The sequence below is a fragment of the Komagataeibacter sucrofermentans DSM 15973 genome, assembly GCF_040581405.1.
Classification (GTDB): domain Bacteria; phylum Pseudomonadota; class Alphaproteobacteria; order Acetobacterales; family Acetobacteraceae; genus Komagataeibacter; species Komagataeibacter sucrofermentans.
Map to the genome: position 1 here is coordinate 1 of NZ_CP137160.1, position 42,425 is coordinate 42,425.

The window sequence follows — 42,425 nt, forward strand, 5'->3', positions numbered from 1 at the left end:
ATGACGATAGAATCTTCTCCTTCCTTGTTCGACATTGTGCCTTCTCTGGCTGTGGAAGGTGATGATCGCACGCCCCTCCTTCCAGTCCGCCATCCAAATCAGGATCTATTCATCTGTGACGTGCTCGATGCCATTCCCAAAGATGATATGGCGTCAATGGAGCATCCAGTTTTTTCGCTCTCGACCAAGCCAGACAACCGGATGCGACGCTATGAACACAATGGGAATATCATAGAGATCATCCCGTCTGGCAAAGGGCTGGCAACGATCCATGACAAGGATATCCTAATCTACTGCATCTCTCAGCTCGTTGCGAAAATGAATCACGGCGAACAACCAGGCCGAACACTCCGCCTTCAAGCCTATGACATGCTGGTCGCTACCAATCGTCAAACCAGCGGAGCAGGCTATAGGCTACTGACCGACGCGTTGACACGTTTGCGCGGAACAACCGTGCGAACCAACATTCAAACAGGCGGCATTGAAGAAACGCGAATTTTCGGTTTGATCGAAGAAGCTAGAATCACCCGTAAGACGTTTGATGGCCGAATGCTTGATCTTGAAATCACTCTGTCAGATTGGGTCTATCGTTCAGTCATCAGCAAGAATGTCCTAACTCTTCACCGAGACTATTTCCGACTTCGTAAACCGTTCGAACGACGCATGTACGAACTAGCCCGCAAACACTGCGGTATGAAAGATGAATGGAAGATCGGATTAGAGCTGCTGCAAAAAAAATGTGGCTCAAATAGCCCGCTTCGCGTCTTTCGATCCTTGGTTAAGAAAGTTTGTGCGCATGACACCAGTCATGCTCATTTTCCTGACTATGCCATCACAATGGCCGACGACATCATTCTATTTCGCAACCGTTTGAGCCTTAAAACAAAGGTCGATGTTATCGCCCCTATGAGGGATGCTCCCTACATCGACCCCGAAACCATGCATGACGCTAAAACCGTTGCGCCAGGATATGACATCTATGCTCTCCATGACGAATGGGTTTCATGGTGGCACGACATGGGAAAACCAGAGCTTAAAAGCCCTGCCGGAGCCTTTATTGGCTTTTGTAAAAAACGGCACGAACGCAACCCAATACGCTGATTCCGGCATACGCCAGCAAGTGTACATGCCTACATGCAAACATGACCGCACGTAAACATGCCTACTTGCCCACAGGACTTTCTCCCATCTTGCGTAGCCAGTCGTTAAACGCGTCGGCCATCGCATCCTGTAAACTCATCCCATGCTTTCTGGCGGTCATATGCATGGCAAATGACATTTCCGGACTAAAATAGCCGGTCATGGCTTTCTTGCCCTGACGGCTCGGCGCAACCTGCTTGCTGGCTGTACCAACAACATTGGTAGCAGCAACCTTGCCTTCTGATGCAACTGCAACCGGCGATATTGCGGAATCACGATCCCGCAACGACAGTAGAGACCCCTTCCGGCTCATGCACTAGCTCTCCGCTTCCTTGATGATTGCATGTTTACATGCTTGCATGTCCACTTGTAAAGCAGCCTTACCTCATCAGACGCCTTGCCTTTAGGCTCTACTTCCATTGCAGTTTTCCCTTCCGCCGCAGCATGACGGAAAACTGCACGATCAGCGATAATATGTGGACATGCGTTCAGTCCGTAACTTTGTACGAGTTGTGTGGCCTCCTCATACATACGTGGAGCAGTCGGACTTCCCGCTGTAAAAACGACGAAGGCTGGTTTGCCACGCATTTTTATAAGGCTGGCAGTCGTTTTGATTGCTGCAAGATCGAACGCACTCGGCCGACATGGAATTAATACCAAATCGGCGACTTCAACGGCAGCACTAGCCGCACTATCAGCGTGAGGCGGAGTATCAATCACGATGAACTCAGCACCCTGACTCATTGCCTGTCCGATCTTAGCCGCGAGACGAGGCGGAGCACTGTCAATTACAACCGGCGGAGCATCCTTACGCCATGCGGCCCATTGGCTCGCCGTCGCCTGTGGGTCCACATCAATCACCAATGCTGTATGGCCAGCATCCTCAGCCGCAGCAGCCAGATGCAAGGCCAGAGTGGTTTTTCCAGCCCCACCCTTCTGGCTGATAATCGCTATTGTTGGCATGTGAACGTCCTTACATGACCTCATGTTTGCATGTGGTCATACGTGAAAATCTGCTCTATCTACAAGAGAGAATGACAGAAAATCACTCCCACATTTTCCGTGCGATATCCTGCTCCTCGGCGCCGACGGCATCGGCGTAGATGGCGGTGGTGGAGAGCTGGGCGTGACCGAGCCATTTCTGCACCATGTTGAGGGGGATACCGCTGGAGACGGCGGCGACGCCGAAGGCATGGCGCAGGCCCTTGGGGGAGGCGGCCGGGCCGGACAGGCCGGCGGCGTCCATGACCGCGTGCACCGCCCGCCAGCCGGTCATGCGGGACCAGGGCCACAGCCGGGCGGCCGATCCACGCCCTCGCCTACGCTGGGCCTCGCGGATGCCATGCACCAGATCCAGGGCCTCGAGCAGGGAGGGGGGCACCGGCACGGCGCGATAGATCCCGTCCTGGCGCTTCTTGAGCGTAGCGAACACCAGCACGCCGCCGGCGAGGTCCACCCGGTCCGCCGTCAGGGCGAGGGCCTCGGACAAGCGACAGCCTGACCAGGCCAGGGTCATGCACAGCGTGCGGGCCTCGCGCGGCGCCTGCTCGGCCGCGCGCAGGAACCGCGCCCGCTCGGCAACCGTGAGGTATTTGCGGCTCCCGTCGCGGTCGAACAGCTGCATCCCGCCAGGGGCGCCTGCCGGGGTCGCCCGCTGTCCCGGTTTTCGGGTGCCGCTCATCCGGCCGTCCTGTCGCGGTAACCCCGCCGGCGCTTGGCCCGAAGCTGACGGGCGAGGGCGTCGAGCGCCTGCCCGACATCGTCATGCAGCTCGCAGATCTGCCGGCCGACCGTTCCGATCCGCCCCCACTGCCGCACCAGGGCGGTGCCGCCGAACAGGTCGGGCTGCAGTGACAGATGGTAGAAGCGCCAGCAGTTGGCGGCCGGATCCACGCGCACCAGCGCCGCCGTTTCGGGGAACAGCGGCAACTGGCGAGGCGGCCGGACAGGGGCCTTCGGGGCAGGTCTGGGCATGATTTCCCGAAAAGTGTAACACATATCACCCGCCCCGGACAGGAAAACCGCTGCAATCGCGGGGCCGGCCGGCCCGATTCAGGCCCGGCCTGTTACACTATTGCCTATAGCCCTTTGAAACACCGGAAAATCGCGCGTAATCATGGAAGACGGTCACCCGACAGACCGAGAAAAACTGACAAAGCTTGATCAACCTGACGCAGAGACGCAGCCTCCAGATGCCCGAAACCCTGACCGATCTTCTCCCGTGGCAGGGATATCGCCCAATCAACCATCACCTGCGACAGGCTGCGTAAGCCGTTCGTCGTGCTGGTACAACCGTAATCCGGAACAAAGGCCAGTTCTGCACGATGCTGGTCAACCTCAGCACGGTCATAGCTGGCGGGTCGGAAAAGGCGTCGGCCTGCACCCCAAGGACCGGACGCGGTTCGCCATAATCACCATTAACGGCAATCGTCACCAGATCACCACGTTTCACGCCGTCCACCCATCCCGGAAATCGTCCTCCTCGAAAAGCGCGTCCAGTGCGCGCAAGACGAGAGCTTCATCACTCGCCGGGGCGCACGCCAGCACCGCTACTTCACGGGACTGCCGCCGCGCTTCTGCCTCGAAAGCACGACGCTCCCGCCCCGCCACATAGCGCGCATGAAATCCCGCAGCACATCGGCAGCAGGCCGTTCATCCGCACTGGTTGCAGCCGTGAACGCTGCCTTCAGCGCCGGGTCAATCCGGAAGTTGAAAATCTCCACCTTCGGATGAGAGCTATTCCGGGGCATCATAGCCTCCTGATCTAAGGTCAGAGACTTATTATGCAATTGCATTCTGCTTCCCCCCAGAGCGGGGATAGAACACTTCTCTGAAATCATCGCGTGTGTGACTGGGCCCTGAGTCTCAGGGCAGCATAAATGGGCATGTCTCCAAGTGCGCCGGCTACGACCATCGCAGCAAAACTCCCGGATAAAAGCGGCATTATCAACTCGGACGAACCTGTCATTTCCATAACCAGAATAATCCCGGTCAGCGGTGCACGAACGGATCCGGCGAACATGGAGGCCATGCCGACAATCACAAAAGGTGCGGTCGCCAGAGGTGTATCAGGACTTAATGCCTGTGCCACAACACTACTCCCCAGACCGGAAAGTGCCCCCAGGGCCAGCATGGGGGCAAACAGACCTCCAGGTGTTGCAGCGGCATAAGACAGGGCCCCAAAAATCAGCCGAAAAGCCAGTAGTGCCGGAATCTGATGTAATCCGATCTCGTTGTTTATGGCCGTCTGCGTGATCCACTTTCCCCCTCCAGCCAAGTGCGGTGCAAGACAAACCACCAAACCGGCCAAACCTCCCACCAGAACAGGCCTGACTGAGATGCTGATAGGCAGCCTCCCGGCCAGACGGAGCACTGCCATGGTCGTCCGGTTGTATCCGACAGCAACCAGGCCCGTCATGACCCCGGTCATGACGAAAAACAGCTGTTTGGCAAGCGATTCTGGAAGGATCAGAGGAGCGACACTAAAGACCGTCTGGCTACCCAGCATGCCCCGGCTGACCAGAATGGCCGAAATGGATGCCCCCAATGCGGCACAAACCATTCTGATTTCAAACCGGCCGACCAGTTCTTCCAAAACGAAAACAGCACCGGCTGCCGGCGCATTGAAAGCGGTCGCCAGCCCTGCTCCCGCGCCTGCAGCAAGGAGGGCAAGGCAGTCTGTCTTCTCCAGACAGAGCAGCCTGCCAAACGTATGAGCTGCAGTCGCTCCCATCTGCACACTGGGCCCTTCACGTCCCAAGGCAAGCCCACTTCCGATCGCCAGCAGGCCACCCACGAATTTGACGGGCACCACCCGCCATGGCGCAGGCGGTGACGCACTCAACAAGACAGCTTCCACATGCGGGATGCCACTTCCTGCTGCAAGAGGGGCAAAATGACGAACGAGACCTGAAGCCAGCCATGCAGCTGCGCCAGATCCGATGATCAACAGCACGCCTTCGCAAGAAAAGCCATGCTGAAGCGACACTTCCATTCCCATATCTGTCCGGACGGCCTCCAGCCATTCCAGCAACAAGCGGAAGATACCACAGATCATACCGGCAGATGCCCCGATCACGACAGATGCCGCAGACAGGAACACCAGACTGCAGACATTTTCCGGTTTCCCTGATTGTGGAACCGGATTGGACAGAGGAAGCAACATGATTTCATATTTCTTTTCTTGTTGGTGAATCTGCCCAACAGAATGCTGATCAGCCGCTCGATCAGGAACCCAGTTCAGAATAAAATTATTTTTCCAATCTATCGTGAGATACCTGTCGCGCCATTTGCTCTGTTTTTTCCAGAAATCCCGTAGCCAGTGCCGAATAAAGCGGTCTGGGACAGACCATGCGGGATACACCGAACGACAGGAAGGCCGTGGCCAGCAGGGCTAGGGTCACCTGCTGATTGTCACATATTTCCATCACGATGATGGTTGCCGTCAGCGGTGACTGGGCAACGCCACAAAAATAGGCAGCCATACCCAGCAGTACAACGCCTCCAGGCGACGTATGAGGCAGAAACTGCTCGGCCCATCCTCCCATTCCTGCACCGATCGCAAGGGAAGGTGCAAACATGCCGCCAGGAATGCCAGAGCAGAAAGTAATCAGCATGGAGATATACTTCAGAAGAAAGAAAGACGCAGGATAATGCAGACTTCCATCCACTATCCCACGCGCCTGCAGATAGCCCGTACCATAAGTCGCACCATCTGATGCCAGTCCGATCAGAGCCAGTAACAGGCCGCATAGCGCCACAAATACAAGAGGGAATCGACTTGAAAACCGGCCAAGAAAAGCCGGTAGACCTTTTGAAAGGCGGATGACAAGACGGGCGAAAATCCCCCCCGCCAATCCACCACTTACACCACATACCAGAACGGCCAGCCATGCGCGTCCTACCGGAATAAAAACATTCGTCCGACCAAAATATGTATAGTTCCCCAACAGGGCAATTGCTGTAATCCCCGAAAAAATAATAACAGTCAGAGTACGCCCCGACGCCTTCTGTTCAAAGGAGTGCGCCAGTTCTTCAATCGCAAACACAACACCGGCAAGAGGCGTATTGAAAGCGGCAGCCATGCCGGCAGCCCCCCCTGCGAGGATCATACCATGCCTGGTGACATCATTATGCTGCCCCATGGCACGCGAAAATGCGTGCATGATGGAAGCGCCGATCTGGACACTCGGCCCTTCACGACCGATCGAGGCACCACAGATGAGACCCAAGCATGTCATCAGGATCTTGCCCAGCGCAATGCGCAAGGTCAGGATCCGGTCCACAAGCACGAAATTATGCATATGCAGGGTTGCGATTGTCTGGGGAATTCCTGATCCCTGAGCACCATTGAACAACAGGCGTGTCAGCCAGGAAATGGCAACAAGCCCGAGCGGGGCAATCACCAGCATGGACCATGGGTTTCTGGCGACAACATGATAACGCAGCTCGGCCGCCCAATCCCCGATATGGGCAAAGATTACGGAGATAATGCCAATCAGCACGGCCCCGGTACAATACATGATGGTTCGATGCCACTTCAGGGTCCTGACCCGCGCCAGACGCCGCATCCGACGGGCCCGCCTGGAACGGGTAGTAGCTATGGAAGCCTCATTATTGTCGTTCTGGGCTACGCCGGGAGAGAATAAAGGGGACATACTGACCATGGGAAATAATTTTCAGAATTACGAAAAGTTCAGAAAACAGACCAACCACAAATTTTGCCAGAATGCACGGAAGATCTGGACGTGGTCGATCAGGAAATGGACGGACCTGGACCGGCACAGCCTCTACCTAAAATGACAGTCAAAGAAACGTCTCTCCTGCATGATCTGTAAAGAGTCCGGCCTCGCGGACATAGGCTGCGAGGACATCGGTGGAGCGGTGGCGGGAGACGTCCTTGAGCCGGAAGAGACTGGCCCCGGCCCGCGCGCCTGAGGTGAGGAAGCCTGCGCGCAGGGAATGCCCCCCGAAGCGGGCCGGGTCGTAGCCTGCGGCCTGGGCAGCGCGCTGGACCACGCGGGCCACGGTGCGGTCGCTGATCGGGCCTGCGCTGGCCTGACCGCGCACCACGTCACGGAATACGGCTCCGTCCGTAATTCCGGCCGCCTCCAGCCAGGCCTCGAGCAGGGCGACGGGCCGGATGCGGCGTCCTTCGGGAATGGCGATGCACACGCCCCGCCCCTCGGGATCGGTCTTGGTTGCCCCGAAGCGCACGGTCATGCCCTCTGGGGTGCGGTCGAGCTGGTCGCAGCGCAGCCCGGCCAGTTCCGAGCGGCGGAAGGCCCCGGCCATGCCGAAGGCCAGCAGCGCCCGGTCACGGATGGCCTTCAGGTTTGTCGCCGGCAGGGCGGCCAGCATGGCCTGCAGCACCCGGTCATCGGCAGCCTGCTTGCGGCGCGGGGCGGTGCCGGCCTGACGACGGATGCCGGCGATCACTTCTGCCAGCACGCCCGCCTGTGGCTGGGCCTGGGGCGGCACGCAGCCGGCCTGACGATGGGCAAAGGCGATGGCCGCCAGCCGGCGGCCGATCGATGACGGGCGCAGGCCACGCGCGGCCTCATGGGCAAGGAACAGTGCCACCAGCCGGGGATCGGCGGGCAGCGCGCCCTGGTCCCGGGCGTGGCACCAGGCGGTGAAGGCGGCCCAGTCGCGCCGGTAGGCCAGGCGGGTGGCGGGCGCCCGGCTGGCGCGGGCATAGGCGCGGGCCTGGGCCAGCGGCGCGGCCAGGGAAGTGTCCCTGCCGGCCGGGCCAATCCCGTTAGGATCGATAATCACGATAGGGCGGTTTCCTGCGGCTTTCGGGCTCGCCAGAGCCTAGCGCAGACCTGTCCGGTAATCCATATTACCGGACAGGATTAGGCCTGGAGGGATTTTCATCCACGTCACCTGTGGCTGCACGCACAACGTGGCAGAACCTTGCGCAAGGGCCTACTTCTGGCTAACATGATTAAGGTTTTAACAAAAACCTTAATCATGTTAGGAAAATCCGGTCTCAGGAAAAGGTTGGCCAGGATGAAGCGTGAGGATCTGGCCGGCGGGATCCGGGAATGTCTGCAGCGGCTACCCGCCCCCTATGCCCAGCATTACGGGGTCGTGCCCCCGTCGCCGCCTGAAGCGGGCGTTATGCTGGGCGATGCCGCCGCCCGCCATGGGCAGGCTTTGTCCGCCCTGGGTGAAATCGCCGCCCTCGCCCGTACCCTGCCTGATCCGTACCTGATCAGCCGCGTCCTGAGCCGTCAGGAAGCCCTCAGCAGTTCTGCCATGGAAGGCACGCACAGCACCCTCAATGAGCTGCTGGTGGTCGATGAAGACGACCAGGACGCTTCCCATGCCACACGGCAGGTCCGCGACTATGCGCGCGCCCTGGAGCAGTTCCTGCCACAGGCCTGCAGCGAAGGCCCGGCCCTCTTCCGCCTGCCCACCGTGCTGACGCTCCATCAGGCGGTCATGCAGCATGACCCGGCCTATCGCAGGACACCGGGCACCCTGCGCCGGGACGTGGTCTGGATCGGCGGGACAGGGCATATCGCCTATTCGACCTATAACCCGCCTCCTCCCGACCAGGTGGCAGCCTGTCTGGAGGCCTCCCTGAACTACATGCAGGCCGACGGGATGCAGCAGATGACCCAGTCCCTCATCACCCGGCTGGCCATCGCCCATGCCCATTTCGAGGCCGTGCATCCGTTCAGCGATGGCAATGGCCGGGTTGGCCGCCTGCTACTTCCGCTGATGATGGCCGCTGACGGCCAGGTCCCCCTGTATCTTTCCCCCTATATCGAGGCCCACAGACAGGACTATTACGCGGCGCTCAAACGTGCCCAGCAGCGGCTCGACTGGCCGCCCCTGATCGGGTTCCTGTCAGACGCCATCATCCGGACCGTTACCGAAGTGCAGGTCACCCGGCAGGCAACCCAGGCCCTGAAGGCCACATGGCGGCAGCGCCGGGCTTTCCGCAAGGGCTCGGCCGCGCTGCGCGCGCTGGACCTGCTGACCGATTATCCCGTCCTGACGGCCAGTCGCCTTGGCCATCTGCTGGACATCACGCCCCCGGCCGCCCAGACGGCCCTTGCCCAGCTCTGCCAGGTCGGGATCCTGACCGAACGTACCGGCTATGCCCGCAACCGGATCTATGCTGCCGAAGAGGTGCTCACGATCCTCAATCGCCCCTTCGGGGAAGAACCGGCACTGCCAGACCCATCATCATAAAAGGGCCTCGCTGCACAATATCCGTTTTGACAGCTTCAATAGAAATGGCTGGAAGTCTGTCCCATTCAGGCTTCCCGACAAAAACCGACATATAGCCCTTATTCTTGCATAGCTTTGCTCTGTCTCAATATGACTATAGTCTGTTTGATACGGATCTAATACGAATGGGAAAAATGGGGGGGTAACAGAATGTCGGTTATCAAGCGACAAGGCTGGCAAAGCAGTCATTCATGGGAACATTTGTGAGCTTTTCGTCGTCACCGTAATGGCGAGAAAGTTTCCGGTAAGCAAAGGCAGGACTGGGCATGAATAATTTGCTCAGGCCCTCCTTTTGGCGGCCAAAGTCCGTCCACGTAATGTTGCTGACGCAGAATATTGCGTTGTTCAAAGCTGTCGAAGGCCCAGATATGGCAGATGCGTGACGCACCATCCAGCGCGAACATGTTGGTGATCAGGTGGCGGGTATAGGCTTGTGCAGGCTTCAGAGCACTCTGCCACGCTTTCAGGGTCGGTTCCAACCCTCCAGCTTTTAAACTGTAAGTTCGGATTTCATAGAGTCCACCACATTCACCAAACTCCGGGGGTTTAAGAAACGGAAAGCCTTCAAACGCCTCAGCTTCTATTAAAACGTCGTTCATCTTGATACCGAAGGGCGTTCTGGACTCCAGTGTTCTGTGCCGCGCCTTAAGCAAGGCATCCTGACAGGAAAAGGAACGCAGCAGGAGTAGCGTTCCAAGTTCACCGATCTCCGTTCGCCATACCCCTGTGAGGCTTCCCGCAACAGGATTCAGGGTATCCGAGAACCGTGCTTTCAGGAGACGGGAGAGGGCTGGCACTCCCAAAACATCCGTCCGAAAGCGAATCATTTCATAGATCATGAGTGTTCTTCGGATGGGAATAGAGATTGCAGTTCCACGGGCGGTTTGCCGGTCGATAGGTTGGACAGGCAACCGAACAGCGGATCCCACTCTTCAATTCGAAGATCACAGATCAAACCTTCCGGCGAGAACGGATCCCGAGCCACCATCGCTTCAATCTCCTGCCGATTGGCACCTTTCATGATCAGAAAACCTGACCGCAATGGGGTGCCTTTCAGCGGACCAGAAGCCAGAAGACTACCTTCCTGAATGAGGCGCTTGAGATACAGCACATGCGCCACGACATGCTGCCCCCACCCGTCGCCGTCCGGATGATCCATTCGCACAAGATAAATAGGCATTCTAAAGAGCTCCATCGGAGAAGATGCTTGCCGATCAATCAGCAGGCTCAACATATTCCTCTTTTTTAAGAGATAAATTGTCGATAGAAGATGTCAGTCACAACTGAGGATGATGAATGCTTGATCGTTTGACCAGTATGAAGGTTTTCATCAAGGTTGTGGAACTGGGTAACCGGCCGTTTGAGGCCGCCTTATGATTGAGGATTGTGACTGGTAACTTACCGTCGTTAACGACGTCGTTATTGACGTCATTTGAGAGGTAAGAATGACCCAGGAAATCCTGATTGGCGTTGAACGCCGCCGCCGCTGGTCGGATGAACGGAAGCTGGCGATACTGGCTGAAGTTGGTGTGGATGGAGCAAGTGTATCGGATGTGGCACGTCGACATGACCTGACCCGCCAACATCTTTACCAATGGCGGACGTCATTCCGTCAAAGACTATCTTCCCCAGATCAGTCTGTGGCGTTTGTTCCTGTTGCTTCAGTGACGACACCTGCTGTGGCATCTGGCGGTGATCCTGACGAACTGGCCATAGTGCTGCGCAATGGCCGTAGTATCAGGGTGACGGGACATCCTGCCGAAGATCTTCTGGCCCGGGTCATCCGGATTGCGGAGACGGCATGATTGGCGTGGGCAACGGCGTGCGTGTCTATCTGGCCTGCGGGGTGACCGATATGCGCAAGGGCATATCGGGTCTGGCAGCACTGGCACAGGACGTGCTGCGTCAGAACCCGACATCAGGGGCGCTCTTTGCCTTTCGTGGTCGCCGTGGGGACAGGATCAAGCTTCTGATGTGGGACGGTCAGGGGTTCTGTCTTTATTACAAGGTGCTTGAGAAGGGACGTTTTCCATGGCCGTCTCCGGCAGAGGGCGTTGCACGCCTGACGACAGCACAGATGGCCATGCTGTGGGAAGGCATGGAGTGGAGACGCCCTTCCTGGTCTGCACCACCGTCTCGCGTGGCCTGATTTTTATGGCGTGAGAGTGCAGAACATTTTGAATTTTCTTAGGTTTTCTGCTATTTTTTCATAATGACGTCTGCACCTGCGGTCCTGCCTGATGATCCGGATACCCTGAGGGAAATGATTGTTTCCCTGCAGACCGAAGTGGCTCGGCTTTCTGCGTCAGCCCGTGCGTATGAAGCTCTTGTCCAGTCTCTCAAAATCCGGATCGCACGTCTTCAGAAACAGAAATTCGGGGCCAGTTCAGAAAAGATAGACCGTGAGATTGAACAACTCGAACTGCTCCTTGAAGATGTAAAAATCGCCATCGCGGCAGCCGATCCTTCTCCTGATATCAGGGAGCATGATGTCAGCGATGATGCACTCTCTCCCCCACGGCAGCGTGGCAAACCAAAGGTTTCTGACACGACACCACGGGAGCGTATTGTTCTCGACCCAGGTGAGGCCTGTCCTGCCTGTGGCGGTCCCCTGCGTCTTGTAGGCGAAGATGTCACCGAAATACTGGACTTTATTGCGGCAAAACTGAAAGTTGTCGAAACGGCACGGCTGAAGAAATCCTGCCGTCACTGCGAAACACTGGTGCAGCCTGAAGCACCGTCGCGCCCTGTCCCACGGGGGATGGCTGGCACCGGGCTTTTAGCCCATATCCTGGTCTCGAAATTCGATGACCACATTCCGCTTTATCGTCAGAATGAGATCTTTGCCCGTCAGGGTGTGGACATTCCCCGTTCAACCCTGATCGACTGGTGTGGTCAGGCCGTTGCCGTTCTGCGTCCTCTGACAGATCTGATCCGTCAGGATGTCGTAAAGGCAGACCTGCTACATGCTGATGATACACCCATCCAGGTTCTTGACCCCCGTCTGCGTCAGGCTGGCAAACCCCGGGGCGTGAAGGAAGGGCGGATCTGGAGCTATCTGCGCGATCCCCGCCCATGGGGAGGGAGTGATCCGCCCGCCGTGGCCTACTGGTTCTCTCCCGATCGCAAGGGGATCAATCCCCAGACCCATCTGGCACAGTTCCGGGGCATTCTGCAGGCTGACGCCTACGCCGGGTTCAGGGATCTGTATAAACCAGACGCAACAGGAACCGTGCACGTGCGCGAAGCGGCCTGCTGGGCTCATCTCCGCCGGGCCTTCCATGATGTCTGGAAGGGCAGTGATTCGACAATCGCAAGGGAAGCACTTGAACAGATCGGAGAGCTCTACGATATCGAGCGCCAGATCACCGGACACCCGGCCCCGTATCGTCTGGCTGTCCGACAGGAACAAAGCCGCCCCCGTGTCACAGCATTCCACGCATGGTGCGAAACACAGCTTGCCCGTATCCCTGGAAAGGGGGAACTGGCAAAAGCGATCCGTTATGCGTTCAACCGGTGGAAGGCCTTTACCCTGTTCCTCGAAGATGGTCGTGTCGCCATCGACAACAATCCTGCCGAACGCGCCATACGGCCCGTATGCGTGGGGCGAAAAAATTATCTCTTTGCCGGATCCGACACCGGGGGCGACAACATCGCTGATGCCATGACGCTTATCGAAAGCGCAAAACTCTCCCGGCTTAATCCGCACGATTACCTCGCCGACGTCCTGGCCCGTATCAACGAGCACAAGATCAACCGGCTCCACGAACTGTTGCCATGGAACTGGAAACCCGTGAATACACTGCACAGACAGGCCGCATAATCAAGGCGGCCCAGAGCGGCCGGTTACGGAACTGGGGTCTTTTGCCGCGGCCGCTCAGCGTCTGACCTTATCGCCGCAGATGGTGGCCAAACATATAGAGGCTCTGGAGCGTCATCTTGGCACGCGCCTGCTCCATCGGACGACACGTCGTCAGAGCCTCACAGAAATAGGGAGTCTTTACTGCGAGCAATGTCATCTCGTCCTGAAGGCTGTCGAGCGTGCTGATAATCTTGCCGCCAACACGCTGGGCGAACCACGTGGTACACTTGCTGTCAGCGTACCAGTTACCTTCGGGCGGACCATGTTCCCCATGTTTCTACATAATTTTCGGAAGAAATTCCCGAAGGTACGATTACAAGTATCCCTTACGGATCAACTGGTTCATCCGACGCTGGATGGCCATGAAGCTGTCATTCGTATTGGCGAGCCAGATCCCGATCTTACGGTCGTCAGTCGCCCTCTGGCCTCATATTCCCTCACGGTCTGCGCAGCGCCTGCCTATCTCGAAAAATTTGGCGCTCCGGACAGTCCTGAGGAACTCGCCCGGCATCAGTGTCTTGTCTACGAAAACTCTGCAAATTCTGTACGAACAGCATGGCACTTTATACGAAAGACCTGCACACGATCTGTCATGGTTTCTGGCACTGTGACGTCCAACGACTGGGGCTTTCTATTGGCCCTCACCTTGTCAGGAGAGGGCATAGTATTGGGTTCTGAACAGGCCTTGAAGCCCGAACTTGATTCTGGCCGCCTTGTCCGCATTCTATCCCAGTGGAGAGTTCCTGGTCGCCCGATGCATCTGCTTTACAATGCCGGCCCTGCTATGACCCCAAAACTGCGGAGTTTCGTTATCGAAGTTCAAAACGCCTTTCCGCCATGACATCTGAGATATCCTACGATGCTCCGGCGCGTCGAAAGGTCCATGCTCTTCGACGGTACGCTCAAGCCCACACGGCAAGCTGCCAGCTGATTTCACAGTTTGAAAGATGCCCCTAACAGATTTCATCTCCACTCAAAGCCAGAAAATTCCGGATCCCAAAAGACAGACAATCTATTCATCGTAGTTTACTCACGAAATATCTGAGATGATCTGCAATAAAACTGGCTACAAAATAATAGCTGTGATCGTAATCAGGACGAAGATTCAGGATGAGTTCCTGCCCTGCATTCTGTGCGGCTTCCTGGAACAGTTCTGGCCTGAGCTGTTCTTTCAGAAACTGGTCCGCCAGACCCTGATCTATCAGAACAGGCAGTCTTTCCTTCGCTGTCCGCACAAGTTCAAGCGGGTCATAGGCTGCCCAACTGGCACGATCCGGCCCCAGATAAGCACTGAATGCTTTTTCACCCCATGGTACCTGCGTTGGTGCCACAATGGGTGAAAAGGCTGACACAGAACGATAGCGGCCAGGATTACGCAGCGCGATCATGATGGCGCCAAATCCACCCATCGAATGTCCCGCAATGCCTCGCTGCTGCGTAACCGGAAAGCTCGCCTCAATCAGCGCAGGAAGTTCCGTGACGACGTAATCATACATCCGATAATGCACAGCCCACGGCTCCTGCGTCGCATTGAGGTAAAATCCGGCACCCTGTCCAAGATCGTACGCATCGTCATCAGCCACACCCACGCCCCGTGGACTGGTATCCGACGCGACAATGGCGATGCCCAGTTCTGCGGCCACGCGTTGCGCGCCAGCCTTGCCAATGAAATTCTGCTCCGTACATGTCAGACCGGAGAGCCAGTAAAGAACGGGAACCTTTTCAGTTTTTGCCTGCGGCGGCAGGTAGATCGCGAAGTTTGCTTCCACACCCAACGACACGGACTTGTGTCGCCAGACTTCCTGCACGCCCCCAAAAGAGGCGTGTGTTTCCTTGCGTTCCATGGCTCTCACTGCCTTTTGCGCATGTCAGTTACCGTCCGTGAAGGTATAAGTGCAGATCTTGTTCCCTGCCGGATCCCGGAGATAGGCAGCGTAAGCGCCCGGTAAGTGGCTTCGCGGACCGGGTGCGCCTTCATCGGCTCCCCCATTGGCAAGACCTGCGGCATGAAAAGCCTCCACTTCGGCGGGTGTCGCTGCTGCAAAACCGATGGTGACACCGTTGCTTGAGGGCGCTTCACCGTTGCCTGGACGTGCAATGATGAAGGCTGGCTTTTCGCGGCCATACAGAATCCACCCATGCCCGAACGGCCCCAGGTTTTTTATGCCCAGAGCCGCAAGCGCGGCGTCATAGAATTTCGCGGATACCGCAGTATCCACTGCCCCAAGAAAAACATGAGAGAAAACACCGTCACCGGAAATAACTGCCATGATCGTTCTCCTGTAATTTCCAACCATTGGAAATGATGTTGCGCGGTGAGACGCAGACCTTAGAAATGAATGACGGAACGGATGGATTTTCCTTCATGCATCAGATCGAAGGCCGTATTGATGTCTTCGAGCGGCATGGTGTGGGTTACGAAAGGCGCAAGTTCGATATCGCCACGCATGGCATCTTCGACCATGCCGGGAAGCTGGCTGCGTCCCTTGACCCCACCGAAAGCCGAGCCGCGCCACGAACGCCCCGTCACAAGCTGGAAGGGACGGGTCGAAATTTCCTGACCGGCCCCTGCCACCCCGATGACGATCGACTGCCCCCACCCACGATGCGCGGCTTCTAACGCCGCGCGCATGACGTTGACGTTTCCGATACATTCAAATGTATGATCAATACCCCAGCCGGTCATTTCCACAAGAACCTGCTGAATCGGTTTGTCATAATCCTTGGGGTTGAGGAATTCCGTGGCGCCGAATGCTTTGGCAAGTTCAAACTTTTCCGGGTTGGTATCAATAGCGAAAATCCGGCCAGCCTTTGCCTGTCGCGCTCCCTGAATGACCGCGAGACCGATCCCGCCCAGACCGAAGACGGCAACCGTATCTCCCGGCTGCACCTTGGCCGTGTTGTGTACCGCACCAATCCCTGTGGTGACGCCACATCCCAACAGACAGACATGCTCTGGATTGGATGCGGGATTGATTTTTGCCAGAGAAACCTCGGCGACAACCGTGTATTCGCTGAACGTCGAACACCCCATGTAATGATGGATCGGCTGACCTTTGTAGGAGAAGCGTGTCGTGCCATCCGGCATCACGCCTTTACCCTGTGTGGCGCGCACTGAAATGCAGAGATTGGTTTTTCCCGACTTACAGAACAGACATTCACCGCATTCCGCCGTGTAAAGCGGAATGACATGGTCGCCGGGGGCAACGCTGGTGACCCCTTCTCCGACCTCGATGACAATTCCCGCGCCTTCGTGACCCAAAACGGCTGGGAACAGTCCCTCGGGATCATCCCCTGACAGGGTAAACGCATCAGTGTGGCACACACCCGTATGCGTGATCTGCACGAGCACCTCACCAGCACGAGGAGGCGCTACATCGATCTCGACAATCTCAAGGGGCTTACCCGCCTCGAAAGCAACTGCGGCCCGTGATTTCATGATTTTTTCTCCAAATAACCTATCAGCCAGCATCGAGGGCATTACCGGAGATAGGATCGAACGAGTGACACCACATTCTCGATCGAACCACTGGCAGCATCACGATCACCGGCACACTCAACAAATTCTTCCCGCAGGTGGCTTTCGAGAACACCGGCCATTAATCCGTTGATCGCTCCCCGGATAGCCGCCACCTGTTGCAGCACCGGACCGCAATCAGTTCCCTTCTCCAAAGCCTGTTCCAGCGCATCAAGTTGCCCGCGAATACGGCGCACGCGGGTCAGAACGCGCTTTTTCTCAGCCGGTGTGTGCGGCACGAACGCTTACTCCCGAATATACTACCCTTGAGTATCCTTTTCATACTATGGGGCAGTATGTAAGGGATATAAGGAACGTGCTTGTCATATGATCCGATCACAATTCCGTATTGCTGAAATTTTCACCATAACGTCCATGGGTTGCCTGTCTGTGTCTTGGGATCATTCAATAGGTGCAATCAGTGAGATCCAGACAATCTCTGCAACGAGGCTTTGAAGCGCTGATGTCCGCTATTTGGCAAACAACCTTGTGGTCCAAACGACCGAGATGAGGCGTAAGCTGCCATCCTACTTTTGATAAATGTCATTATCAGAGGTAGCGATGCGCGACGGATTTCTACGTCAAACCTGCCGATCAAAGAAATGGTCCATACACTACAAAGAGGACACTTCCGGTAGAGCTGCTCCTTCTTTCACATCAAACGCCCAAACACGAAATTCCTGACAGGTCCGTTTTACGCCACTCGGGAGGACCTTACTCCATCGCCATGTAACTTACATACCTCGGTCTCCGCCAATCCCGGTGCGATTCAATTCATAAATCAAGGCGTACATTGATTTTTATTCAATACCCCAAACCAAGAAACGAATGGAACTGTCTGCCCATCAATGGTTGTTATTTTTTGCACGGTAACTGCCACAGCATTGTCTTCTTTGGTTGCATTATATCCAGCCACTATATACCAGTTTCCTGCAGGAAGATTATTAAAATTAAAATGCCCTCTCGATGGGCAAGTATTAGGGCCATCTGCAGGGCACGAAATATGAGGAATAAATGGCATAACCGAAGATTCAACCCATCGGGGATCATTCAATGTATGATAGCTATGCAACAAGTAGTAATGTTTCATTTTTTCTGAAAGATTATACATATAATCATTTTCGGGAAGAAGGTCTATTGTAAAATTTCGAGAAGGGTTATCGTGATATGAACTTTCTATTGGATAAGAATCATATGTTCCATTAGGAACTTGATAGTTATGATATTTTTCAAAATATCCTCCACTAACACATCCTTTAATAGAAGCACTCCCTTTTTTCTTTGCCCATGATACTTCATTTATATTTAATGGTATTTTTGGTGGCGTAGGCTGCACACAACCAAAAAGAAGAAGCGACGAAGATATTGCAAAAAACAATCCTTTAACATTGTTATTTTTTGTCATTTTCTATCCTTTCTTGATCTGTCAAATTTTTATTGCTTGGCATTGCCTTTACCGCATTTGACTCGTTGTACGCAGCCTTGACCGACTTTTCGAAACTATTCGTTAGGGACAAAATCTCGCCCGCTTCATTCGTATCAAAATCATTACTGATCGCATGGTTTGCAGTTGATGGATCACGGGACACGACACCTGACGTAGATCCGGAATTAATTGTGATATTTGACCCAATAGAAGAGAGGCTGTTCGATGAAGTCATACCAATTACTGGTGCCGCAAATCCGCTTACATTAGCTCCTCCATCAAAAGTTTTTCTTTTTGTATTTTCTATTCCTTGATCCGGTCCTGTATTCCCTCCACTCCCCAGATTACCGTATGAGATACTGGCAGATGCGCCGGCATATTCTGATTTATTCTGTTCATCATTCGCCGTCAGGCTACCCGTTGTAACCATGTTGCCGGATGCCGCCGTGCTTTCCATGACGCCGGCATTGAGGGTCGTGCTGCTGGCAACATCGACATCAAGGCCGCCCTGACCTGCATAAAGCCCGGAAAGGCCACTGGCTTCCGTCGAGGCGTAAGTGTCAGACAGAACCCCTGCCGAGGCATTGACCGAAAAACCCATCTCCCCGCCCGTGCCATAGACGGGAACGGCAAAGCTGAAGCCTGCGCTCTCATTCGTGCTGAGATAGCTTGCCGTATTCTGTGCCGAGGTAATATTCAGGTTACCCGCCGCCACATCTACGGAACCACCGGATACCCTGGCCCCGTCCAGCGTGGTCGTCCCCGCCCCATTATCGATGCTCACATTCTGCGCACCCGTGACCGTCGTATCTACCTGTGTCGTGCTTTGTGAATTCGTGTGGGAATGGGAGGCACTGAGTTGCCCCGTAACACTGACCCCCCACTGCAGATTGGCGTTCAGCGAGGCCGTCGCGCCGACAAAAGCGGACAGGGCCGTCTGGCTGGTAGTCGTATGCGTGGTGTCCTGTCCCGACTGGAGCTGGATATTGCCCGGCGCCGCCAGCGTGACACTCTCACCTGACAGGCTCGCGGCCGTGGCGATGATATCCCCGGCATTGCTGTCTGTCGCAGGCTGCGCCCCGGTCGCAGTCATGGTCAGTCCATCGCCAGCTTCTGCTTCAGATCCCTTTGCCGTGGTCGAAATAGTTTCGGATGTCTTGCTGTCATGCTCGAATCCGACTTCCGCCTGTACTCCTACCAATTCTATGTTGGATTTCGTTACGTCTGATGTTGTCGCGGCCAGCTTGGTATCCACGAGCGTGGCCACAGTCTTCCCGATACTGACGCCGCTCTCCGCAGTTGACAGGGCATCCAGTGACTGGGTCGCCATGTCCTTGTCGCTGGCAGTCTGGGCCGCCGACAGGGCCAGATTGGCGGCCTGTCCGACAAGGGAGGTATCCGACAGTCCGACCTGCACGCCAATGAACTTGAAATCGCTGGTCTGCTTCGTGCTGGATACATCAGACAGTGCGTTGAGCAGGACAGAGGATCCGGTTACGTTCAGATCCTTCGCGGCAACAAGATCAGAAGCGTTGATGACTACTGGGCCGCCGCCGGTAGCAGACAGGGTGCCCCCAGTCGCCACAATCATGCTCGGAGTCCAGGTCGTGCTGCTGTCACTGACGCTTTCTTTGGAAGATCCGAACCCAACCCTAGCCTTGGCACCGTCAGTATCAAAATAAAATCCTTTACTTTCCTTATCGTAATATGACTGCGCCGTGCTCTGGAGCGCATTCTCCGTAAGACTGCCACCTGCCTGAAGCGTGACATTGCCGCCGCCTGCGACAGTGCCCGCCACGGACATGTCCTTGCCCGAGACCATGGTGACATTGCCATTGGCCGCCACCGTGCTGCCGACCTGGTCGGTGGAACTCTCGCTCGAGGTCGTGGTGGTCCTGTTCAGGAAGCCGTGCTCGACGGTGCGGGTATAGGAGGACTGGCTGTCGGTGACCGCGTTGAGGTTCACGTTGCCCGTCGCCATCAGCGTGGCCGACTTCCCGGCCGCGACCGTGGCGCCCGCCAGGGTGAGGTCGCCGCCGAGGGCGGCCGCCGTCAGGTTCCCGCCCGTGCTGACCGACGCCCCAAAATTCTCCGTCTCGGCCGCGCGGTGGCTGTAATCATGCTGCTCGATGTCCTGCGACGCGCTCGCCGCAACCGAACCCAGCGTGATCCCCTGCCCTGCCACAAGCGTGGTATCGCCCAGCGCGCTGAGCGACCCGCCATCAAACGTGATGTCCTTCGCCGCATGGATCTGCGCATCGCCCCCCGAGGTGATGGTGCCCTGCGCGCCCAGTGACTGCGCCTTCCCGCCATCGACCATGAAGGTATTGAGCTGGTCCTCGTTGACGACCGAGCCGTTCAGCGCCGCCAGCGCCACGCTGCCGCCCGACAGCGTCCCGCCGGCATTGACGATATCCCCGCTGGTCGCGGTCAGCGACAGCGCGTTGCTGGCGTTGATCGTGCCGGTATTGTTGATGCTCGAGCCGGTCAGCGACACGTTGGTCGCCGAGATCTCCGCCCCGTCCGTAAGCGTCGCCTGGCCTGGGGCCAGATACAGCTTCGGCGCCAGCACACTGCGCCCGTCCACCGTCTCGGGCACATACCAGACAATGTTCTGCGTCAGCGCCGCCTGCTGGCTGGCCGTCAGCGCTGCGCCAAAGGTCAGGTCAAGCGCATTGGATTCCGAGACCGCGTTGTTGAGCAGCAGTTCCATCTGCTCGTTGGCCGTCTCGTAGCTGCTGCCAAGGAAGGTCTGGCCCGTCGACGCCACGATCTGCTGCTGGATGAACTCCGTATCGAAATACGAATCCCCCAGGAACTCGTAATCCGCCGTGTTGTCGCCCAGCCGGTTGACCAGGTATTGCGAGCCATAGAAGCCGCTGAAGGTCGCGTATTTCGGGTTGGTCTCGATCAGGTAATGCGCGCTGGGGTCCGGATCGGCGATGAACAGCGCGCTGCCGCCCGGAATGGCCGAGATCACCGTCGGGATGGTCGGGTCGCTGCTGGTGGCAAATCCCGGCAGCGTCATCGCGGCTTCCTGGGCCGTCGCCGACGCCTTCACCTGCGCGGTCTCGACCCCCTGATAGGCCAGGGTGCCGCCCGTGGTGGCGGGCGCCGCCGCACTGCTCCGCGTGCCGGCCGCCCCCGCGACCCCGGTGCTGACATCCGCCAGGGCCGCCGTCGCCCCGCCGTTCAGCGCGGCGTCAGCCGCAACCCCGGACGCAGACGAAGCGGCAGCCACCGGAGACAGGCCGCCCGGCGTCTCGCCGGTATAGCTGGTATATTCACTGGAACTCGCGTTGGCGATTTCCGTCTGGTTGTTGATCGTGCCCGTGAAGGTGCCCGTGATATTGTCTTTTGCAACGATGGTGCCGGTCGGGCCGTAATAGGTCTCGCTCGAACCCCATTTTTCCTTGGGCTGCGGAGCGGCCGTCCAGTAATGGCCGACCGTAATGAGGCCAAACTTCTTCTTGTGCCTTACGGCCGACGTCGACCCGCCCTTGAAGGCCGGGTCGGACTGACTGGTCCAGCTACAGCCGTAGAAGGCCTTGCAGGTTACATAGAAAGCATGCTGGACGGCGTAGCCGATATTGTCGAGGCTGCCCCCGCTGAGATTGATGTCGCGCCCCGCCGCGATATGGCTGGCATCGTTGATGATGCCACCTGTGGTTGTAATATCCACATCACGCCCGGCCGAGATCAGGGAGGCGGCGTTGTTGAGCGTGGCACGACCACCATCTTCCTGCACATAGATCGTGCCGCCCTGGGAATGACCGACAAGCTGGCCCGTGCCCTGTGCGCCGGTCACGGTATCCAGCAGGCCTGCCGGCACGGGAATATCGACATTGCTGCCGCCCGCGTAACTATGGCTCCACAGGACGGCATTGGCGACGACCGTCACCCCGCCCAGGACATCATTGGTGACCGTGCCAGCGTTGATCAGGACATCCCCGCTGGCGCTGTCAGCCACGATCTCGCCGGAGCGGTTGAACACGGCGGTGGCCGCCCCGCTGGCGCCATTGCCGATCCCGATCGACCCGTTATCCGAAAGGATGGCCCCAAGCTGGTTGGTCAGGGTGCCGGGCAGGTCCAGGGCCACACCGGCCACACCATCAATGAGGCCGGTATTGGTGATCGCCCCGCCCGAGGAGACGTCCAGGACGCCGCCTTCGGCCATCAGGGCGCCGTTATTGGTGACCGATGCCGCCGTGATGGTGACGTTGCCCCCGGCCAGCACGCCGCCACCGGCCTCGGCCGTGTAGTCGCCCCCGACCCGCAGCAGCGTGTCGCCCCCGGACTGGAACAGCATGCCACTGTCGAGGTCCCCCGTGAGCGTCACGGCCAGCGTGTTCCCTGCGACCAGCTGCGCAGCACCACCGAGCGAGGTCGTATCAAGCGATAGATTGCCCGCCGCCTGCACCACGCCGTCCGTATCGCTGAACCCGGTCATCGCGCTGCCGCCAGCATTTGCAAGCGACAGGGTATTCTGGCCGGAGCGTTCGATCACGCTGCCGCCGTCATTGTCCAGCCCGTTCGCCACCAGGGTCAGGTTGCCCCATGACTGCAGCGTGCCGCCCGCGTTATTGATGCTGGCGGCCGCCTGCGTGCCGCCGGCGGAGAGCAGCAGGCTGCCATCGGCCGCGTTGACCAGGCCGCCCGACCCGTTGGTCAGGCTGTCGGCAACCAGCGTGATATCCTGGCCCGCCTGCAGCGCGCCACCGTCATTGGCAAGCTGCGCCATCGCGCCGCCGCCTGCATTGCGGACATCCAGCGTGCCGCCGGTGCTGACGATCCGGCCGGCGCTGGTGTTATCGAGCGCCGCCGCCGCCAGCGCGACATTGCCCGCGCCCTGGATCGCACCGCCTTCATTGCCCACTGCGCCGGTCGTGGTGACGCTCACGGCGCCCGCACCCGAGATGACCGCGCCGGATGTGTTGGTCAGGCTGGCCCCCGAAAGGGCGACCGCGCCATTGCCCCCGATCCGTCCATCGGTATCGTCGATCGCGCCGCCACTCTTCAGGGTCACGCCCTGCGTGCCGTAGACCAGGCCGGAATTCGACACGGAGCCGGACAGGGTCGCGTTCATCTGGTCGGACGCCACCAGCGTCCCGGTATTGGCAAGGGAGGCCGCGTTGAGGTCCACCAGGCCAGCCAGCGCACCGATCTCGCCGCTATTGGTCACGCCCTGCGCCGCAAGGGTGACATCGCCCTGCGAGACGAGCGTGCCGCCATTGGCCAGGGCCACCTGCGTCGTGACGTCGAGGGTGGCGCCACGGCCTTCGGCCTCGATCCGCCCGGCATTGGACAGGCCATCACCGCTGCCCGTTCCGGTCAGGACGAGGGAGAGCACGCCGTTTTCGGTCGCCATCAACCCGCTGGAAGCGGTCGTCAGGCCAGCGGCCGTAAGGCCCAGCCCCTGCCCGCCCACCAGCGTGCCCGCAACAGCCATGTCGCCCGCCGCCACCACGGACAGGCCCTGACCGGCACTCATGACGCCCGTGGCATCATCGGACCAGGTCCCCGTCACCAGCGACAGGTTCCCGGCCGCCTTGACCGCGCCACCGGCGTTCGAGAAAGCCAGGGCGGATGCGGGCGCGCTGTCGGCATCCAGCGCGATGTTGCCATCGAGTGCGAGGATGCGGCCATTGTCATTGCCGATCGTGCCGGCCGCGATCGAGACACTCCCGGCCGCCTGGATGATGCCGCCCGACGTGTTGTCCAGTGTCGCCATCAATGTGGCGGGAGACCCTGCGGAGAGCGTGACGTTGCCGCCCACGCTGACCAGGGTGCCGGCGGTGTTGGCGAGGCTGGCCGCCGCAATGGTCAGGTTGCCACCCGCCTGCACCGCGCCGCCGCGGTTATCAAGGGCGGTCAGCGGCGTCGTGGCATCGCCATTGCGGATCCCGATGGCGCCTCCCGCGAGGATCGTGCCGGCTTCGTTATCGAGGCCTGTGGCGGAAAGCGCGAGGCTGGTCCCGGCCTGGATCGTACCATTGTCATTGGCGACCTGTGCCGCCGTCAGGGCCAGCGCGCCCGCAGCCCCCGTGCCGATGGTCCCGCCCTGATTGGACGTTGTGCCCCCTGACCCAAGCGTCAGTCCGGTCGCACCATACAGCGTGCCGGTATTGATCAGGTCATCCGTCGTGGACACGTCAAGCCCTGCCGCAGTCGCGATCAGGCCGCTATTGGTCAGACCTGCCGCCGAAAGCGCGCTACTACCGGCAAGTGAGGCGATCTCACCGCTATTGAGCAGGAGGCCGTCGGCGTCGACGCTCTGGTTCCCCTGCGAGATGATCGTACCCGTGTTGGCGAGCGACGTCGCATCAACCTTCAGGACACCGGCGACATCCGCGTCCTCGATGGCGCCAGCGTTGGACAGGGCGGGCGATGCCGCATTCCCATGGACGGCAATCATCGTGTCACCGGCGAGGGCGCCAATGGTGCCCTTCGCGCCATTGACCAGGCTGGCCGCCGAAAGGCTTAGCCCGTCACCCGCCGTAATCGCCCCTTCGTTATCGGCCGCCCCCGTGACCGACAGGTCAAGCGCGGTTCCTGCCTGAAGGGCAGCCGATGTGTCACTGGCATACTGGCCGGTCGCAAGCGTCAGCGCGCCACCCGCCTGGACCGCGCCATCCGTATTGGTGAACAGCCCCTGCCCCGACCCGTTATCGGTGATGGCAACAGAACCGGTTTTCCCGACCAGGCCACCGGATGTATTGTCAACGCTCACCGCGCTGATCGTGAGGTCATTGCTGGCCTCGACCAGGCCCGATGCGTTCGTCAGGTGGTCAAGGGCCGCACCCGTCGCATCGCGGGCAAGGGTGACGGATGTCCCGCCCAGCACTGTCCCGCCGGTATTGTCGAGCGCGGTCGTCACGATGGACATGAGGGCGGCTGCCTGCAGCCAGCCGTTATTATTGGCGACACTGGCGGCATCGATGTTCAGGCCACCATCCGTCGCGATGATTTTGCCCCCGGTATTGTCGAGGCTGGCGGCGGCAAGCTGCACCACGCCCGTATCACTGCCAAGCTGCCCGCCCCTGTTGGACAGGGCGCCACCCGCCGCAAGGCTCAGGCCGCCTGCCCCATATAATGTACCCGTATTGGTCACCGTACCGGCCGTGCGCACGCCAAGCGTGCCGGCGGCAAGGATGCTGTCACTGTTGGCCAGCGTGGCGGCGTCGATCGTCAGGCTGCCCGATGCCGACTGGGATTTTATGACCCCCGTATTGGCCAGGCCACCAGTCCCCGCCGCGTTGAGGGTAAGGTTGCCCGCGGTTGCAAGCAGCAGGGCGGATGCTCCGTTGGCGATGTGGTCCGCCGTCACGGTCACGCCCGTGCCGCCACCCAGCGTGCCTTCGTTATCGACCGCCCCCGTGGCGGTGACGGCAAGGGCCTGCTGCGCCGTCAGCGAAGCCGTGGTGTCGGATGTATAGCTGGCCAGTGCAGCAGTCAGGCTGCCCCCGGCCTGGATGGCCCCGCCATTATTGGTGACGGCCTGCGCTGACAGCGTCATGTCACCCGACTGGTCGAGGATCTTCCCGCCCGTATTATCCAGCGCCCCCACGGCGGCAATCGAGGCCAGACCGGTCGTGCTCGATATCTGGCCACCGGCATTGGACAGCGTGCTGGCGCTGGCCAGCGTCAGCCCCGCCTGGGCTGCGATCGTGCCGGTATTGGCGAGCGACCCTGCCCGGGCGGACAGGGCGCCACCGGATGCGCCGATGCCGCCACTGTTATCGAGCGCACCGGTCGCAGAAAGCGACAGCGCGCCAGCCCCGGCCGTCACCGTCCCGCTATTGCCGATCGCAGCCGCCCGGGCGGCCAGGGTCGTACCGCCGCCAATGGTCCCGCTGTTATTCAGGGCGCCGCCTGCCGCCAGCTGCATCCCGCCACCTGACTGCAGCGTCCCGGCATTGCTGACCTGCCCGCCCACCTGCGCCTGCAGGTTGCCCGAAGCCGCCATGGAACCGTTGAGCACAAGGTCGCCGGCATCGGTCAGCGTCATGTCGCCTGCATTGGCCGCCATGGTGCCGTCAACCCGCACGCCGGCGCCGGCCTCGTTGACCACCATGTAGATCCGGTTGGCGTACATCCCGCCAAGGGCCGCCGTATCAATCGCGAATTCCGGTGCGGCCGTGCCGTCGGACGCCAGCGGATGGGCCGCGTTGGTGCCGTAATCGACCCGGTTGCGCCCGGCCACGATAGTGGCCGTCTCCGCATTGACCTGCGCCTTGAGCGTCACCGAGCGCGACAGGATGTCGAGCACCGGCACGGTGGTGAAGTCTCCGCCCTTCCCCTCGAAGGTGATGTTGCCGCCCCGGACGACGATATCCTTCAGGTTGCCGCTGGCATCCATCTCCGGCGTGCCGGTGGCAAGGGTCACATGGGCGGTGTTGATGAACCCGCATCCCGCACAGGTGATGCCGTTGGGGTTGGCCACCACCACCGAGGCCTGGTGCCCCGCCACTTCCGTATAGCCCAGCATCTGTGTCGGCAGGGTGCCGGTCACCTCGTTGAGGATCAGGCTGGCGGCATGGCCGTCAAGATTGGTGTTGCCATACACCACGCCCCCGATCTTCGTCTCGGTCGCCGTGGTGGCGTTGTTCAGGATCACACCGCTTTCGGGCACGCCATACTGGATGAAGTCATTATGCGACACGCCCGCCGCGTTGGGGGTGGCGATATTGACCTGGTCGATGCCGTTCTGGGTCTTGTCCAGCGTCGGCTCGGGGCCGCCGGCATGGGGATCGACCACGATCTGCGGCTCCGCCTGCTGGGCGGATGCGGCGGACACGGTCGAGGCCAGGAACAGGGAGACGGCGGCAAAGACATGCACGCAGCGCTGAAGACGTGACGGACCCGGAATGATATCGGGTGCGGCAACCCTGCGGGGCGTCTTCATCATATCTTCGCTCCAACCTGAAACAGCGGGATCAGCCCTTCCGAGGGAAGCGGGCCGGTATACATGGAATGGGTCAGGGAGACGTTCCAGAAGAACGGCCCCGTGGTCTTGCGCAGCCCCAGGCCACCGCCCGCCATCTCGCCGCCCTTCAGCGCAGGCGGCGTGGAGGAGGAGGCAAAACCCGCGCGCACGACGCCGACATCAAGGGCGGCGTAAAGCTGGGTGCCCTCGATGACCTGGTGGCAGATGAAGGCGAACTTCCCGCACTTCAGGCCCTTTGTGGGCAGCTGCCACGAGAAGTCGTTGCGCATGTAGCCGCCGTCATTGCCCAGCAGGACCTGCTCGAGGAAGCCGCGCACCGAATAGGGGCCACCCACCTGCAGTTCATTAGTGGGAAACTGGTCGCGCGTGCTGTATTCGCCGTGCAGCGTGGTATGCCACAGCACGCCGCGCGCAAGCGGCTTGTAGCCGTCAATGTCGAGCGAGGGCTTGAGGTAGGAGGAATGCGGGTCCTGCCAGCCTGGACGGATGAAGTTCGACCACGTGCCCGCGCCATCCACCGCGACCTTGAGGCCACCGGTGATGTACCACACCCCGCCCCAGCCCTTGAGCGATTCACTGACCTGCACGTTGACGAAGGCCTGCCGCGCCGTCTCGGTGTCGATCACCGTATGGTTGATCTCCGAGCCGAACGACTTGCGCTCGTAGCTGGCCTGGAAGGTGGTCACGCCGATACGGTTGCGCAGCAGCACGCGCGAGATGCCCAGCCGCCAGTCCCGTCGGCCGCCGCCAAGGTGGTAGATGTCGCTGAGTGTTGCGAGCGGATAGTCATCCTGCGAGCGCCACCACGACCCGAACACGGTCCAGTAGCCGAACGGGATCGACCCGTTGACCGACAGGTAGGACGTGCCGCGCTGCCCGGCATGGCCGACAAGCGAATGGTCGTATTCCACTGACCACAAATCCAGCAGCCCCAGCGGGTTTTCCGCCGTGAGCATGGCATGGCCCGTCTCCTGGCCGGTGATCTGCTGGCCGTAATTGTCGAACCAGACCTGGCCGTGCAGCACGCCCCGCTTGGGCGCAGTCACCACCACGGTGGACGCCCCCGCCCTGCCGCCGGGGGCGATGCGCATGCGCGCGCCCCAGTGGCTCAGCCGGTTCATGTCCTCGATCCCCTGTTCCAGGTCCCGCAGGTTGAGGATCTTCCCGTGCAGCCCGGGGAAGGCCATGACGGTCGCCAGCCGGGCCGGGCGGCCCTGTAACTGGATACCCGCCAGTTTCCCTTCGATCACCACGATCCGCAGGTGCCCGCTGGAAAGCTTCTGCTCGGGCAGGTAGGCCCGCGAGGTGATGAAACCCTGGCGGATATAGGCGGCATTGAGCGCGTTGATCAGTCCGTTGAGATCGCGCACCGACATGCAGGTGCCGACATGGGGACCGGTGATCGCATCGCTCAAAGCGCGCGAGAGGTGCTGCGCACCTTCGACCGTGATGTCATGCACCGTAACACAGGTTTTTGATGCCTGTGGCAGGGCGGACGGCCTCTGGATCTGGATGTCGTTTGACGGTGGCGGCAGCGCGTCAAGCTGCTCCTGGTGCTGCTCGAAGCGCTGGAACTGGTCCTGCGACGAGCCCGGCCCCGCCGGCATCACGCCGCCGGGCAGGCCCGGCACCTGGGCCATTGCCACACCGGGCAGCGCCATCATGGCCGCCGCCGCCCCAACCTGCCAGCGCATCACGCGCATTCCGGACTATGCGGCCGGCTTCAGGCAGGCGCTTTCTGGCTGGACCAGGTCTCGATTGCGCCAAAGGCGTCGGAGAAATGGCTCATGTCATAATTGATCGTCACCGTGCCGCCGCCCTGCGCGGGCACGCGGCTGACGCGGATGTGGCCGGTCCTGCCCGCCTTCAGTGCCGTGATCATGGCGGGCGTCGCCTGCAGCGTCGACAGGCAACCCGATGCGTTGCACACCAGATAGGGCAGGCTGACCGGCTTGCCGTTATCCATCGACAGGGTGGCAGGCTTCGTGAGGTCGAAGCCCAGCGGGGTCATGATGCTCAGCTCGTAGGGGCGCGCGGTGATCGCCACCCTGTCGGTCGCGGCCCGGGCGACGATCACCATGCCCAGCGGCACGGCCTTGCCCTGCTGCTGCATGCTCAGCTGCTGGGCCGCCACGCACAGCGAAGCCGCGCGTGTCGCGGGCGCATAGGTGCAGTTGGCCTGCCAGGCGCCAAAAGCCTGCTGCGTGGTGATCGGCGAAGGCTGGGCCGGGGCCTGCGGAGAAGCAGAGGCCCCTTTTGCGGGCGATGGCGCGGCAGACGGGGCCGGGACCGCTGCCGTTCCCGCAGCATGGGATACGCCCGTCAGGGAAGCAGAAAAAAGAAAAGCACAAGCCACGGCCCTGAACTGCATCAGTAACCTCCCGAACGGTCAGCCTGACCGGCGATGACCGGTCGGTCCTGTATTGAATGGAACGTCGCCTTTAAAACGACATATTTCGTCATTCATGGATACAGTTTGACATGGAAGGCAGCAACAGAAGAATTCATTCAACTAGCGGTTGAATAACGGCATACCTCATACATTTTATGTGGAAATATCCTGATACAACCAACAAATATGCACTGTATTCGTCTATACAATACATAATGTATAATAGTTATTTATTTTTGGTCTGAAATTTTCATTTCCAAAGACAGTCATCGTGGCAGCCAGACCGCAGCGCAGCTGCTCTCCGCTTTTTCTTGCCGATCTGCCCAAAATAAACTAAGTTTGTATGACCAAGTCAATGAGGGATGCCATGCGTGTCGTCAATATCCATGAAGCCAAGACCCACCTGTCCCGGCTGATCGATGCCGCCACAAAGGGTGAAAGCTTCATCATCGCCAGGGCCGGCAAGCCGGTTGTGCGGGTCAGCCCTGTCTGTGCCCCTGAGGAACAGCACAGGCAGCGTCTGGGCTTTCTGACTGGCAAAATCCAAGTCCCGGACGATTTTGATCATATGGGACACGAAGAGATCGGCGTGCTGTTCGACGGGCAGGCATGAGGCTTCTGCTCGATACCCACCTGCTCCTGTGGGCAGCCGGAAACCCGGGGAAACTCTCCGCCGATGCCCGGACATTCATGGAAGACCCTCTGAACATCCTGATGTTTAGCGCCGCAAGCCTGTGGGAAGTCACGATCAAGGCCGGGCTTGGCCGGGCAGACTTCCAGGTTGATCCGCATCTGTTGCGTCGTGGCCTCATCGAGAACGGGTATGAAGACCTCCCCGTCACCAGTCAGCATGCCGTGGCAGTTGGACAGCTTCCCGATATTCATCGCGACCCTTTTGACCGTATCCTTGTCGCCCAGGCCACGGTCGAAGGGCTCCTCCTCCTGACCCATGATCCACTCGTGCAGTCCTATCCAGGCCCCATCAGGGCCGTCTAAAAAGAGCAGCAGCACTCTCTTCTCCTTTCCTGTGACCGCTACCGGGAGCCTGGGCGGGTGGTGCTGCCAGACAGCATGTGGTATTTTGAAAGAGGCGCGTAGAAACGCCTTTTCCAAAAGGGCGGCCTCCTTGTCGGGTGGCCTGCCCAATACAACACCCGGACTATGTCCAGCGGTGAACAGGGAGACCTGTCTGCCGTAGTGGAAATAGGCAGGGCGTGCTTTTGCCCTTTTGGAACACGTTTCTACCCGCCCGACGCCAGGGCGGGCAGGAGGCGTGTGCCTGATTGCCCGCTTTCCCGGCTGTCGTCACAGGACAGGCGTGAAAAAAGGACGGACAGATGGCAGGTTCAGGAATAAAGCAGGCCCGTGACCTTGAGATCATGGATACAGACGCCATGACGGTAGCCCTCCTGCGCGAATACGGACTACCTGGCGCCAGGGAACGGGCGCGCCATCACGTTGGCCGGTGTGTCGAGGCTGGCCTTGTGGATGACGCCGCCTTCTGGATGCGCGTCAGCAACCAGCTCGAAAACCTGGCCTCCTCGGACTATGGTCCCGGAAACCTTTTCACGCCTTCGGGGCAGATCAGCCCGACTGCCACGCGACTTGGCTGATGCACCTCACCTTGCGTACCGACTACGCCTTCCGCGTGCTGATCCATCTGGCCCGCCATGGACACACACAGAACCGCATAACGGTCCGGCACATCGCCGAGCGGCACAATATCTCCCATAACCATCTCGTGAAGGTCGTCAACGACTTGTGCCATCATGATCTCCTGGTGGGAACCCGGGGGCGGAATGGTGGCGTCAGCCTGGCCCGCTCCCCGAAAGACATCAATGTCGGGCATGTCATCCGCCTCATGGAAACCGAAGGTGAAGTCATGACCGGCTGTGCGCCGCTTCAGGGCAGACCCTGCATCCTGGCAGATGCCTGCCGTCTCCGTCACCTGACCAGACAGGCAACCGATGCTTTTATGGCCATCCTCGACGGCATGAGCGTGCATGATCTCCTGTCCTGACAGGACGCTTATGACCCATCCGGCCGGACGGTCAGGACACAGGACTGGTCCACCTTCGTCTCGTTGGCCGTTTTCTGGCAGCCAGCGATCCGGTCCCGACTGGCGTCCACAAGCCGGTTGGCCCGGACCATATGCCGCAGGCTTTCGGGATTGTCGGCCTCCATCATCAACGCACCAGATTCCCACCGATCCTGTCCGCCCACGATAAAGGAGGCCACCCGCGTCCCTAGTGACGATGGTAGGAGATAGGTCAAGGCAGGCGAGAACCCGATCCCGACAGCCAGACAGGCCAGCCCGACCTTCAGCACCCACCAGTTCTGACGGTCCTGGGTACGGGCCTGTCCGACAATGTCGGTCAGTTGCTGCCGCTCCACCTGAACCGCACGGATCGCGGTATGAAAGGCGGCCTGCATGTCCTGACAGACGGAAAGCCCTGCCTGTCGTACCCCCTGCCCATAGGCCTGCGGCGTCATCTTCAGCGTCGGACTGGCCTCGATCGCCTTCATGCGCGCGCCCACGTCGTTCAGGGCCTTGACCAGCCTGGCCAGGTCCGGCGTGTAGTCAGGCGGCCGGTTGTCCCGCCATGCCTGGGGCAGCGCTTCCACGCTGCGCCGGAGCACCGTCATTTCGGCGCACAGATCCTCAAAGGCGCGCGCGGCCGGATCCGTCTCGCTCATGATGGAAAGCCCCCTCATCCAGATTCAGTTTTCCGGCACGTCCAGACGATCATCATCCTGACCAGCCTCTTGCGTTCCGGCCCTTTCCTGCTTCCCGAAAAGCAGCCGCCTTCGCCCTTCTTCCATTGCCAGGAGCGTAAGCCTGTTTGGCCGACTGTCTGAAGCCGCGTTCTGAATAGTCCGTCGCAATCTTTCCGCATTACGCGGACTACTCAGAAGATGCGCTGTCTCCTGACAAACGGCTTGTTCTTCTTCCTGCACAACATCCCTCCCCCGGTAGCCTGCCCCCCGATCAGGCAGCCCGTTCCAGCCCCAGATGTGTCACAAACGGATCAAAGTCCCGGTCACTGTAAAGAAGCCGATACCCGCTTACGATGCATCGTGTGGCAATCAGGGTATCAATGGTCTTCCGGATGGTGATGCCTCTGCCGCGCAGGTCACGAAAATATCGTGCCGCCTCGATCATGACATCACGTCCCCCGATCTCCACCAGATCCAGGGCACCAAGCATCCGCCGTGCCGTGTTGAAATCCCGCTCACTCGCAAATCCCTGGAGAACTTCCGTCATCATCAGATCCCCAATGGCGACAGGTTCTTCTCCCAGAAGCCGGTCTAGAACATCAACCTGTGGCGTCACCGTACCCCGGAAAAAATCGATCCAGACCGAGGAATCCACCAGGATCATGCGTCGGAACGCATGGCATCAAGATCACCCTGCCAGTCGAGCTTCCCCCGCAAGGTACGGAGTTCCCGCTGCTGCTTCAGCCTGATCAGCGTCCGCAACCCGAGTTCGACCGCTTCCTTCTTGGTTTTGACACCAGACGCCTTCAGCGCATCTGTCATGAGGGCATCGTCAATGATGATGTTTGTTCGCATGATGTGTATCTCCAATAGAAATCATACACATTAAATCATCCGCTCTCAAGCATGCCGCAGGACATCAGGTATCCTCCCACGGATTGAGAACCCGCACACCAGCCGCCTCGAAAGGCGACACGTCGCGACTGGCCACGACATAACCACGGGATGCGGCAGTCGCGGCAATATAGCCATCTGCCTTGCCAATCGCCCGACCCTCTGACCTGGCCCGCACCATCAGTTCGGCATAGGCCTGGGACGCCGCCAGATCGAACGACAGGACACGCCCCGCGAACAAGGGCAATACCTCCTGTTCCAGCCGCTCATGCAGTACAGAACGCCGCCGACCGGTCGGCATCGCCCCGATCCCGAAACGCAGTTCCGCCACCGTGACGGCAGACAGGAAAAGCGTCTCGATCGCCTGTCCATCGATCCAGGCCAGAACACGCGGCTCCGGGACGGGCTTCCACGGCTCCGAGATCACATTGGTATCGAGCAGGATCATTCGAAGGACATCGGCTCGGCCGGGGTCTGATCGCGGGTCTGCAAGGCCGCAATATCCTGATCACACATACCGGCCTCCCGACCGATGGACGCCAGAAGCGATCCCAGCCGGACCCGCTGCGGCGGCCGGACGGCCGCTTCCAGAATGGTCCGGATCTCTGCTTCCGTACTGCGCCCATGCAGCATGGCCTGCGCCTTCAGCGCCCGATGCGTCTCTTCCGGAAGATTACGAATAACCACAGAAGACATGACAGGACTCCTCATTTCCTGGAATGATATCATAAATATCATTTCGATATCTTTCCAGAAAAACCCGACATCCCCTCATCCAGATTCAGTTTTCCGGCACGTCCAGACGATCATCGTCCCTGATCTGCCCCCTTGTTCCGATCCGCTCCAGAAGAGCTTTGGCACGAGCAGGCGTGGTCCGTGTCGCCCGTGCGGAAAAATACCGTTCCGCTTCTGCCTGCCCACCCAGCCGGGCCGCGACAGCCGTCGCAACAAAAAGGTTCATGCTGACACCTGAAAGCGCCGCCTGACGCGTTGCGGCTTCCCGCATATCTTCCGGAAGCCGAAGCTGGATTTTACTGCTACTCATCCTCTCATCCTTCGCAAAAGAACACCTGGCCGCACTGCTGGAATACCGAACCGTGATACAGCCCGCTGCATGTCTTTCAGATTGAACGTGGCGATCGCATCCGCATTTCCGTTGATCGCTGTCTCAACCACAAGTTCATCATCACCGTGCGCTCCTGTCGGTCGCCACCTGTAATCAAAAGAAACCGGCACGCAGCACCCTGCAAGTCCATCAAGAACCTCCAGAACTTCATCCCCCTGAACGCCCATTCGAAAAAGGTTTTCAGAACGACGCAACACCGCCTCGTATTCGACCAGGAGGGTCGTGGAGAGCAGCAGACTGAAATTCCTATCCAAGGCCCCCAGCAAAAGCTGCCGGGACGCTCCGTCCGGTGACATGAATCCCGAAAGAACAACATCCGTATCAAGAACAACGCGCATAGTGACATCATATATGACGTCACTGCTTAACGTAAATCAAAATCTCCTACATCCCCATATCCATATCCCGCCCCCTGGAACGCGACAGCGAGCGCGTGCGCTGCGGCTGCAATCCATGATCGAGCGTCGATCCCTTCCGGACGCCCAGTTCATGCCCCTTCTGCCGCAGGAGGGATTCAAGCTGCACGTCCCGCTTCAGCTCCCTGAGCGCCACACCCTGCTGCTCGCGGCTCAGCCCGTCCCACGCCTTCACGAACCGCGCCGCCCGCAACTCGGGGGAATGCCGCACCTTGTCCTCGTGTTCCAGCCCCTCGACCAGCCTGCGCGCCCGTGCCGGCCCTTCCAGCCCGTACAGGGCCTGCCGGATCTCCGGCTCATGCTTCACGGCGGTTTCCAGAGCGATCACCGCCCCGGGCCGTAGCCGTTCGAGGGCCGTGCTGGCGTCAAGCCATGCCTTCTTCTGGTGCTCCAGCACCGGCAGCTCCTGCTCCACCATGCGCCCGATGTCCCGCACCGCCCGCGCATACTGCTCCACCGCCTGGTGGAGCGGATCACCACCCGGCACAAACCCGCCCAGCCCGGCAGGCACCTGCGCGCGCTGCACACGCGGCAGCCGCAACCCGGCAAAGGGCGAGGCGGGAGCTTCACGCTCAACCCCACTTTCCCCCTTACTGGCCCCGGCATCCACCCCGGCCGACACGTCTTTTTCCGCCGTCTGGCCACGCCCCCGCACGGACAGGTCCAGCCCGTCGAACATCCCGCGTTTCCGCTGCGCCGGTGCCGGATCTAGCGTATGGACAGCTTCGGCCTGCCTGTCCTTCTGGGGGCCAGAGGCCGTCTCGCTGCGCTCCACCACGATCTCGCTCTCGGGGACATGCAGCCCGCGCCGTCGCGCAAACCCGGCATCCCGATCCCGGACATGCGGGTAATCCAGCGTGGTATCCTTCAGCCGCTCGCGCGACAGCCGCCGCACCAGCCCGTCCCGGTCGCCCACATCATCCCGGCCCCAATGAACGGACACGCTCTCCCGATGGCGCGACAGCGCCACATAGGCCCCATGCCGGTCCATGCTCCCCGTCGCCAGCACATGCGCCCGGTCCACCGTCACACCCTGCGATTTGTGGATGGTGGCGGCATAGCCATGATCCAGCGCGTCATAATCCGCCACCGACACGGACACGACCCGGCCACGTCCGGCTCCCTCCTTCCCATCAAGCTGGACCGATAACGCCAGATCCCCAGCCTCAGCCGACCCCACGATACCCCGCACCGTCCCCAGCGTACCGTTCTTTACCCCCAGCTCCCGGTCATTGCGCAGGAAGTAGATACGCTCCCCGTCCGCGAACACCCGCTCGCCCTGGGCGGTCGGCACCAGCACATCATCACCCAGTTCACCCGCGTCCCGCCGGATCTCCCGCGCCGCCTCGTTCAGCGCCCGCACATCGACACGCCGATGCGCCAGCATGATCTGGCTTTCCTCTGGCGCGGCCTGACGCGCTTCATCCCATCCGGCCACCACCCCGGCCCGCGCCTCTTCCAGCGTGTCATGACCGCGCACCAGGCCGGCCGCCTCATAGCGCCCCAGCGCCTCATCCGTCCGCCCGGTCGCCAGCTCCTTCGTGGCCACCTGCTGCCAGCCTTCACGCTGCCGGCGCACGGTCGTGATTTCCACCGACCCGACCCGCTCGGCCACCGCCCGGAACGCACCGCCGGCCTCGATCGCCTGCAACTGCTCGGGATCGCCCACCAGCACCACCTTGGCCCCGGCCCCGCGCGCGGCAGACAGCACCCGCTCCATCTGCCGTGAACCCACCATGCCGGCCTCATCCACCACCAGCACGTCCCCACGTTCCAGCCGGTCGAACCCACGCGCCCACGCACGCTCCAGGGAGGCCAGCGTCCGGCTTTCGATCCCGGACCCCGCTTCCAGACCTTCCGCCGCGATCCCCGACAGCGCCGCCCCGCGCACCCGGTACCCGGCCTCTTCCCATGCCGCGCGGGCGACACCCAGCATGGTGCTCTTCCCCGTCCCGGCATACCCGACCACGACGGACAGGTCGCGGGACTTCGTGACCTCGCCCACCGCCAGCGCCTGCTCGTCCCCAAGCCCGTCCCGCGCCATCGCCACCCGACGCACCGCCAGCGGCACCGCATGACCCTGGGACCGCCCCATCGCAAGCGATGCCTCTTCCAGACGCTGCTCGACCCCGATCATCTCCCGTGTGGAAAACCGCTCCCGCCCATGCCCGTCTTTCCCAATGACAACCAGATCCGGACACGCTTCCACCTGAACCATGACAGCACTGAACTGCGCGGCATCCGCCGTATGCCGGTCCACGAACCGCGCCAGGTCCTGGCGGGTGAATGTGCTCTGCTGTCGGGTCAACGCCTCCAGCGCCACATGCGGTTCGGCCAGCAACCTTTCGCCATTGCGCCGCGCGATCTCCAGATGGTCGGCAACCCGCTCACACGGTTCGCCGCGCTCCGGCCGGCGTGACCCTGCGGGTCCGATCTTGTTCTGCGGCTCAAGGTCGATCCCCTGTGCGGCAAACGACCGATGGTCGATCCGCACATCCAGGTCCAGCCCGGCCAGCCGTTCATTGGCGAGCGACGCCCATCGCTCCCGCCATGTCAGCAGCAGATCCTTGTCATTCCATGAACGCTCTTTCGCACCAAACCCGATGGAAGGCTGATCCTGCTCCAGACCTTCATGCCGCAGCCGTGCCGCCGCGATCAGTCGCGCCGTTCTTCCAGCCGCTGCAAGCGCTTCTCCAGCGTCGAGAGCTTCAGCAGGATGCCGCGCTGCGTCTCCCGGATTTCCGCCAGCAGACGGATCATGAGCTTGAGTGGATCGTCGTCCCCTTTCTGCTCCATCAGGTCCAGGATCCGGCGTGATGTCGTATGCGCCCCTGCCGCCTCGTTCAGGATGCGGGATTCCGTCTCGTCTTCCATGCACAGCCTCTCCGGTTCTGACTTCGATCCGTCGTGTAGACAGCATCACATGGGCATGGGGCTTCGCCTGTCCATCTTCGCCAATATCCCAATGCACATTGAGATCAGCCACCATGCCGCGTTCCACGAACTGCTCGCGCACAAAATCCCGTGCCAGCGCGATCCCCTGCGCCTGGGTCATTTCGCGCGGGATTGAAAACTCCACCTCGCGGGCAAGCTGGGCATCCTTGCGCTTCTCGATCGCCTCGACCTCGTTCCATAGGGTCGCACGGTCGAGAAACCGCTCCGGCGCGCCGTCGGGCAGCAGGATCTCGGAATGCACCACGCCGCTCTTGTTGGAAAAGTCATGGTCGCGATCCAGCCGCAAATCATGCAGGCGGGACGCTGCACGATAGGCCGCCGCCGCCACGGCGCTCCGGCCGGTGGCGCGGCTGATGACCTTTGCATGCAGGTGATAGATCGCCATGAACGCGATCCTATCACACCACTTAAGCGCACGTCACGAAGTGACGTATAAGCGCGCACTCACATTTTACTGCGCCAAAAGGGTTGGTTTGTCTGGATGAGTGACGCGGTTCTCGCCTGTGTGGTAGAGTATGGCACAGACCAGCAGGACAGGGGACCGGAAATGCGCAGGCCACGGGACATTGATGCGGAACTGAAGGCGCTTCAGGAAAAGGCGAAGCAGCTTAAGGCGCAACGGACCCTCCAGCTCGGCGAACTGGTCGAGGCGACGGGAGCCGATACCCTGTCGATCGAGGCGCTGGCCGGGGTGCTGCTTGCGGCTGTCGAACAGGCGGACGGCAAACCCGAAGCCGTTGCGAGGTGGACCGAACGGGGGACGGCGTTCTTTCAGGCCGGCGCAAAAAAGGGCGGTCGGAAAGGAACCGGAAACGATCAGAACGGAGCTTCTGGCGCTTGAAAGACGGATCAGGAAGCAGGCGGCCCTGATCCATCGCCATCAGGCACGAAAGGCACGCACCGACATGCGCGACTGGGCGAAGGCGCGACGGGAACGCACCCATCATCTGATCGAACTGGGCGGCCTGGTCCAGAAGGCGGGACTGGTCGATCTGACCGATGATGACCGCGCTACCCTGCTCGGGGCCTTCCTGGACATTGCGGGGCAGCTTCGGGAGGGCAGGAATACCGCGTCAGGCGACCTGAAAACACGCTGGAGGCGTGCGGGGCTTCATGCCTTCGACAGGGACCGGGAACAGGACTGACGACGCAACACGATCATCTGATCTGTCCGCTATCGAATGCAAACGAAACCCTGAACCAGAACGGGAGAACCGAGGTCCATGTATTACGGCAAGAACGCCTTTTCTCTGCTCCTACGTTACACCCTTGCCCATGAGATCGAAGAGTGGGGCTGGGACATCGGCGACCATACATATGGTGCCAAGGGTTCTCCCATCATCATAGAAGCCGAATATGCCGGCCTGAAGATCGGGAAATACTGCTCGATTGCCCGCGAGGTGCTGATGATCCTGGGCAATCACCGACCGGACACGATCACCACCTACCCGTTCAAGAACCAGTGCAATTTCTGGCCCGAAGCGGCGGATGCAACCGATGACCATTCCACCAAGGGGGATATCGTCATTGGCAACGACGTCTGGATCGGCGCGCGGGCCAACATCATGTCGGGTGTCACCATAGGATCAGGCGCGATCATCGCCACGGCGGCCGTGGTGACCAGGGACGTGCCGCCATATGCCATCGTGGGCGGCAACCCGGCCCGGGTCATCAAATACCGCTTCCCCGAAAAGACCATCGGGCGTCTGCTTGCAGTCGCCTGGTGGGACTGGCCTGAAGCATTGATACGAGAACGGATGCCCCTCCTGATGAGCGACGATATCGACGCTTTCCTGCGCGCTTTTGAAAAAGGACCCGCACAGGAAAAATCATGATGCAAAAACTGTTTTTGCTCCTTGTTGTCCTGCCGATCCTCTTCCGGCCTGCTTCAGGCTTTGCCCAGGGCAGAGGAGACTGGCTGCCTCGGTCGGACGTTAAATCTCCCTATGCGGCCTTGTCTGTTCCGACAGCACTGAAGCCGGTGCCGGATTCTCTGGCGAGCCTGTTGACCAAAGGCTATCGGATCATGACCACAGCGGATTATGGCGGCTCAGGAGCCCTCTTCACGCTGGTCTGGCAAAGGCAGACCGTAATCTGTGTTCTGACAGCGCCTGTGCCAGGCACGGATCAGAACGTCCCGACATCGCGCTGCTGGGCCCTGAACTGAGTTGTGCAGGCCGGACAGATTGGAAACCGTGTCTTACGCGACATCCCCTGGCTGACCGATGAGGACCGCGCAACCCTGTTCGGAGCCTTCCTGGATATTGCAGGGCGGCTTCAGGGCGGCGATGATACTGCTTTGGTTGACCTGACAGCACGCTGGAGACGTGCGGGGCTTCATGCCTTCGACAGGCACCGGAAACAGGACAGGACAACAGGCAGACGTGACCATGACCGACCACGAGACACGATCATCCGGAGCTGACACAGTGTGCGAGCTTACGACCCGGATTGTCACAGCCTATGTCAGCAGTCACACGGTTCCGGCGGATACCCTGCCAGGCCTCATCGCCACGGTGTTTCAGGCGCTCGGAAGTCTGGGACAGGCGACGACCGGAACACCGGATCTGGTGCCGGCCGTGCCCGTGAAAAAATCCGTGTTCCCGGATTACATCGTCTGCCTGGAGGACGGAAAAAAAATGAAGATGCTCAAGCGTCACCTTCACACCGTCTATGGCCTGACGCCCCAGCAATACCGGGCAAAATGGGGCCTGCCGGAAAGCTATCCGATGACCGCCCCATCCTATTCGGCACAACGGGCTACCCTGGCACAGGAAATCGGACTGGGGCGGACCATCAAGGCGACACCGGAACCTTCGCACGTACCGGACGCTGAAGTTCCGGTCACGCGCCTGCCAGAGAAGAAACGCGGACGCAGGCCAAAACTGGCCTGAAGGTCCAGACCGGGAGAAACGGGACATGAAGACGGATCATACCGATCGCGACGACTGGGAAGCCTGGAAGGACGAAGCCACACGCCGGGCACTGGCCGAGGCTGATGCCGGATTGTTCATCAGTGGTGAAGCGGTGAAGGCATGGGCGGCCAGCCTCGGGACCGATCATCCCCTTCCCCTGCCTGAACCCGGGCAATAAGGGGGACGCTCTCGCACACCGCAGGAAGGTGACGCAGAGTGCAATGGTTACGACTATCCCTGATGCATTGATGGAACGACCGTTTCACGACCCTACGGCTACCCTTGTGACGACCCATCGACATACCCGAGGCCGACATCGCGCCTACCCATAAGTAGTTGTTCTTCATACACCATTGCACCACTGGTGCGGATGCTCAGGCACCTGCCTGCCGGATCTGGGCGATCATTTCATCGGCTGTGATCTCTCCGCGCTGGCGTGCATCCATGATTGCGGTGAGCGCCCTGTCATGAGGGAGCACATGCGGATCATCAGGTGTCGCCGTATGAGCGGCCCTGCCATGCGGGGCCGGAAAGGTTATGCCCGTCACATCGGGATTGCGCGTAAACATCCCGGCCAGGATCTGGTCTGCCTGCTGGATGTAATTGCCTGGGACATCCCGGGATACGCGCGCGGAGCCGGCCGAGGTGGTGATGTCGAGGCCGGCGACATGCGGCAGGAGATCGAGGATGCGCGTCAGGGCTTCGATATCCTGCTGTGTCAGCAGGGTTCCCCCGTCCCCGACCACGAGCAGCTGCCAGGGCCGCTTTTGTGGCAGTGTTCCGGGACTGTCCTTCATGACGATGACCCTTTCTCCGGAACGTCTTTGATGCCCTGCTGCTTTCTGAGCAGGGCCTCATAATGCTCCACGGACATGATGACGAAACGCGGCTTGTGGTGCCTGGTGATGACTACAGGTGCAACGGCGGCCGCTTCGAAAAGATCGCTGGCATTGCGGGTCACGGCGCTCGCTGGAAACGCTTTCATGGAGCATGATCCAGATATGACGGATTATCTGGGATATACAGGAAACCCGTATTTCCTGCCAGAAAGTCGGGAAAAGGAGGCCTGGACGGACGAACAGGAAATGGCCAGCCCATCAATACCCGACAAGGCCCGCAGAGCGCCCTGGGAGGCCGCACAAAGCGCAATTCCCTTATCTCGCCACCCGACCACACAATAACACCTGTACGGCCATCCTGTGGCGTCTGGTGGGCATGTTGTGACACGTGAGCCGCTGAATGATCGCCTGAACGCCGGTAAGTCTTGAGCAGATTGCGGTCTTGCCCGGTTCTTCTGTTGTTGCAGGCGTCGGGCGAGCGCGGAGCGGGAGCCCTGTAGGGCGCCGAAGGCGCCGACGCGGGAGAGGAAGGTGCTGGTGGAGAGACGATGCGGCAACGCATCGTCAGATTATGATTTCGCGCCGTAGGCGTGTCCGTTTAGCGCAGCCCTGAAAGGGCGAGCAGGGGGATGCCGGGTGGGAGATCGCGCATAGCGCGATCGGGGCGGCCGTAGGCCGCGAGCCGGCGGGGGCGGAGCCCCCAAGAGGCGGTGCTTGGAGGCAATTTGGCTGCAAATTTCAGGAAATAAAAAGTTATCCACAGCATTGGAGTGTTTAAATAGGTGTTAAAGTGGTGTTACGGATTTTTATAATTCAAATAACATACTGAATAATAAAGGTTTTATCGGGAGATTCTATCGTCCTGTGAATCCACTATGACGATAAACCGAATCCACTATGACGATAAACTGAATCTAATATGACGATAGCGAGTATGCGTAATTGAAATGACGATAAGCTCAATCTGAATCTAAAATGACGATAATTGGCTTGCGTATTTGAAGTGACGATAGTAGCTATCTGTAATTGAA

The 42,425-nt window shown here is 59.8% G+C and carries 44 protein-coding genes and 2 pseudogenes; 18 read left to right on the forward strand and 28 right to left on the reverse strand.

The features are described from left to right. Entirely contained in the window at positions 1-1,101 is a 1,101-nt protein-coding gene (locus R5N89_RS16015) for a replication initiator protein A (protein ID WP_110570150.1), read from the forward strand. Positions 1,102-1,162: 61 nt separating this feature from the next. Here the strand turns inward: R5N89_RS16015 and R5N89_RS16020 are convergent, their stop codons facing one another. From R5N89_RS16020 to R5N89_RS16050, 7 genes are all read right to left on the reverse strand, one after another. Then, on the reverse strand, positions 1,163-1,453 hold the full coding sequence (locus tag R5N89_RS16020) for a ribbon-helix-helix domain-containing protein (RefSeq protein WP_039998296.1): 291 nt from the start codon (positions 1,451-1,453) through the stop codon (positions 1,163-1,165). Continuing rightward, the gene (parA, locus tag R5N89_RS16025) at positions 1,450-2,103 is read right to left on the reverse strand and encodes a ParA family partition ATPase (protein WP_082086140.1); all 654 of its coding nucleotides are present in this window, start codon (positions 2,101-2,103) and stop codon (positions 1,450-1,452) included. Before parA ends, R5N89_RS16020 begins: the two co-directional genes overlap by 4 nt. An 82-nt stretch (positions 2,104-2,185) precedes the next feature. After that, a complete protein-coding gene (locus R5N89_RS16030; protein WP_110570149.1) occupies positions 2,186-2,821 on the reverse strand; it encodes a tyrosine-type recombinase/integrase in 636 nt (211 codons plus the stop codon). Further along, positions 2,818-3,114: a WGR domain-containing protein gene (locus R5N89_RS16035; RefSeq protein ID WP_110570148.1), complete on the reverse strand. Its 297-nt coding sequence runs from the start codon at positions 3,112-3,114 to the stop codon at positions 2,818-2,820. The genes R5N89_RS16030 and R5N89_RS16035 overlap by 4 nt, the downstream gene beginning before the upstream one ends. An 862-nt stretch (positions 3,115-3,976) precedes the next feature. Beyond that, complete coding sequence (locus R5N89_RS16040; RefSeq protein ID WP_110570146.1) at positions 3,977-5,305, reverse strand: ClC family H(+)/Cl(-) exchange transporter; 1,329 nt, start codon at positions 5,303-5,305, stop codon at positions 3,977-3,979. Between the two features lie 85 nt (positions 5,306-5,390). Then, positions 5,391-6,662, reverse strand: coding sequence for a chloride channel protein (locus tag R5N89_RS16045; RefSeq protein ID WP_087609087.1), 1,272 nt, complete (start codon positions 6,660-6,662; stop codon positions 5,391-5,393). Positions 6,663-6,945: 283 nt separating this feature from the next. Then, the gene (locus R5N89_RS16050; protein ID WP_110570144.1) at positions 6,946-7,917 is read right to left on the reverse strand and encodes a site-specific integrase; all 972 of its coding nucleotides are present in this window, start codon (positions 7,915-7,917) and stop codon (positions 6,946-6,948) included. Between the two features lie 237 nt (positions 7,918-8,154). On the opposite strand from R5N89_RS16050, the gene R5N89_RS16055 reads away from it, so the two are divergent. Next, positions 8,155-9,348, forward strand: coding sequence for a Fic family protein (locus R5N89_RS16055; RefSeq protein WP_087609084.1), 1,194 nt, complete (start codon positions 8,155-8,157; stop codon positions 9,346-9,348). Positions 9,349-9,605: 257 nt separating this feature from the next. Here the strand turns inward: R5N89_RS16055 and R5N89_RS16060 are convergent, their stop codons facing one another. Together R5N89_RS16060 and R5N89_RS16065 are read right to left on the reverse strand one after the other, a co-directional pair. Continuing rightward, positions 9,606-10,226, reverse strand: coding sequence for an NIPSNAP family protein (locus R5N89_RS16060; protein WP_039733240.1), 621 nt, complete (start codon positions 10,224-10,226; stop codon positions 9,606-9,608). Then, positions 10,223-10,567, reverse strand: coding sequence for a YciI family protein (locus tag R5N89_RS16065; RefSeq protein ID WP_171789708.1), 345 nt, complete (start codon positions 10,565-10,567; stop codon positions 10,223-10,225). The genes R5N89_RS16060 and R5N89_RS16065 overlap by 4 nt, the downstream gene beginning before the upstream one ends. 265 nt (positions 10,568-10,832) lie before the next feature. On the opposite strand from R5N89_RS16065, the gene tnpA reads away from it, so the two are divergent. The 4 genes from tnpA (at position 10,833) to R5N89_RS16085 (ending at position 14,090) form a co-directional block, all read left to right on the forward strand. Then, positions 10,833-11,192, forward strand: coding sequence for an IS66-like element accessory protein TnpA (gene tnpA / locus R5N89_RS16070; RefSeq protein ID WP_007400224.1), 360 nt, complete (start codon positions 10,833-10,835; stop codon positions 11,190-11,192). Beyond that, positions 11,189-11,536, forward strand: coding sequence for an IS66 family insertion sequence element accessory protein TnpB (tnpB, locus tag R5N89_RS16075; protein ID WP_010510701.1), 348 nt, complete (start codon positions 11,189-11,191; stop codon positions 11,534-11,536). The genes tnpA and tnpB overlap by 4 nt, the downstream gene beginning before the upstream one ends. A 63-nt stretch (positions 11,537-11,599) precedes the next feature. Continuing rightward, positions 11,600-13,210, forward strand: a complete 1,611-nt coding sequence (gene tnpC / locus R5N89_RS16080) for an IS66 family transposase (RefSeq protein WP_130732979.1) — start codon at positions 11,600-11,602, stop codon at positions 13,208-13,210. 79 nt (positions 13,211-13,289) lie between these two features. Then, positions 13,290-14,090 (forward strand): LysR substrate-binding domain-containing protein, encoded by an 801-nt coding sequence (locus R5N89_RS16085; RefSeq protein ID WP_244192285.1) that lies wholly within the window; start codon positions 13,290-13,292, stop codon positions 14,088-14,090. A 175-nt stretch (positions 14,091-14,265) separates the two neighbouring features. Here R5N89_RS16085 and fghA read toward each other — a convergent pair whose 3' ends face one another. The 8 genes from fghA to R5N89_RS16125 form a co-directional block, all read right to left on the reverse strand. Continuing rightward, positions 14,266-15,093: an S-formylglutathione hydrolase gene (gene fghA, locus R5N89_RS16090; RefSeq protein ID WP_039733239.1), complete on the reverse strand. Its 828-nt coding sequence runs from the start codon at positions 15,091-15,093 to the stop codon at positions 14,266-14,268. Between the two features lie 24 nt (positions 15,094-15,117). After that, positions 15,118-15,519: a VOC family protein gene (locus R5N89_RS16095; protein ID WP_039733238.1), complete on the reverse strand. Its 402-nt coding sequence runs from the start codon at positions 15,517-15,519 to the stop codon at positions 15,118-15,120. A gap of 59 nt (positions 15,520-15,578) precedes the next feature. Next, positions 15,579-16,688, reverse strand: a complete 1,110-nt coding sequence (locus R5N89_RS16100) for an S-(hydroxymethyl)glutathione dehydrogenase/class III alcohol dehydrogenase (RefSeq protein ID WP_039733241.1) — start codon at positions 16,686-16,688, stop codon at positions 15,579-15,581. Between the two features lie 41 nt (positions 16,689-16,729). After that, positions 16,730-17,005 carry a formaldehyde-responsive transcriptional repressor FrmR gene (gene frmR / locus R5N89_RS16105; protein ID WP_025829448.1) on the reverse strand — a complete coding sequence of 92 codons (276 nt, stop codon included), beginning with the start codon at positions 17,003-17,005 and terminating at the stop codon, positions 16,730-16,732. Between the two features lie 542 nt (positions 17,006-17,547). Next, complete coding sequence (locus tag R5N89_RS16110) at positions 17,548-18,171, reverse strand: carboxypeptidase regulatory-like domain-containing protein (protein WP_146220231.1); 624 nt, start codon at positions 18,169-18,171, stop codon at positions 17,548-17,550. Continuing rightward, positions 18,158-27,100: a hemagglutinin repeat-containing protein gene (locus tag R5N89_RS16115; RefSeq protein ID WP_110570052.1), complete on the reverse strand. Its 8,943-nt coding sequence runs from the start codon at positions 27,098-27,100 to the stop codon at positions 18,158-18,160. The genes R5N89_RS16110 and R5N89_RS16115 overlap by 14 nt, the downstream gene beginning before the upstream one ends. Continuing rightward, the gene (locus tag R5N89_RS16120; RefSeq protein ID WP_110570058.1) at positions 27,097-28,833 is read right to left on the reverse strand and encodes a ShlB/FhaC/HecB family hemolysin secretion/activation protein; all 1,737 of its coding nucleotides are present in this window, start codon (positions 28,831-28,833) and stop codon (positions 27,097-27,099) included. Before R5N89_RS16120 ends, R5N89_RS16115 begins: the two co-directional genes overlap by 4 nt. A 29-nt stretch (positions 28,834-28,862) precedes the next feature. After that, on the reverse strand, positions 28,863-29,510 hold the full coding sequence (locus R5N89_RS16125) for an invasion associated locus B family protein (RefSeq protein WP_110570053.1): 648 nt from the start codon (positions 29,508-29,510) through the stop codon (positions 28,863-28,865). 388 nt (positions 29,511-29,898) lie between these two features. On the opposite strand from R5N89_RS16125, the gene R5N89_RS16130 reads away from it, so the two are divergent. The 4 genes from R5N89_RS16130 (at position 29,899) to R5N89_RS16145 (ending at position 31,551) form a co-directional block, all read left to right on the forward strand. Then, positions 29,899-30,144, forward strand: a complete 246-nt coding sequence (locus R5N89_RS16130) for a type II toxin-antitoxin system Phd/YefM family antitoxin (RefSeq protein ID WP_087609099.1) — start codon at positions 29,899-29,901, stop codon at positions 30,142-30,144. Beyond that, positions 30,141-30,527 carry a type II toxin-antitoxin system VapC family toxin gene (locus R5N89_RS16135; RefSeq protein ID WP_110570054.1) on the forward strand — a complete coding sequence of 129 codons (387 nt, stop codon included), beginning with the start codon at positions 30,141-30,143 and terminating at the stop codon, positions 30,525-30,527. The genes R5N89_RS16130 and R5N89_RS16135 overlap by 4 nt, the downstream gene beginning before the upstream one ends. Positions 30,528-30,925: 398 nt before the next feature. After that, on the forward strand, positions 30,926-31,144 hold the full coding sequence (locus R5N89_RS16140) for a hypothetical protein (protein WP_167400907.1): 219 nt from the start codon (positions 30,926-30,928) through the stop codon (positions 31,142-31,144). A gap of 11 nt (positions 31,145-31,155) precedes the next feature. After that, positions 31,156-31,551 carry an Rrf2 family transcriptional regulator gene (locus R5N89_RS16145; protein WP_235720939.1) on the forward strand — a complete coding sequence of 132 codons (396 nt, stop codon included), beginning with the start codon at positions 31,156-31,158 and terminating at the stop codon, positions 31,549-31,551. 8 nt (positions 31,552-31,559) lie between these two features. On the opposite strand, the gene R5N89_RS16150 is transcribed toward R5N89_RS16145, so the two are convergent. From R5N89_RS16150 to traA, 9 genes and pseudogenes are all read right to left on the reverse strand, one after another. Further along, a complete protein-coding gene (locus R5N89_RS16150) occupies positions 31,560-32,228 on the reverse strand; it encodes a DUF6118 family protein (RefSeq protein ID WP_110570059.1) in 669 nt (222 codons plus the stop codon). Positions 32,229-32,520: 292 nt separating this feature from the next. After that, positions 32,521-32,913, reverse strand: a complete 393-nt coding sequence (locus R5N89_RS16155) for a PIN domain nuclease (RefSeq protein ID WP_007396299.1) — start codon at positions 32,911-32,913, stop codon at positions 32,521-32,523. Then, the gene (locus R5N89_RS16160) at positions 32,910-33,104 is read right to left on the reverse strand and encodes a type II toxin-antitoxin system VapB family antitoxin (protein WP_010512461.1); all 195 of its coding nucleotides are present in this window, start codon (positions 33,102-33,104) and stop codon (positions 32,910-32,912) included. The genes R5N89_RS16155 and R5N89_RS16160 overlap by 4 nt, the downstream gene beginning before the upstream one ends. Before the next feature lie 64 nt (positions 33,105-33,168). Further along, entirely contained in the window at positions 33,169-33,591 is a 423-nt protein-coding gene (locus R5N89_RS16165; RefSeq protein WP_110531928.1) for a type II toxin-antitoxin system VapC family toxin, read from the reverse strand. After that, positions 33,588-33,839, reverse strand: a complete 252-nt coding sequence (locus R5N89_RS16170) for a FitA-like ribbon-helix-helix domain-containing protein (RefSeq protein WP_025439953.1) — start codon at positions 33,837-33,839, stop codon at positions 33,588-33,590. Before R5N89_RS16170 ends, R5N89_RS16165 begins: the two co-directional genes overlap by 4 nt. A gap of 85 nt (positions 33,840-33,924) precedes the next feature. Further along, on the reverse strand, positions 33,925-34,104 hold the full coding sequence (locus R5N89_RS16175) for a toxin-antitoxin system HicB family antitoxin (RefSeq protein ID WP_242448110.1): 180 nt from the start codon (positions 34,102-34,104) through the stop codon (positions 33,925-33,927). A gap of 30 nt (positions 34,105-34,134) precedes the next feature. Continuing rightward, positions 34,135-34,188, reverse strand: a pseudogene (locus tag R5N89_RS16180) (toxin-antitoxin system HicB family antitoxin); the annotation flags it as partial. Further along, positions 34,185-34,607 carry a putative toxin-antitoxin system toxin component, PIN family gene (locus R5N89_RS16185; protein ID WP_010517487.1) on the reverse strand — a complete coding sequence of 141 codons (423 nt, stop codon included), beginning with the start codon at positions 34,605-34,607 and terminating at the stop codon, positions 34,185-34,187. The pseudogene R5N89_RS16180 and the gene R5N89_RS16185, both read right to left, overlap by 4 nt. A gap of 46 nt (positions 34,608-34,653) precedes the next feature. Further along, on the reverse strand, positions 34,654-38,025 hold the full coding sequence (gene traA, locus R5N89_RS16190; protein WP_354680743.1) for a Ti-type conjugative transfer relaxase TraA: 3,372 nt from the start codon (positions 38,023-38,025) through the stop codon (positions 34,654-34,656). 96 nt (positions 38,026-38,121) lie between these two features. Here traA and R5N89_RS16195 point away from each other — a divergent pair, with 96 nt between their 5' ends. The 7 genes and pseudogenes from R5N89_RS16195 (at position 38,122) to R5N89_RS16225 (ending at position 40,733) form a co-directional block, all read left to right on the forward strand. Further along, positions 38,122-38,481 (forward strand): conjugal transfer protein TraD, encoded by a 360-nt coding sequence (locus R5N89_RS16195; protein WP_025439939.1) that lies wholly within the window; start codon positions 38,122-38,124, stop codon positions 38,479-38,481. A gap of 64 nt (positions 38,482-38,545) precedes the next feature. Next, entirely contained in the window at positions 38,546-38,785 is a 240-nt protein-coding gene (locus R5N89_RS16200; protein WP_110570155.1) for a conjugal transfer protein TraD, read from the forward strand. 78 nt (positions 38,786-38,863) lie between these two features. Then, positions 38,864-39,475 (forward strand): CatB-related O-acetyltransferase, encoded by a 612-nt coding sequence (locus R5N89_RS16205; protein WP_110557470.1) that lies wholly within the window; start codon positions 38,864-38,866, stop codon positions 39,473-39,475. Further along, positions 39,472-39,807, forward strand: a complete 336-nt coding sequence (locus R5N89_RS16210; protein WP_110570154.1) for a hypothetical protein — start codon at positions 39,472-39,474, stop codon at positions 39,805-39,807. Before R5N89_RS16205 ends, R5N89_RS16210 begins: the two co-directional genes overlap by 4 nt. A 51-nt stretch (positions 39,808-39,858) precedes the next feature. Continuing rightward, positions 39,859-40,065, forward strand: a pseudogene (gene traD / locus R5N89_RS16215) (conjugal transfer protein TraD); the annotation flags it as partial. Beyond that, the gene (locus R5N89_RS16220; protein WP_110570153.1) at positions 40,031-40,534 is read left to right on the forward strand and encodes a MucR family transcriptional regulator; all 504 of its coding nucleotides are present in this window, start codon (positions 40,031-40,033) and stop codon (positions 40,532-40,534) included. The pseudogene traD and the gene R5N89_RS16220, both read left to right, overlap by 35 nt. Before the next feature lie 25 nt (positions 40,535-40,559). Then, complete coding sequence (locus R5N89_RS16225; RefSeq protein ID WP_167400915.1) at positions 40,560-40,733, forward strand: hypothetical protein; 174 nt, start codon at positions 40,560-40,562, stop codon at positions 40,731-40,733. Positions 40,734-40,929: 196 nt separating this feature from the next. Here R5N89_RS16225 and R5N89_RS16230 read toward each other — a convergent pair whose 3' ends face one another. Both R5N89_RS16230 and R5N89_RS16235 read right to left on the reverse strand, forming a co-directional pair. Then, a complete protein-coding gene (locus tag R5N89_RS16230) occupies positions 40,930-41,352 on the reverse strand; it encodes a hypothetical protein (protein ID WP_110570152.1) in 423 nt (140 codons plus the stop codon). Beyond that, a complete protein-coding gene (locus R5N89_RS16235) occupies positions 41,349-41,540 on the reverse strand; it encodes a type II toxin-antitoxin system Phd/YefM family antitoxin (protein ID WP_110570151.1) in 192 nt (63 codons plus the stop codon). The genes R5N89_RS16230 and R5N89_RS16235 overlap by 4 nt, the downstream gene beginning before the upstream one ends. Here R5N89_RS16235 and R5N89_RS16240 point away from each other — a divergent pair. Next, positions 41,539-41,736 (forward strand): hypothetical protein, encoded by a 198-nt coding sequence (locus tag R5N89_RS16240; RefSeq protein ID WP_167400914.1) that lies wholly within the window; start codon positions 41,539-41,541, stop codon positions 41,734-41,736. The genes R5N89_RS16235 and R5N89_RS16240 overlap by 2 nt on opposite strands. The last annotated feature ends 689 nt before the right edge of the window (positions 41,737-42,425 follow it).

Bases quoted from the DNA above. Each gene is read 5' to 3' on its own strand.
- R5N89_RS16035 (WP_110570148.1), bottom strand. From the start codon at position 3,114: ATGCCCAGACCTGCCCCGAAGGCCCCTGTCCGGCCGCCTCGCCAGTTG.
- fghA (WP_039733239.1), bottom strand. From the start codon at position 15,093: ATGGAACGCAAGGAAACACACGCCTCTTTTGGGGGCGTGCAGGAAGTC.
- R5N89_RS16165 (WP_110531928.1), bottom strand. From the start codon at position 33,591: ATGATCCTGCTCGATACCAATGTGATCTCGGAGCCGTGGAAGCCCGTC.
- R5N89_RS16085 (WP_244192285.1), top strand. From the start codon at position 13,290: ATGGTGGCCAAACATATAGAGGCTCTGGAGCGTCATCTTGGCACGCGC.
- R5N89_RS16140 (WP_167400907.1), top strand. From the start codon at position 30,926: ATGACGGTAGCCCTCCTGCGCGAATACGGACTACCTGGCGCCAGGGAA.
- R5N89_RS16040 (WP_110570146.1), bottom strand. From the start codon at position 5,305: ATGTTGCTTCCTCTGTCCAATCCGGTTCCACAATCAGGGAAACCGGAA.
- R5N89_RS16130 (WP_087609099.1), top strand. From the start codon at position 29,899: ATGCGTGTCGTCAATATCCATGAAGCCAAGACCCACCTGTCCCGGCTG.
- R5N89_RS16160 (WP_010512461.1), bottom strand. From the start codon at position 33,104: ATGCGAACAAACATCATCATTGACGATGCCCTCATGACAGATGCGCTG.
- R5N89_RS16150 (WP_110570059.1), bottom strand. From the start codon at position 32,228: ATGAGCGAGACGGATCCGGCCGCGCGCGCCTTTGAGGATCTGTGCGCC.
- R5N89_RS16030 (WP_110570149.1), bottom strand. From the start codon at position 2,821: ATGAGCGGCACCCGAAAACCGGGACAGCGGGCGACCCCGGCAGGCGCC.
- R5N89_RS16115 (WP_110570052.1), bottom strand. From the start codon at position 27,100: ATGATGAAGACGCCCCGCAGGGTTGCCGCACCCGATATCATTCCGGGT.
- traA (WP_354680743.1), bottom strand. From the start codon at position 38,025: ATGGCGATCTATCACCTGCATGCAAAGGTCATCAGCCGCGCCACCGGC.
- R5N89_RS16120 (WP_110570058.1), bottom strand. From the start codon at position 28,833: ATGCGCTGGCAGGTTGGGGCGGCGGCGGCCATGATGGCGCTGCCCGGT.
- R5N89_RS16220 (WP_110570153.1), top strand. From the start codon at position 40,031: ATGACCGACCACGAGACACGATCATCCGGAGCTGACACAGTGTGCGAG.
- tnpC (WP_130732979.1), top strand. From the start codon at position 11,600: ATGACGTCTGCACCTGCGGTCCTGCCTGATGATCCGGATACCCTGAGG.
- parA (WP_082086140.1), bottom strand. From the start codon at position 2,103: ATGCCAACAATAGCGATTATCAGCCAGAAGGGTGGGGCTGGAAAAACC.
- R5N89_RS16110 (WP_146220231.1), bottom strand. From the start codon at position 18,171: ATGACAAAAAATAACAATGTTAAAGGATTGTTTTTTGCAATATCTTCG.
- R5N89_RS16135 (WP_110570054.1), top strand. From the start codon at position 30,141: ATGAGGCTTCTGCTCGATACCCACCTGCTCCTGTGGGCAGCCGGAAAC.
- R5N89_RS16100 (WP_039733241.1), bottom strand. From the start codon at position 16,688: ATGAAATCACGGGCCGCAGTTGCTTTCGAGGCGGGTAAGCCCCTTGAG.
- R5N89_RS16185 (WP_010517487.1), bottom strand. From the start codon at position 34,607: ATGCGCGTTGTTCTTGATACGGATGTTGTTCTTTCGGGATTCATGTCA.
- R5N89_RS16235 (WP_110570151.1), bottom strand. From the start codon at position 41,540: ATGAAAGCGTTTCCAGCGAGCGCCGTGACCCGCAATGCCAGCGATCTT.
- R5N89_RS16205 (WP_110557470.1), top strand. From the start codon at position 38,864: ATGTATTACGGCAAGAACGCCTTTTCTCTGCTCCTACGTTACACCCTT.
- R5N89_RS16155 (WP_007396299.1), bottom strand. From the start codon at position 32,913: ATGATCCTGGTGGATTCCTCGGTCTGGATCGATTTTTTCCGGGGTACG.
- R5N89_RS16065 (WP_171789708.1), bottom strand. From the start codon at position 10,567: ATGCCTATTTATCTTGTGCGAATGGATCATCCGGACGGCGACGGGTGG.
- R5N89_RS16240 (WP_167400914.1), top strand. From the start codon at position 41,539: ATGGAGCATGATCCAGATATGACGGATTATCTGGGATATACAGGAAAC.
- R5N89_RS16230 (WP_110570152.1), bottom strand. From the start codon at position 41,352: ATGAAGGACAGTCCCGGAACACTGCCACAAAAGCGGCCCTGGCAGCTG.
- R5N89_RS16195 (WP_025439939.1), top strand. From the start codon at position 38,122: ATGAGTGACGCGGTTCTCGCCTGTGTGGTAGAGTATGGCACAGACCAG.
- R5N89_RS16210 (WP_110570154.1), top strand. From the start codon at position 39,472: ATGATGCAAAAACTGTTTTTGCTCCTTGTTGTCCTGCCGATCCTCTTC.
- R5N89_RS16175 (WP_242448110.1), bottom strand. From the start codon at position 34,104: ATGAACCTTTTTGTTGCGACGGCTGTCGCGGCCCGGCTGGGTGGGCAG.
- R5N89_RS16200 (WP_110570155.1), top strand. From the start codon at position 38,546: ATGCGCGACTGGGCGAAGGCGCGACGGGAACGCACCCATCATCTGATC.
- R5N89_RS16095 (WP_039733238.1), bottom strand. From the start codon at position 15,519: ATGGCAGTTATTTCCGGTGACGGTGTTTTCTCTCATGTTTTTCTTGGG.
- R5N89_RS16020 (WP_039998296.1), bottom strand. From the start codon at position 1,453: ATGAGCCGGAAGGGGTCTCTACTGTCGTTGCGGGATCGTGATTCCGCA.
- R5N89_RS16170 (WP_025439953.1), bottom strand. From the start codon at position 33,839: ATGTCTTCTGTGGTTATTCGTAATCTTCCGGAAGAGACGCATCGGGCG.
- tnpA (WP_007400224.1), top strand. From the start codon at position 10,833: ATGACCCAGGAAATCCTGATTGGCGTTGAACGCCGCCGCCGCTGGTCG.
- R5N89_RS16045 (WP_087609087.1), bottom strand. From the start codon at position 6,662: ATGTATTGTACCGGGGCCGTGCTGATTGGCATTATCTCCGTAATCTTT.
- R5N89_RS16015 (WP_110570150.1), top strand. From the start codon at position 1: ATGACGATAGAATCTTCTCCTTCCTTGTTCGACATTGTGCCTTCTCTG.
- R5N89_RS16125 (WP_110570053.1), bottom strand. From the start codon at position 29,510: ATGCAGTTCAGGGCCGTGGCTTGTGCTTTTCTTTTTTCTGCTTCCCTG.
- R5N89_RS16055 (WP_087609084.1), top strand. From the start codon at position 8,155: ATGAAGCGTGAGGATCTGGCCGGCGGGATCCGGGAATGTCTGCAGCGG.
- R5N89_RS16060 (WP_039733240.1), bottom strand. From the start codon at position 10,226: ATGATCTATGAAATGATTCGCTTTCGGACGGATGTTTTGGGAGTGCCA.
- R5N89_RS16225 (WP_167400915.1), top strand. From the start codon at position 40,560: ATGAAGACGGATCATACCGATCGCGACGACTGGGAAGCCTGGAAGGAC.
- tnpB (WP_010510701.1), top strand. From the start codon at position 11,189: ATGATTGGCGTGGGCAACGGCGTGCGTGTCTATCTGGCCTGCGGGGTG.